Here is a 57671-nt window from a genome sequence, read left to right on the forward strand (position 1 = left end):
AGATACCTAGAAAAAATTTGTATTCTTCTCTAGGTTTATTTATGTTGCATTAAAAATCACAACAAACAATTTTAAAATAGTTCAGTTTTTACTTGACCTTTTTATAGCTGGCTTAATTAGACACCTACAACAGTTATCTAAAGATCTTTTAGCGTTTCTTTTATTAATCGCTTGAAATCTACCTTCACACGCTCAGTCGTCTCAACAACTTCGGCATGGTTTAAGTTCGCCTGCATCCCAGCAGCTAAGTTGGTAACACACGTAATTCCCAATACTTTCATACTCATATGGCGAGCCACAATTACTTCTGGCACCGTTGACATGCCGACTGCATCAGCCCCCATAGCACGAGACATTCTTATTTCAGCAGGCGTTTCGTAGGTAGGACCAGAGAAGCCCATATAAACCCCTTGTTGCAATTGAATAGATAATTTATCCGCAACTTGACGCGTAATTTTTCCATACTCTTTATCATACGGCTCTGACATATCAGGGAAACGCGGCCCAAGATTCTCATCATTCTCACCGATTAAAGGATTTGCTCCAGTAAAATTAATTTGATCCGTTATTAACATTAAATTACCTGGAGTAAACGACGTATTGACACCACCAGCAGCGTTTGTCACAATCATCGAATGTGCGCCCAACGCTTTCATCACTCGAACCGGGAATGTTACAACCTGCATAGTATTTCCTTCATAATAATGAAAACGTCCCTGCATCGCTAAAACTTTCTTACCTGAAAGTTCGCCATAAACCAGCTGTCCCGCATGACCAACAACTGTTGAGACAGGAAAATTAGGAATCTCTTCATAAGGTATTACAACCGAATTCTCAATCTCATCTCCTAGTTCACCCAAACCAGACCCTAGAATCAAACCAAACTCAACATCATTAACCCCTTTACTTCGGATATATGCTGCTGTTTCTGTTAATTGCTCGCTTAATGTTTTTGTCATTTAACTTTACTCCTCTTACTTATCTCTATTTTAACTCTTGCAAAAAGCTCTTACCATTTTCAGTTGCTAGTACACCAAAATTTTCCGCAATCGTAGCAGAAATATCTGAGTAAAACCCTTGTGGCAATTGACCATGTCCTACCATTTTCTTACTATAAGCTAGTAGTGGCACATATTCACGTGTATGATCGGTTCCTGGAAATGTTGGATCATTCCCATGATCTGCCGTAATTAATAATAGATCATCTTCTGCCATTGCAGCGTATATTTCTGGTAAACGAGCATCAAAATCTTCAATCGCCTGTCCATAACCAATCACATCTCGACGATGACCAAATAACGCATCAAAATCAACTAAATTAGTAAAACTTAACCCTTCAAAATCAGCCTGAAGCACGCCGAGTAATTTATCCACACCATCCATATTAGATGCCGTCCGAACAAATTCAGTTATGCCCTGTCCATTAAAGATATCATTAATTTTACCGACAGCTATCACATCTTTCCCAGCTTCTTTCAGTGAGTCTAACACTGTATGACCAAATGGATCTAGCGCATAGTCATGACGATTTGATGTCCGCTTGAAATTTCCCGGTTCTCCTAGATATGGTCGAGCAATAATTCGCCCAATCATATAAGGATCATCCTTAGTAATATCACGAACATATTGACAAATCCGGTACAACTCTTCCAACGGAATAATCTCTTCATGAGCCGCAATTTGTAGAACTGGGTCAGCTGACGTATAGACAATTAAATCCCCAGTTTTCATTTGATGTTCACCATAATCATCAATAACCGCAGTTCCACTATAAGGTTTATTACACACAATTCCTCTCCCAGAAAAGTCAGAAATTTTGTCCAACAACTCTTGAGGAAAACCGTCGGGGAAAACTCTAAAAGGGGTTTCAATATTTAAGCCCATAATTTCCCAGTGCCCTGTCATCGTATCTTTCCCAACAGAAATCTCTTCTAATTTAGTTGCATATCCCTTATGATCACTTATCGCTTTAACACCTGTTAAAGGCTCAATCGTCCCTAAACCAAGTTCTTCTAAATTCGGAATAGTTAATCCCGCTTTTTCTGCAATATGTCCCAAAGTATGACTGCCCAAATCACCAAATTTGGCGGCATCCGGTGCCTCACCAATTCCAACTGAATCCAATACAACTAAATGCACTCGTTTAAACATCTAATGCCTTCTTTCTGATTTTTATTAATTACACGTTTTAACACAAACGTGCCATAGATCGAAAGTAAGCTTTCATCTTGGCACGTTGACTTATCCTATTTAGATTTGATATACGTTTGACCATTAGCTTTCGGTCCTTGAGCCCCTCCAATAAAGAGCACTAAAACAATCACCGTTAAGACATAAGGCATAGCTTGCATATACACTTCTGGCAAAGCACTAATACCTGGAATCATGCCACCAATCACGCCTAAACTTTGAGAAAGACCAAAGAAAAGAGCAGCTCCCATAACCGCTATTGGATTCCATTTACCAAAAATCATCGCTGCCATTGCAATAAATCCTTGTCCAGCAATGGTCGTCACAGAGAATTGACCTGAGATAGATTGAACAGCTACCGCACCTCCCATTCCACCAAGAAAACCTGAAATTAGCACAGCCGAATACTTCATACCATACACATTAATACCCAAAGTATCTGCTGCTTGTGGATTTTCACCAACTGAGCGAAGACGTAAACCAAATTTAGTTTTAAAGATAACAAAATATGCCACAAAAGCTGTAATAATCGCAAAATATGCCGCAGCCGACGTTCCTTTAAAGAAAATTTCGCCAATAATCGGAATTTTGCTTAGTACAGGTACTGTAGCCTTACCTAAAGTCGCTTGCAGCATATCTGTTTGGCCATGACCATCGAAAAGCATTTTTGTTAAAAAGACCGTTAGAGCTGGTGCCATTAAATTGACTACCGTCCCACTAACTATATGATCCGCTCTTAAATTAATAGTTGCAACTGCATGAATTAGCGAAAATAGCATTCCGACTAGCCCACCGAAAATCATTGAAACCCAAGGTGTCCATGTGCCAAAAGTACCAACCATAGCCAAATTAATGACAGCACCACTAAAAGCACCGACTGTCATAATTCCTTCCAACCCAACGTTAACAACACCACCGCGCTCAGAAAAAGTCCCTCCAAGAGCTGTTAAAATTAACGGAGCTGAATAGACCAATGTTGATGAAACGACAGTTGCAATAGTTGAAATAAATTGATCCATTCTAAACACCTCCCTTGGTCACGACTTTTTTTGTTGATAGTTTATTGATAATAAAACGAATAGCATAGCTAATTCCAACAAAGAAAATAATCGACGCAATCACAATATCAACAATTTCACTTGGAACATTGGCCCCTCCTGGCATACTTAAACCGCCAATCTTCAGGACACCAAATAATAACGCTGAAAAGAAAATTCCAATTGGATTACCGCCACCTAATAATGAAACAGCTAAGCCGTCAAACCCAATACTTGGAGCGGCACTTAAAATATAGAGGTTTTGGAAGGTCCCCAACCCGTCTACTACACCACCTAAACCAGCTAAAGCACCTGAAATTAACATTGCCAAAATGATATTCTTCTTAGCATTCATACCCGCATAAGTTGAAGCATCAGGATTTAATCCAACAGAGCGTAACTCAAAACCAGTCGTTGTTCGGTTCATCAAAAGCCAAACAAGACCAATCATAATAATCGCTAAGAAAATTCCCAAATTTAAACGAGAACCTTGAGTTAATTTAGTTAACCACTCAACTCGAAGGCTAGCATTAGCACCTAAAATGGGGGTTGCATCCTTGTCTTGAGTAAAAACGTGACGAACTAAATGGTTACTAATGTAAAGCAAAGTGTAATTCAGCATAATTGTCACGATAACTTCACTGGTACCAAATTGGGCTTTTAGGACACCAGCGATTCCAGCCCATAACGCACCAGCCAAAGCTCCAACAACAATCGCTAAAGGAATTAAAATCAATTTAGGTAAATCAGGAAATGACATTCCAATCGCTATAGCTGCAATCCACCCCGCCAAAGCTTGGCCAGCAAGCCCAATATTGAAGAAACCAGCAGCATTGGCAACCGAAAAACCTAACCCAGTTAAAATAATAGGAGTAGCTAAACGTAACACTTCGCCAATGTTATAAGGACGGCCAAAAGCCCCCTTTAACATTGCACCATATCCAGCAATCGGATCATGACCTGATACTAACATAATAATGGCTCCAAGTAACAACCCACAAATAACTGAGATTAGCGGTACGGCTATGTTGACCCAAGCTTTATTCGATTTACTCACTTGTACCAACCCCTTCCTGCTCCTCAGCTAACATTTTGCGAGCCTCTGTTAACGAGACCCCTGCCATCAGTAATCCAAGCTCTTGTTCCGTTGTTTCTACCGGATCAACAATCCCAACAATATCACCTTCAAACATTACAGCAATGCGATCTGATACATTTAATATTTCATCAAGTTCAAAACTCACAAGTAAAACACCTTTTCCATTATCTCGTTGTTCAATTAAACGCTTATGGATATACTCAATTGCTCCAACATCAAGACCGCGTGTTGGTTGGGCTACCATTAACAAATCTGGATCGCGAGCAATCTCCCGAGCAATAATTGCCTTTTGCTGATTACCACCAGATAGAGATCTGACTGGCACTAATTCATTAACCGTCCGTACATCAAACTCCTCTATTAAATCACGAGCAAAGCTATTAATCGTTGGATACTTTAGAATGCCATACTGACTTAATGGAGATTTATAGTAGGTTTGCAAAGCAATATTTTCCGCAACAGACATAGATAAAACAAGGCCATAGCGATGACGGTCTTCTGGAACATGGCCAAAACTATTTTCAGTAATACTTCTAGGACGACTATTCGTCATCTCTTTACCATTAATCGTAATTGTGCCACTTTCTACTTTACGCATTCCAGAAATAGCTTGCAGCAATTCACTTTGACCATTGCCATCAATTCCGGCAATTCCTAGAACCTCTCCAGCTCTTACTTCTAAATTCAACCCTTTGACAGCATCAAGACCACGGTTCTCTTTAACAACTAAATTCTTTATTTCCAAAACTGGACGAGTCGGATGGGACGGTCCTTTTGGTGTTTTAAATGAAACGGAACGACCAACCATCAAATCGGCTAATTCTTGTTGTGAAACATCAGCTACATTCACCGTATCAATACTTTGTCCGCGGCGAATAACCGTGCAACGATCAGCTACAGCTTTAATTTCATCTAACTTATGAGTAATAATGACAATTGATTTTCCTTCATCCACTAAGCCACGCATAATTGAAATCAATTCATCAATTTCTTGAGGAGTCAAAACCGCTGTAGGCTCATCAAAAATCAAAATTTCAGCGCCACGATACAAGGTCTTGATAATTTCCACCCGTTGCTGCATCCCAACACTGACATTACTCACAAGTTGATCTGGTTCAATTTTAAAACCATACCTTTCCGAAACCGCCATAATATCCTGATAAGCTTTTTTGTGATCCACCACACCAGAATTTGTCGGTTCACTACCAAGAATAATATTTTCAGCAATCGTAAAATTGTCAATCAACATAAAATGTTGATGAACCATCCCGATGCCCAACTGATTAGCAACTGTTGGATTATTGATTTGTTTTTCCACGCCATTAATGCGAATTGTGCCTGAGGTAGGCTCCAATAACCCTGATAAGATATTCATCAACGTTGATTTTCCAGCCCCATTTTCTCCAAGTAATGCGTGAATCTCACCCTTTTTTACACGTAAATTAATATTGTCATTGGCTTTGAACGTTCCAAATTCTTTGGTGATATTCTCCATTTCAATCACGTATTGTGATTCATTCACTATTTTCACTTCCTAACTATTACGGTGTCGTAACTGACTAATTGGAACTAATACCTAACAGTTATAAGCCATAATCAGGATAAGAGAAGCCTCTCTTATCCGATATGACTAGTAACATTGAAAATCCTAAGCCATCTCAATTATGAAACTTAGTTTTAACGTTTTATTATGGTTTTTGTGGAACTTCAATTGTCCCAGCTTTGATGTCTTCTTTTGCTTTGTCAATTGCTGGTTGGATATCTTTGTTAACATCGTTTAATTGACCTTCAGTCAAATCAACACCACCGTCTTTCAAACCATAAACCAATGTTTTGCCACCAGGGAATTTTCCATCTTGATCTTGCTTAATGATATCTTCAACAACTGTCCCAACAGCTTTCAGAGTAGAAGTTAACGTAACATTACCTTTACCGTAATCTCCTTCATCATGTTGATCACGGTCGACACCGATGACCCAAACTTTTTTGCTATCGTCAGCTTTCATAATATCTTTTGCCTCTGCAAAGACTCCATTACCAGTATCACCTGAAGCATGGAAAATCACATCGATCCCACTCTTATACATAGCCGCTGCAATTGATTTACCTTTAGCTGCGTCACCAAATGAACCAGCGTATTTAACGTCTACTTCAACATCTTTGTTTACTGATTTAGCCCCAGCAATGAAACCAGCCTCAAAACGACCAATCACTTCACCTTCTTGACCGCCAACAAATCCAATCTTATTAGACTCAGTTGCCATTGCTGCTGCAACACCAGCTAAGTAAGATGCTTCATTATCATAAAAAATAACAGATGCTACATTGTCTTGCCCTTCAATAACATCATCAATTAGTGCAAAGTGTTTATCAGTATTAGCAGCAGCTACCTCTCCAATTGCGTCTTTCAATTTGAACCCAATACCGAAGATGATGTTAAAGCCATCATTGACAGCTGTATTTAAGTTAGGAGTAAAGTCTTGGTCGGAATTAGATTGATAATAAGTGAAACCACCCGTCCCTTTTTCTTTTCCATTTTCTTTACCCCATTTTTGTAAACCTTCCCAAGCAGACTGGTTAAACGAACGGTCATCAACCCCGCCTAAATCAGTTACTAAGGCTGCAGAATATTTATCACTTGATGCACTACCACTTGCTTTACTATCATCAGTTGATTTGCCCTTACCGCCTCCACCACATGCAACTAAAGTTGCTGTCAAACCTAGTGTTAATAAACCCAATCCAATCTTTTTCGATGTTTTCATCTTGTAAAGCCCCCTGTTTATTTTTTTATTTAACAGTCATTATTGACCGATTAAATCACAAAGAAATTATAGTTGTTCATCTGTAAATGAATATGGTAAAAGCTCTCCTACTGTTGTTTCTTTTGTTTCACCGTTTTTATTTACTAAGGTTACTGGCATCGACGGTTCACAAAATTCAATCATCACTTGACGACACGCACCACATGGTGAAATTGGCGCATCTGTATTTCCCGCAACAACTAAATGCTTAAATTCATGATGGCCTTCTGAAATAGCTTTAAAAAAAGCGGTTCGTTCTGCACAATTTGTCAATCCAAAAGAAGCATTCTCAATATTAACACCTGTAAAAATTTGATTATTCTTAGTAACAAGACACGCACCCACTGGAAATTTGGAATAAGGGACGTAAGCGCGTTGAGACACTTCTTGAGCAGTATTAACCCACTGTTCTTTGCTCACTAATGACACTCTCCTTTTTGAAAAGTTAAATTCAACCTTCTACTATAGCAATACTTGCACTTGTTCCAAGACGAGTGGCACCTGCATCGATCATCAACTGCGCCTCTTTAGCATTATGAATCCCTCCAGATGCTTTAACCCCCATCTCAGAGCCAACTGTTGCACGCATTAACGCAACATCAGCTACCTTAGCACCTGCTGTTGAAAAACCTGTTGATGTTTTAACAAATTCAGCTCCTGCCTCTTTAGCTAATCGACTGGCTGTCACAATTTCTTCATTGGTTAATAAACTTGTCTCAATAATCACTTTAACCAAAGCCTTATCCTTCGCCTCATTGACAACAGCTTCAATATCTTGCTTAACAAATGCTTCATTTCCAGCTTTTAGTTGACCAATGTTGATTACCATATCCACTTCATCTGCTCCATTTGCAATTGCATCACGTGTTTCAAATGACTTTACTTTCGTTGTATTCGCTCCTAATGGAAACCCAATAACTGTGCAAACAGCGACAGGTTCTTTCAAAAGTAACTCACTTGCCAACTTCACCCAAATCGGGTTAACACAAACTGAATAAAACTGATATTTTTTAGCTTCATTGATTAATTTTTTTATATCAGCTTCTGTTGCATCAGCTTTCAAAATAGTGTGATCAATTTTACGATTCAAACTCATCTGGCTTCTCTCCTTTTTATCTTGGTCCAGCCAATCGATTTATTCTGTTACAATTTTTCTAACTAAAACAGGCTCCTCTACCACTTCGCCAATTTCAATATTATCGTACAACATCTGCTTTACTTCTTCGACATCTTGACGATTAGCATAGATAGTCACTAGAGGATCGCCTTGATTAACTGTCATTCCAACCTTTTTATGAAGCTTCACACCCACTGTATAATCAATAGTGTCTTCTTTTGTCTTACGTCCTGCCCCAAGTAACATCGCTGCAATACCAATGTTCTCAGCATGTATCGCTCGAACACAACCACTCGTTTTAGCAGGTAAAACAAAACTATAAGCAGCCACGCCCATTTTTTCAGGATGATCTACAACAGTAGGATCGCCGCCTTGATTTTTAATCATTTCCTTAAATTTCTCTAACGCTTTCCCCGACTCTAGAGCGTCAACCAACAACTCACGAGCCTCTTCCAATGTTTTGGCGTGACCAGCTAAAACTACCATCTGACTGCCTAAAACATAAACCATCTCTGTCAAATCTTCTGGTCCGTTGCCTTTCAAGGTCTCAATAGCTTCGATTATTTCAATAGAGTTACCGATTGCCTCACCTAAAGGCTGAGACATATCAGAGATGACAGCCATCGTGTGACGGCCAGCTAATTTACCAATACGAACCATCGTTTTAGCTAATCGCGTCGCATCTTCAAGGTTCTTCATAAAAGCACCGTCTCCAGTCGTCACATCAAGAACAATCGCATCAGCACCTGAAGCAATTTTCTTACTCATGATCGAGCTAGCAATCAACGGAATCGAATCAACTGTCGCAGTCACATCACGTAACGCGTACAACATTTTATCAGCTGGGGCAAGATCACCTGATTGGCCCGTTACGGCCACTTGACTTGTATTCACCAGATGAATAAATTCATCATTTGGAAGTTCAACTTGAAATCCTGGGATAGCTTCTAATTTATCAATAGTCCCGCCTGTATGACCTAAACCACGACCAGACATCTTTGCAACAGGCACACCAACGCTAGCAACTAAGGGAGCTAAAACAATTGTTGTTGTATCACCAACACCACCTGTAGAATGCTTATCTACTTTAACGCCATTAATTGACGACAAATCAATTACATCACCTGAATTAGCCATAGCTAATGTTAAAGCTGTAATTTCATCATCCGTCATATCTTCATAAAAAATCGTCATTAAAAATGCACTAGCTTGATAATCTGGAATTGTTCCGTCAGTTAAACCTTTTACGAAAAAATCAATCTCTGCCTTTGTAAGCTCTTTACCCGCCCGTTTCTTTTCAATAAGGTCTACCATTCTCATTCGCCTTTATCCCCCTATATGTCTTTACTATTATAACGAAATATCGTGAAAAAGGAAAAACATAAAAAGTAAAACGTTTTACCTTAAACAACATTCGTTTATCAACCGCTTTCAACAAGTATAATAACATCCTTGTTTTAACTAGTCAACCGTTTTACACTATTTCTTATTACTAAATTAGTCGGAAATATTTTATTGGGAATTCTCAATTGTGGATTATCAATCGCATCTACCGCAAACTTTGCCGCAGAAAACCCAATTTCAAAAATCGGTTGGTAAACCGTGGTCAATGCTGGTGCTAGGTATTTTCCAAGCTCCAAACCATCAAAGCCAATAACTGAAATATCATCTGGAACCGAAAGTCCAGCCTCATGAATAGCTTGATAAGCTCCCACTGCCATTTGATCATTTGTACAGACAAGAGCTGTCAGTTGCCCCTTGTTCTTAGCTAATAATTTAGTAGTTCCCTCATAGCCACCTTCAATTGTCAGAAAACTCTCTTCAATTAGTAAATCGTTATACTCAATTGATCTATCCTCTAAACAATTTAAATAAGCGGTAATCCGTTCTGATAATTGATAATAATCATCCACTTCACGTAAAAAACCAATTTTTTGATGACCTTGATCAATTAAATAACTAACTGCCTCATAAACACCTTTATACTCTTCAACAATTAATTTCCCTTCATTACGTTGATTCTTTCCCATATCAACTAAAATAAGTGGTAGATGTGGTTGCTTACTTAAAACAACGTCCATAATTTCCTTATCCAATACATTAGGCGTTGCAATAATCATCGCTTCAACAGCTCGATGAAGTAACTCATCAAAGTATTTTTTTTCAAGGGTCACATCATGCTTAGAATTACATAAAATAATCATATAACCTAAAGAATTAAGATACGTTTCAACCCCTTCAATTAACTTCGAGAAGAAAAAATCAGTGACATCTGGTACAATCATCCCAATTGTCTTCGACCGTTTCGTAATCATACTTTGAGCAAAAAAATCAGGCTTATAATTAAACTCTTCTACGATATCTAAAACTTTTTGTCGGGTTTGATCACTAAACCGACTTCCTTTATTATTTAAAATTTGCGACACTGTTGTTGTTGAAACACCAGCCTTATTGGCTATATCTTTAATTGTCAGTTTCATTTTTCTCCAACTTTCATCCCGTAATTCGAAAAGGTTTTCACTTTACATCATATCAAACATTGAAAATAAATCATAGAATATCTTTCAACCATCCCCAAATAGAAAAAAACTCTCTCGCCGTCTAATCTCCCATTCTTTAAAACTCGAATTGTCAGATTATTCAAAAAATAGTTGACAAAGCTCTTAGAGATACCCTATACTGGAAACATCTTGAAATTTGTGGAGGTTTTTTTATGAAACACTTAAATACCGCACAATTGAATAGCACATACTTTAGCTTCTTTAGATAGCGTTTGTAGTCATGTTTACATGGGTACAAACAATGTTTTGTATCTATGTGGGCTAAAGAATTTTGTCGTAAAGATAAAAGCCACGTAGGATTGATAAAAATCTAAGTGGCGTCTAACAATTTTTAAGCTTATATTAACTTGAGCAGCCATTTAGATAGCAGTATCTAAATGGCTTTTTATTTATAAAAAAAAAGAAAAACTTAGGAGGAAATTATAATGACATCAAAAAAAACAAAATTAGGAATGCTTTTAATTACTGGATTAGCTTTGGCAAGTCTTGTGGCTTGTGGCAACTCAAACAAGGAAGGAAGCGGCTCTGACAAAGACAGCTCCCAAAAAAGTATCGGCGTTCTTCAATTAGTCGAACATGAATCATTAGATGCTACTTATGAAGGGTTTAAAGAAGCTTTAGAAGAAGAGGGGTTTAAAGACGGAGATAATTTAACAATTGACTATCAAAACGCCCAAAACAATCAAGATAACCTAAAAAGTATGAGTGAGAAATTAGTCAAAGCTAAACCTAACTTAATTCTCGGAATTGCAACTCCCGCTGCCCAATCCCTTTTAAATGAAACTACCGATATTCCACTATTAGTCACTGCCGTTACTGATTTAGCCGAAGCGAAATTAGTTGAAAGTAACGAAAATCCCGGGGGAAATCTATCTGGAACTAGTGATATGGGACCTATCGAAGAACAAATTGATTTACTATTAAGTATTGTTCCTGAGGCTAAAACGGTTGGAATTATGTACAATGCGAGTGAAGCAAATTCAATCATTCAAGCTGATATAGCAAAAAAAGCCTTAGAAAAAGCTGGCGTTAAGGTTAGCGAAAAAACAGCAAATTCCACTAATGACGTTCAGCAAGTCACAACTAGTCTAGCTAAAAATGTCGATGCTATTTACATTCCAACGGATAATACCTTCGCGAGTGCCGCCTCTGTTGTCGGAGAAGTTGCTAAAGAACATAAAATACCAGTCGTAGCTGCTTCTGTTGGGCAAGTTGAAGATGGGGGTCTTGCTACCTTTGGAATTGATTATAAGTCACTCGGTAAACAAACTGGACATATGGCAGCAAAAATTCTAAGAGGTGAAGCAAAACCAGCTGACATGCCTGTAGAGTATTCAAAAGATTCTACTTTATTTGTTAATGAAGATATGGCAAAAGCCCTAGGAATTGATCCAACCAGTATTAAAGCACCTAAGTAAAAAAGCCTGATAATTTGGGTAGAAAAGAGCTAAATAAATATGGACATTATCAGTACGATTATTAGAAACATCCCCTCCCTTTTTGTTTCATCTATTTCACAGGGGTTACTGTGGGCGCTACTAGCAATTGGTGTCTTCATTACTTACCGAATTCTTGATGTAGCCGATTTAACCACTGAAGGAACCTTTCCTTTAGGCGGAGCCATTGCAGCAACCGCCATCGTCAACGGCTTCTCTCCACTAATCGGAACATTACTTGGATTCTGTGGTGGCATGATAGCTGGCTTAATCTCAGGTTTATTGCATACAAAGTTAAAAATACCGGCTCTCTTAGCCGGTATCATTACAATGACTGGTCTTTATTCAATTAATTCCAGAATTATGGGGAAACCAAATGTCTCCTTACTTGGAGAAAAACGATTATTTTCTGGAATCGAAGCTCTTGGGTTAAAAAAAGAATATGCAGTCATTACAGTTGGATTAATTATAGTGACCCTTGTCATTGTCGCACTGTACATTTTCTTTCGAACTGAAATTGGACTATCCATTGTCGCTACTGGTGATAATCTAGAAATGAGTGAAGCCAATGGAGTCGATACACACACAACTAAAATTTTAGGCTACATGATTTCAAATGGATGTATTGCCCTTAGTGGTGCATTACTCGCACAGAACAACGGCTTTGCTGATCTAAACTCTGGTGTTGGCACGATCGTTATCGGACTGGCTTCTATAATCATCTCGGAAGTCCTCTTCGCTAGTCAGCCTTTATTCTTTAGAATGTGCTCCATCGTTTTAGGTGCAGTTATTTATCGTTTTATTTTAGCAATCATTTTAGAATTTCCAATTGAAGCCAATGACAATAAACTATTTTCGGCTCTAATTTTAATTCTTTGTCTCTCTCTTCCTCTTATTAAGAAAAAACTTCGTCGTAAAAATACCAAGGGAGGGTTTGTAAAATGACCTCTATTTTAAAAATAAAAAACTTACATCAATACTTTGAACGAGGAACTGTTAATGAAAACCACGTATTAAAAGGAATTGATTTAAACATTAATCAAGGCGATTTTATTACGATTATTGGCGGTAATGGCGCAGGCAAATCCACATTATTAAATAGCATCGCTGGCACCTTACCCACAGAAGAAGGTCAAATTTTTTTAGGCACAAAAGAGATTACCAAACAAAATGTGGTGAAGCGCTCTAAACAAATTAGCCGGGTTTTTCAAGACCCTAAAATGGGGACAGCTGTTCGTTTGACAGTAGAAGAAAATTTGGCGATTGCTTTAAAACGTGGACAACGACGAGGCTTTACAAAAGGGGTTAAAGCTATTAATCGCGATTTTTTCCGAGAACAATTAGCCACACTTAACCTTGGGTTAGAGGACCGTCTTCAAGCCGAAATTGGGCTCTTATCTGGTGGTCAACGACAAGCGATCACTTTATTGATGGCCACAATCGTCAAACCTGATCTGATTCTACTTGATGAGCACACTGCTGCTTTAGATCCAAAAACATCGGTGCTTGTAATGGCATTAACCCAAAAATTAATTACAGAACAACAATTAACAGCCTTTATGGTTACCCATAATATGGAAGATGCTATAAAATATGGGAATCGACTCATTATGCTGCATCAAGGGAATATTGCTGTTGATATTTCTGGAAAGACTAAAAAAGACCTAACTGTAGCAGATTTATTAGAGCTTTTCCATAAACAAAGTGGCACTGCTATTAAAGATGATTCACTATTATTAGCATAGTCTAACACACTAGATAATTGTCACTAATCAAAAAAAGACAAGTGGGAAGAAACTTAATCCCACTTGTCTTTACTATTTTTAGCCTCCCATTAGGAAGTCTAAAATATCCCATCCTTCAGTTCCGCCACCTTTGTATAGTTCTGTGAAGCCACAACGAGAACAGCTCACTGTTATAAACTTTTTATTTTGTACATCAAAGATCTTGGCAAAATTCCCACCAGTTGCTTGAAATTGATCTGAAACAAAATGTTGATTGCCACACTTGTCACAAATATATTGAACTTTATCCATTTTTAATCCTCCTCTTCATTTTAGTGTAACATGTCCCTCATTACTCTAGCATTACTGAGAACATGATCGCTATTTCAATAAAATAAGTATACCTCTTCTTTCCACCAGTTGGAATCAGTCTTTAGTCTATATTGCTATCCTATCTGCGACCGATATTTACCAAAATCAATGGTTGACAATCTCTTAGTCTCGTTTACAATAAAAGAAAAGGAGGCGCCTATGTCGACTAAAAGTGACGTACTGACTATCTTATTAGAAAATCAAGGACGACCAATCTCTGGAGAGGCTATCGCTCAAAAGCTTTCTCTTTCTCGAACAGCTATCTGGAAAGCCATTAATGAATTAAAAAAAGCTGGTCATCAAATTGAAAGTGTCACCAATCAGGGCTATACCTATCTAGCCTCTGATGTCTTAACTTCAGAAGGTATCAAGATTCATTTGACCTCCTCAACTCCTAAAATGACTATTCATGTTATTGATGAACTAGAATCTACCAATCAAACATTAAAAAAAATGGCCATTGATGATGCGCCAGATAATACTCTTTTAATAGTTAACAAACAAACCAAAACACGAGGGCGTTTTGGCCGAGAATATTTTGCAGCTGATAGTGGTAAAGGTCTCTACTTTAGCTTACTTCTTCATGCCGATAAGCAACTGTCAGAAGTAGCACAATATACGCTAATTACTGCTGTTGCTGTAGCACGTACCATAGAGGCTTTCCAACAACGAAACGTCTCTATAAAATGGGTGAACGATATTTTCATTGACCAAAAAAAGGTTTGCGGCATTCTTTCAGAAGCCATCACAGATGTAGAGACTCAGACAATCGGATCTGTTATTATTGGCGTAGGAATCAATTTTACGATTGCCAATAATGAGTTTCCTGAAGAACTGCGCCAGAAAGCAACATCCATTTTCCCAGACGGACATGGAACAATCTCTCGTAATCAATTTATCGCTACGTTTATAAATGAATTCTATTACTTACTTAATCATCAAACTGAACAGCCCGTTATCCATGAATACCGTGAACGATCGCTAGTTCTCGGCAGAGAGGTTACCTTTACTTATAATCGACACCCTTATAAAGGAATTGCAACAACGATCAACAAACAAGGCGAATTAATCGTCACACTAGATAATGGCGAACAATTAACTCTCTCTTCAGGAGAAATCAGTCTCACATCTTATTAAAAAAGCCTGCCAAAACTTGAAAAAAGTTTGGCAGGTTTTTATTTACTTTGTGAATAATAATCCCAGCAATAATCCAACAATTTGAGCACTATTAAAGACGATTAAATTCTTCAAAGATATCACAAAGGTTTTGCTTTTCACTTGTTCTTCATTGAATTTTTTCAAATTCTTTATAACCAATGGTAGCGTTACTAAGACAATTAACATACTACAATGATACACACCAAATACGATGCCCAAGCCAATTGTCACATAACAACTATACATGAGTAGATTAAATAGTTTAACCCCATTTTGTTTGCCAATATAAAAAGGCAAGGTATAACGATGATTAGCAATATCTTCCTCTAAATCGCAAAGGTTGTTGGCTAACATAATATTGGCGATTGTAAATATCATGGGCAATGACGCCCACACGATTGCTAAAAGCGGCTTAATATCACCGTGAACAATAAACTGCCAATTATCAATTGCAAGATAGAAAAACTGCATTTCATATGTATTGACATAAATAGTCATCATGAAAATCCCCAAGCCCATAACAACCCCACTAAATACTTCCCCTAACGGCATTCTGGATAATGGAACTGGCCCGTACGTATAAAAAACCCCAATGAAACAACAAGCGCCTCCCATAATTAGCATGAGCCAGCCTGTTTTATAAGTCAAATAAGCCCCAACTAACGCTGAAAATATCAGCATCAGTATAATCAAGCGACTCACTTGCGCTTCTTTCAGCCCTGCTTGCCCCACAATATTAGTTTGATACTTATAGTCATCATTCTTCGCTTTTTTAAAATCCATAAAATTATTTATGGCCGTTGTTGTCATATCAAATACCAACATTCCAATAAAAAATATCAGTGTTGTCTCCCATTGAAATGAATGAAAATAGACCATTGAAAAAAGGACGCCAATCAAAAAAGGAAAGAGGCTAGCCAGCTTTGTTTGAATTTCAACTAATTTCAAAAAAACACTAATCGACATTTTGTCACCTTCTTCTATTTTAATTGATTGATATCGCCAATTTCATACCCGGACTCTTCATTTAACTCAAAGGTTTCTTTAACACCACTACTTAGATAAATTTTGTCATCTAATGTCACGAAAATTGCATCCACATTTTTCAACCCATTAATGTGGTCCATCCCTTCCTTAACACCCATTGAAAAAATCGCCGTTGAGAGGCCGTCACCATCAATTGATTCTTTTGATATGATTGTTACTCCCGCAATTTCATTATCAAAAGGATACCCTGTTTTAGGGTTAAACAAATGATGGAACGTCTCACCATTAACAGTTAAATTACGCTCATAAATACCTGACGTAACCAGAGACTTATTGGACGCTGGGACAGAACCAACAATTGTATTGCGCGCCTGATTAGGATCTTGTATCCCAACCTTCCAGTCCCCTCCTGCTTTCCGTGGACTATTACCTAAAACATAGACATTTCCACCTAAATCAACGATAGCAGTGGTCACACCGTTTGCTTTAAACACTTTAACCACTTCATCCGTGATGTAACCTTTAGCAATCGCACCTAAATCAAGTTCCATTCCTTTTTTCTCTAAAAATACTGTCTGTTCCTTATCATCTAGGATCACTTGCTCATGCTTTACAAGTTTTAACGCATCATCAATCTCACTTTGTTCTGGCTTACGAGCATCATCAAAGCCAATATGCCATAATTGAGTAATCGGTCCTATAGACAAATCAAACCCATCATCTGATTCTTCGCTATATTGATACGCTTTTTTTATTAGTGGATACACATCGTCTGATACCTTAACCGGTTTAATTCCTGCCTGTTCATTAATTTTATCCACTTCTGAACCAGGCTCATTCACTGTAATTTTATCAGCTAGTTCTTTAACTCTCGCAAAACCTTTATCTAAAACAGCTTCTTTTCCATCATCATAGATCTGCATTTTAACATAAGTACCCATTAAAAATTGTTGATCACTATATGCTTCCTTATTGATGACCACTTCTTCTTTTTTATTACCACAAGCTGCTAGCCCTAAAACTAACAACAAACTAATTCCCATAACTATTTTGCGTTTATTACCCATTTAATCCTCCCCTATTCTAAAAGATTTATCTTCTTTTTTATCACTTAGTCTCTTAATTGACGAATGAGTGCCATTGCTAGTTTACCTCTTTTCACCAGATAATTCAAAAGTCGTGACCGCTTTTAATTATTTAGAACGATTTATCAGTTTAAATAGAAAAACAACAAGCTCTAAGTGCCAGAGCTTGTTGCTTAATCATAACAAATGTTAAAATTATTTCGTTACAATGTTGTCTACTTCAATTTTAGTAGTGTCGCCTTTTTCAGCTGCATTCACTAATTGTTCAGCATACATTTGGAACGCATGAGTAGAATGAGTCGCACCTGTTACAACTTCAACATCAGCAGGAGTTTCAGCCGCTAATAACGCCTTGTTAAGTTCAGGAATAAATTCAGAAGGACTAACACCCGCTTTGTCTTTCATCATCTTATTGTAATCTTCATCATCTACTTTAGATTTGCCTTCTGCATTAACGTTATCATACTTAGATTCAGCAATTTTCTTGTCTTTGACAACAATAGTGAAGACTGTGTGGTAACCATTAGAGTCGTTCTTCTCTTCTAATGTGTACTCTCCATCTTTCAAATCAGCACCATTATCAATTTCAATCTTATCTGTCTTACCAGCTTGAGATGCTTGAATTAATTGTTGAGCGTAGTTTTTAAATGACGCAGTTGAATGAGTTGCACCTGTTACGACATCAACACCACTAGCTGATTGTGCGGCAACTAAAGATTCGTTTAATTTTGGAATGAATTCAGCTGGTCCAACGCCGGCTTTATCCTTCATATTTTTTTCATAATCAGCATCATCTACTTTAGATTTGCCTTCTGCATTCACATTATCGTACTTAGATTCAGTAATTTTTCCATCTTTAACAACAATTGAGAAAACAGCATGGTAACCATTGTTATCATTTTTCTCTTCTAACGTAAACGTACCATCTTGCAAAGCCCCACCTGCAATAACAGTTGCTTCAGATGATTCTTCTGTTTTTTCAGTAGACTTAGTTGTCTCTTCTGTCTTTGCTGACGATGCCTTTGTATCATCTGCTTTTTTATCTGGAGAACAAGCTGCAAGTGCCAATGTTGATAGTGCTAATACCGCAAACCCCGTAACAAATTTTGTAGATTTCATGTTTCTTCCACCTTTTCCTTATTTTTTCACTTTGTAAACTTTTAATTGTGAAATATTTTACATAATCAGTTTATCGCATCCCAACTAACATTGCAACATTTATTTAGTTTTTTCTCTTTTTTTCACACAATTATCGTTCTATTAATATACCTTTCTCTGCAAATTTTAATAATTTTGTGTAATCCAGAGAATTGATTAGACATCTGACTCATTTGGATATATAATTAAATAGATTGTGTAATTATTTTCAAAGCAATTATTTTTGTACAAAGAAAGTTTATTTATTTAAAGGAGAGAGGTTAGAACTATGGCAAAGACTAAAATTGTCGTCGTAGGGGCTGGGTATTCAGGTGTATTTGGAACAAAAACATTATCCAAAAAACTGAAAAAAAATCCAGATGTTGAAATTACATTAATTGATCGTCATTCCTACCAAACAATGATGACCGAACTACATGAAGTTGCTGGTGGCCGTGTTGAACCCACTGCGATTCAATATGACCTGCAACGTTTGTTTTGTAAAAGGAAAAATGTCACTCTAGTTACCGATAACGTTACAAATATCGATAAAGAAAACAAAGTGGTTATAACTGAACACGGTGAATACCCATTTGATTACATCATGCTTGGCATGGGTGGCGAACCTAATGATTTTGGTACACCAGGCGTTAAAGAGCATGGTTTCACACTATGGTCTATGGAAGACTCTATCAAACTACGTGAGCACATCCAACGTACTGTGAAAAAAGCGGCCCTAGAACCTGATGCTGAATTACGCAAAGCTATGCTTACTTTTGTTGTTTGTGGCTCTGGTTTTACTGGAATCGAGATGGTCGGCGAATTATTAGATTGGAAAGACCGTTTAGCCAAAGACAATAAATTAACGGCCGACGAAATTTCATTACTAGTCGTTGAAGCAGCACCTACTATTTTAAACATGTTAGACCGTAATGATGCTGGTAAAGCTGAACGCTTTATGGTGAAAAAAGGTATTAAAATTCTTAAAAACTCACCAATAGTTGAAGTGGCTGACAATGCGATTACGCTAAAAAATGGCGAAAAAATCCCTACTCATACATTAATTTGGACCGCTGGAGTTCAGGCCAATAGTGATGCAAAAGCTTTCGAAATGGAATCAGCTCGTGCTAATCGCTTAATAGCTAATGAGTTCTTACAAGCAAAAGGGTATGAAGATAAAGGGGTTTATGTTGTTGGAGATTTAGTGTATTATGAAGAATTTGAAAATACACCAACGCCACAAATTGTCCAAGCTGCCGAAGGTACTGGACATTGCGCCGCGATGAATATCGTTGCAGAAGTTAACAAAACTGAGAAACATGCATATAAAGGAAACTACCAAGGATTCATGGTTTCAATTGGCTCTAAATATGGCGTCGCATGTCTCTTTGAAAAAATTCATTTAAGTGGCTTTATGGCTATCTTAATGAAACACATGATCAACTTAAAATATTTCTTAGACATTCGTACTGGATACTATGCTTTCCAATATGTTATGCACGAATTCTTCCATATTAAAGATGAGCGTAATGTTGCCCGTGGGCATTCATCTCGCTATGGTAACGTCCTATGGTCTGTTCCTTTACGTGTCTTCTATGGATTAATGTGGTTAGTTGAATCAATGAAAAAAGTGGTGGGAACTGGTGACTATCTCAAACCATCTACTTGGTTTGGTGAAGGATCTTGGTTTACTGACAATGTTGTCTTTCCTTTCCCTTGGTTACAAGAAGCAGCGACTAGCGGTGCTTCCGGTGCTGCAGAAGCAACAACAGGTGCCTCTGGTGCCGTTGAAGCTGGAACAGAAACAGTGGCACATTTTGGTTTAAGTTATGCTTATGGAGAAGAACCAATGATGGTGTTTGATCATATGCCTAAGTGGTTTTCATCTGTCATGGAATTCATGATGCCTAACAAAGAAGTTGCTCTATTCTTCCAAAAATTTATGACAATTTTTGAAATTCTAATTGCCTTGGCATTAATTGCTGGACTATTCACGTGGTTAGCAAGTGCCTCTACAATTGCTTTAGTAGCTGCCTTCTGCTTATCTGGTATGTTCTATTGGGTTAACATTTGGTTTATTCCCGTTGCCTTTGCTCTAATGAATGGTTCAGGACGTGCTGTTGGTTTAGACAAATGGGTAGTGCCATGGTTACAACGGACACTAGGTAAATGGTGGTATGGCGACACAAAATCGATATACGGGCGAAGCGAATAAGCGACCCTTACTAATAAAGTTCTAAGGGAATATCCCTTAGAACTTTATTTTGATAAAAAACCATTTGTTAGTCGATTAAATAACAGGACATTTCCCTAATTTATGATATACTTAGCTAATCAATCTGGAGGAAAGACATGACTAAAAATAAACGACTCATCTATATTTCACTCCTAGTTGCTCAAGGTGTCATTATTGGCTTATTAGAAAATATGATCCCATTTCCTTTCGCTATTGCCCCTGGAGCCAAATTAGGATTAGCTAATTTAATTACTATTATTGCTATTTTTACAATGCCTAAACGAGAAAGCTTTTTTCTTGTTTGTCTACGCCTAATTTTGACTACACTACTAGGAGGAACTATTTCAACACTACTGTACAGTGCCGCTGGCGCACTCCTAAGTTACATTGGAATGCTCCTAACCAAACAATTAGGACCTAACCGTGTCAGTGTTATTGGAATCAGTTCTGTTGGAGGCTTTTTGCATAATGTAGGCCAGCTAGCAATGGCAAGCTTTATCGCACGATCATGGACTGTCATGCTTTATCTCCCTATACTCTCAATCATTGGTATTTTGGCTGGAATTGCTGTTGGAATAGCCGCTAACTACTTGCTTCAACATGTTAAGACACTCAATACCTTCCAAAAGGAATATGAGGCATCTCACTAACAACATCATCATAAAAAAATGATATTTTTCGATTAGCTATTATTTTTTATAAGGAGTATACCCATGAAAATACACAAATTATGGAACGATTACCCTGATTTGTCAAACGATCTCAAAACAACCTTAACTTTGATGGAAAAATCTATCAAATTATCCAATAAAGACGTTGAAAAAGCCATTCTAACTATGATTCATTCAGGTGGCAAAATGCTAAGACCAGCCTATCTGCTCTTATTTTCGCAATTTGGAAATGACTATGATAAAGATAAAGCTATTGCGCTAGCTGCTGCCATGGAGACACTTCACACAGCCACATTAATTCATGATGATATTGTTGATGAAGCCGATACGAGACGAAACAAGTTAACTATCCAAAGTCAATTTGGGAAAGATGTAGCTGTCTATGCAGGTGATTACTTATTTGTTAGCTGTTTTAAATTATTGGCAGACTACGCCTCCTCACTTAAAAGTATTCAATTGAATGCGAAAAGCATGGAAAAAATCCTATCAGGTGAGCTTGGTCAAATGGACAACAGATACGATACCTCTATGACCATTGAAAGCTACTTAACTAATATTTCTGGAAAAACTGCCGAATTATTTGCCTTAAGTTGTTTTGTCGGAGCTTATGAGAGTGGATGCTCCGATTTATTTGCCACTAAATGTAAACAAATTGGTGCCTCTATTGGGATTACTTTTCAGATCATTGATGATATCTTAGACTATTCTCAAGAAGCCTCAATTATTGGTAAACCAGTTCTTGAAGATGTCAAACAAGGCGTTTACAGCCTACCACTTTTATATGCGCTAAAAGCTAATCCTGAAGCACTTTTACCATACCTCAATAAGAAAGACCAAATGACAAATGAAGATGCTGAAAAAGTGTTTGAGCTTGTCCAAAAGTATGAGGGCGTTCAAGCTGCACAGTCATTAGCTAAGAAATATACAACAAAGGCTCTCAAAGACATCAATCGCCTTTCTACATCTAATCAGTTAATCAAGGAAACTGTCTATTCTCTGACAACACAATTATTGACACGAACACAATAAAAAATGATCTGAAGCCTGTGATAGACTTCAGATCATTTTTTAGTTAATCCGTAATAATTCATAATTGGTATAGGTGATATTACATACGATTTTTAAAGAAGATAAGTAAAAAAATGGACGAGCTATTTCTTAAAAAGTCGAGAAAAAAATCCTTTTGATTCAGCTTCGTTTTCCAGAATTTTCTCTGTTGGTTGAGGAGGTGTCTTTTCAGTAGTCTCTGTTTTTTCCTCTTCTAACTCTGCTAGTTCACTTTTACTTTCTTCAATCGGCTGAACAACAGGTTGATTCTCAACTTGCTTCATTCCCATATTATGCCCTAATAAAGCTTGCTGATTTTCCGTTATTTTTATCAATTTGCGCGTTAATTCTCGAGAATTTTCACGTTCTATCTTCAATTCATCGTTTAGCTTACTAATTTCAGCTTGTAACCATGTTACCAACTCTTGATCTGATTGACTTTTTACTGCTTCTGTTGAATCAGTATGCTCCTCTTTGACAAGCGCTTCTTCTTTACGATCACCGCCAATAAATTGCAACCCTTCTGACGTCAGCATACGAACACCGTTATCATCAGTTGTTAAGAAAGTTGCCAACTGGTTGTCATCCATATTTTTGATGCGCTTATAAATAGCCTGAGTTGATATTCCCAACAATTCTGCTGATTCTTTAATTGTTTTTGTCACTACTAATCCCCCTAATTAAATGCATGTCTTATAATAACCTGTGCAACTCCATCCTGGTCATTCGTTAATGTCTCTACATCAGCCACTGCTTTTAAAACAGGTACCGCATTAGCCATTGCCACACCAATTCCAGCATACTCTACCATTGTCAAATCATTTTCATTATCACCAATTGCCATTGTTTCTGTTTGTTTTATCCCTAAATGTTGCGCTAACTCATGTAACGCTTGACCTTTATTCGCTTTTTTATTCAGCACTTCGTAGTAGAAGTCTGCACTTTTAGCTGTTGTATACTTTTCTTTGAACCAATCAGGAACTTTTTTAATGGCTTCATCTAATATGGCTGGTTCATCAATCATCATCATTTTGACAATCTTCATATCAGCTGTCATTTGATCCACCGAACGGTAATAAAGTGGCATGCCCGTCAAACCAACTTCATGAATGGTATAGGGGCTAATATGATGATTAGCCGTATAAATATTTTGAGTATCGATTGTATGTAAATGGGAACCCACTTGACGAGCCATCGCTTCGATTTCGATAAAATTATCATACGTCAATCCATAAGAAACAATCGTCGCTTGAGTATCACTAGCTTGTACCAGTGACCCATTATAGGTAATAACATAGTCACCAGCTTCTTCCAAATTCAACTCCTTCAACGATGATAAAACACCTGGATAAGGTCTACCCGTCGCTAAGACAATTTTTATTCCTCGAACTTTTGCTTCTGCAATTACCTCCTTTGTCTTTGTTGTGATTTCCTTATTTGAATTCAGTAATGTTCCATCAATATCGATAGCTACTAATTTGATTGACATATTCATAAAACTCCTTTGATTAATTTCTTATCTTGTTATTTTTCTAGTTTACCTCAAACTAATAATTACTGCCACCTTTCATTTTTAAATGGAACAAAAGATACATAGAATTTATTCACTCTATTTTCTCGCTCACAGATAGACTGGTTACATTTGTAAACAAAAAAACGATTACAGACAATCAAAACAAATTCTGGATATTACAAGCCATTTAATACACCAGGTCTATTCTGACTAATCTTTTTAACTTTTGCCTATTTTTTTCATATAATACTTTAAATCACTTATTTCAGTAAAACAACCGACGTTAAAGGTTGTAATTAGCGTCATTCCTCGATATAATGCAAGGAGGTCTATCTAGAAAATAGAGATAAAATTATCAGAATTGAGGAAATATATGATTACTGTATCAAATGTTAGTTTACAATTACCCGATCGCAAGCTATTTGAAGATGTTAATATCAAATTTACACCTGGCAACTGTTATGGCCTTATTGGGGCTAATGGCGCAGGGAAATCAACCTTTTTAAAGGTTTTAGAAGGCTCCATCGATGCCTCAACTGGTTCCATTACTTTAGGTCCAGACGAGCGCATGGCGACCTTAAAACAGAACCATTTTGACTATGAAGATCAAACAGTTTTAGCAACCGTTATGATGGGTCATAAACGACTATATGAAGTCATGCAAGAAAAAGATGCCATTTACATGAAAGAAGACTTTACAGACGAAGATGGTATCAAAGCCGCTGATTTAGAAGGCGAATTTGCTGAATTAAATGGTTGGGAAGCAGAACCTGAAGCAGCTACCTTACTACAAGGTTTAAACATCCCTGATGATCTACACAATGTTACCATGTCTGAATTAACGGCTGGACAAAAAGTAAAAGTCTTACTTGCACAAGCCCTTTTTGGCAAACCAGATGTCTTACTATTAGATGAGCCAACGAATGGTCTTGATACACAGTCCATCGCTTGGTTAGAAGAATTTTTAATTAATTTTGAAAATACTGTTATTGTCGTTTCACATGACCGTCACTTCTTAAACAAAGTATGTACTCATATGGCCGACTTAGACTTTGGAAAAATTCAACTTTACGTTGGTAACTATGATTTTTGGTTAGAGTCTAGCCAATTAGCTGCTAAGTTACAAGCTGATCAAAACTCTAAAAAAGAAGAAAAAGTAAAAGAATTACAAGACTTTATTGCACGATTTAGCGCTAACGCATCTAAATCAAAACAAGCAACATCACGTAAGAAAATGTTGGAAAAAATCACTCTTGATGACATTCAACCATCATCACGTCGCTATCCTTTCGTTGGCTTTAGCCCTGAACGTGAAATTGGGAATGACCTATTAACTGTTGAAAACATTTCAAAAACAATTGATGGTAAAAAAATCTTAGATAATATCTCATTTACCTTAACAAAGGACGATAAAGTAGCCTTTGTGGCAACAAATGATTTAGTTCCAACTGTTCTTTTCAAAATTTTAATGGGAGAAATGGAACCAGATTCAGGTACAATAAAATGGGGTGTCACTACGTCTCAAGCTTACCTACCAAAAGATAACTCTGAAGAATTTGAAGGCAATGAACAAGCTATTGTTGACTGGTTACGCCAATATGCTGGCAAAGATGAAGATGACAACACTTTTTTACGAAGCTTCTTAGGAAGAATGCTTTTCTCTGGTGAAGATGTTATGAAACCTGTTAATGTTTTATCAGGTGGAGAAAAAGTACGTTGTATGTTATCTAAATTAATGCTCTCAAAAGCCAATGTGTTAGTTCTAGACGATCCTACTAACCATTTGGACCTAGAGTCTATCACTGCACTTAACGATGGTCTAATCGCATTTAAAGGCTCTATTTTATTTGCATCCCATGACCATCAATTTATCCAAACATTGGCTAACCGAATTATTGCGATTTCTGATAAAGGCGTTGTCGATCGTGCAGAAACAACTTATGACGAATTCTTAGAAAATAAAGATGTGCAAGCACGTGTTAAACAAATTTTTAGTAACTAATTTAACCAATCAAAAAACGAGTCACCTAATTAAACTTGGTGTGACTCGTTTTTCTTATCGTTCTTGTCCAAATGAAAAAATAGCAATCGCACCATACCCCGTATGACTCGCAATTGTTGGTCCCATTCTTAACAACTGTATCGTTTTATCTGTCAATTGCTCAGCAAGAGCATTCTTAACCCACTGTCCTGCCTCTAAATCACCCGCATAGGCAACATAAATAGTTTGTTGATCGCTAGTCACAGCTCCTCTACAGGTTTCATCCACTAATTTTTTTAATGAATGGCGACGACCTCTAACCTTCCCCACATTGATTAACCGTCCTTGATTATCTACGATGATGATTGGCTTAATTTTAATCATACTACCAACTGTCGCAGCAGTTTTTGAAATACGGCCACCTCTCTCCAGATGTTTCAAATCATTAACCGTCACCCAAGAATGTAAGTTCAATAAATTATTCGCTAACCACTCTTTTGCAGCTCTTATATCATGGCCAGCATTTCTCATTTCAATGACTTCATGCACCAATACCCCTTCTCCTAAACAAGCCGCTTTTGTATCAATAATCGTAATCGGTAACTCACCATGCTCTTCATTTAAAGACTCTAATGCCATAACAGCATTACTGTACGAGCCACTTAAAGCAGATGAAAAACACAAATACAATAATGGAACGTCACTACCTATATATTGTGAAAAAATTTCAGTGTAAACACCCATATTTATTTGTGACGTTGATGGCATCTTACCATTTTCCAACTCGTTCATAAACCAGTCGTAATTGAAAGTTTTTCCTAAATCATCAATGTACTCTTTATCATCTAAATTAATAATCATACTAACAAATTTAACATCATTTTCTACAAGATAATCATATGGTAAATCACAGCAAGAATCTGTCATTAAATCAAATTGTCTCTCCATTATATCCCCCTTTTCGTTTTATTATAGCATAGATTAATTAGCTACATTCTTCCAAAATAAAAAAGGGACCTCAGATCCCTTTTTTACTTACCTCACTTAAATCTGTGCCCAGACACTCTCTAATACATTCGTTTGATTGCGATCTGGTCCAACTGAAAAAGTTGAAACTCTCACGCCAACTAATTCAGATACTCGATGAACGTAATTTCTAGCATTTTCAGGCAAATCTGCTAAAGTTTTACATTCTGTTATATCCTCTTCCCATCCAGGAAGCTCTTCAAAAATTGGCTTACAACGAGCAAGTTCTTTCAAACTCGCAGGATAATGATAGATTTCTTTACCATCCAATTCATAAGCCGTGCATATTTTAACTGTTGGCAAGCCACTTAATACATCAATAGAATTCAATGATAAATTAGTAATCCCTGATACTCGTTTAGAGTGACGCATGACCACTGTATCAAACCATCCCACACGGCGAGGTCGTCCTGTCACAGTTCCAAATTCACGGCCGATTTCTCTAATTCTGTCTCCAGTTTCATCAAACAGCTCCGTAGGAAAAGGTCCATCCCCCACACGAGACGTATAAGCTTTACACACACCAACGACTTTATCAATTTTAGATGGTCCCACACCACTTCCGATTGTCACACCACCGGCAACTGGATTAGATGAGGTAACATAAGGATATGTCCCTTGATCAATATCTAGCATTACCCCCTGTGCACCTTCAAAAAGCACGCGTTTACCATTATCCAAAGCATCATTTAAAATAACAGATGTATCCGTAATATAATGTTTTATTTGTTGACCATACTCATAATATTCCTCAAAAATATCATCAAAATTTAAAGGTTCAGCATCATACATTTTGGTAAACACTCTGTTTTTTTCCTCTAAATTAATTCGCAGACGCTCTTCAAACAATTCCTTGTCCAATAAATCAGCCATGCGAATCCCAATTCGAGCCGCTTTATCCATATAAGCTGGTCCAATGCCTTTATTAGTTGTCCCAATTTTGCTATCACCTTTTGATTCTTCTTGCAATGTATCTAGTAGAATGTGGTAAGGTAAAATAACGTGTGCGCGGTCGGAAATACGTAAATTATTTGTATCAACACCTTTATCAGCTAAATATCCCAATTCTCTTACAATAGATTTTGGATTAACTACCACACCATTCCCAATTACACTAATTTTATCTTTATAAAAAATACCTGATGGAATTAATTGCAGCTTATAAGTAACACCATCAAATTTTATCGTGTGTCCCGCATTATCACCGCCTTGATAACGAGCAATAACTTCTGCATTCTCACTTAAAAAGTCTGTAATCTTGCCTTTCCCTTCATCGCCCCACTGTGTACCAACAACTACTACTGATGACATCTGAACACCTCATTCATATTTTTTTGTCCTTGTTTATTCTAACAAGGTAACTCCATTAAATCAAGCAATAGACGAACTTTTTTAACAAAAAACGAATCCCGACAAAGAAAAGACGTATATCCACTTTTTTTTCGATGAAAAATAAATAAAACACGAACATTAAAAATCTGTTCGTGTTGAAAGTGATGAAAACTTATTATATTCTTTAATAAAAAGTAACTCAACTGTTCCTCGTGCACCACTCCGGTTTTTTTCAATAATAACTTCAATTATATTATTATCTTCTTTTTCCTCACCAGAATCTTCCCCTTCTTCATCACGATAATAATCATCACGATAAAGAAACGCTACAATATCTGCATCTTGTTCAATCGAACCAGACTCACGAATATCTGACAATACAGGGCGCTTATCTTGTCGTTGCTCAACACCACGAGATAGCTGAGACAAGGCAATAACAGGAACTTTTAGTTCTTTTGCTAATTTCTTTAATTGACGAGAAATTTCTGATACTTCTTGCTGACGATTTTCTCGACCAGTACCTTCTATTAACTGCAAATAATCAATTAGAATTAATCCGAGATCGCCTCTCTCCTGTGCCAGTTTCCGACATTTTGCTCGAATTTCAGATATTTTTATTCCCGGAGTATCGTCTATATAGATATTAGCTTTAGACAAACTTCCCATCGCCATAATTAAGTTTTGCCACTCTTCTTCATTTAATTGACCTGTCCTTAAATGCGCTGCCTCAATTGTACCCTCAGCACACAGCATCCGATTAACGAGAGAGCTTGCCCCCATTTCCAAACTAAATATAGCCACAGAACGATCCGTCTTAGTTCCTATATTTTGAGCAATATTTAACGCAAATGCTGTTTTCCCTACTGCTGGCCGGGCCGCTAAAATAATCAATTCTTCTGGTTGTAGCCCCGCGGTCATTTTGTCTAACGCGTGGTAGCCGGTTGGGATTCCTGTAATTTCCTCTTCTTGTTGAGACAAGCGATCAATTTCAGCAAATGTTGTATTTAGCACTTCAGAAATCGATAAAAAGCCACTTCTATTTCGCTTTTCTGATACTTCTAAGATCCGACGCTCAGCTTCATCTAAAATGGATTCTACTTCTTCGCCTTGTTCAAATCCTTGGCTAACAATATCAGTCGCTGTTTGAATTAAATTACGAAGCAATGATTTTTGCTCAACAATTTTAGCATAGTGGACAATATTAGCTGCAGTTGGAACTGCTAAAGCCAATTCTGATAAATAAGATAAACCACCTACATCTTCAATTAAATTCTGAGTTTCTAATTGATCCTTAACCGTAATAATATCAATTGCTTCACTACGATTATTCAAATTCAACATTGTTTCAAAAATCAATTGATGACTTCGTCGATAAAAATCTTTCGTCTCAATGTATTCCATCGCCTCAATAATAGACTCTGCATCTAAAAATATCGACCCTAATACAGCTTGTTCCGCTTCAATATTTTGTGGTGGAATTCTATCTTGCATTACTTCATTCATTCACTTGTCTCTCCTATTTCACGCTTAAGCGTAATTCTTACTAACATAATAAAAAAAGGAAAAAGCGAATAAATCTATTCGCTTTACTCTGTTACAACATGTACTCTTAAAACAGCTGTCACTTCATGATGTAGCTTAACAGGAACATTGCTGTAGCCTAATGTTCTAATCGGCTGTGGTAACTCCATTTTTCTTTTATCCAGTTTAATATCATGCTGCTTCTTTAAGGCATCTGCAATTTGTTTTGAAGGAATAGAACCAAACAACCGCCCATCTTCGCCAGCCTTTGCTTTTAATAAAACTTCAAACCCTTCCTTTTCAAGTTTATTTTTCAACTCTTCTGCTTCTGCTTTGATTTCAGCATCTTGCTTTTGCTTAGCTTTCTTTTGAGCATTCAATTCACTAACATTTCCTGTGGTTGCCTCTTTAGCATAACCATTCTTGATCAAAAAGTTTTGCGCATAGCCTGACGCAACTTCTTTAACTTCTCCTTTTTTGCCTTGTCCTTTAACATCTTTAGTAAAAATAACTTTCATAGTTACAACACTCCTCTATATGTTTATTGCCATTACATGTTACGTATTCTGCCACATTACTCTTCTATTCTACCACAATTCAGGCAGAGCTCAAATAAGAATTAGTTCTAGCTATTTCCTAACGAATACAGTTATAATGTTTCACGTGAAACATTATAACTGTATTCGTTAGGAAATAAAAATTTCATACTAAGTACTTTCTAGGACAAAAACTTTATAACTTCATGTATTATCTCTGCCTTAACGATAGCAATAGGTTACTTTTCATTTCTTCTATGTTCACCAACAATAATATCTTATATTAAGTATGTACATTCACCTATTACTATTCAATCACCCTATATAAAAAGACAATGCTAAAACTAGCATTGTCTTTATAATTAATTTTCTTCGCCTACGAATGGAAGTAATCCCATAATACGCGCGCGTTTGATTGCTACTGTCAACGTACGTTGATGCTTAGCACAAGTGCCAGTTACACGACGTGGTAAAATTTTACCTCTTTCAGAAATAAATCTGCTTTTAAGCAATTCTACATCTTTATAGTCAACGTGGTCTACATGATTAGCACAGAAATAACAAACCTTACGTCTTCTTTTTCCGCCTCTTCTTTGTTGAGCCATCATTTTCCCTCCTGTTCAATTTTAGAATGGTAAATCATCATCTGATATGTCGATTTGTGAAGCTGAACCAAATGGATCGGCTGCTGTATCACGACCAAAATCTGGCATATCTTTTTGTTGGGATGATGAAGATTGGTCAAATGATTGATTACTTTGTTGTTGATAACCACCGCCACCTTGGCTTTGCTGGTTGCCACCATAACTTGGCTCTTGTTTTCTCTGCTCATTGGCATTTTTAGATTCTAGCATTTGGAAATTGTCACAAACAACTTCTGTTACATAAACTCTTTGACCTTGTTGGTTTTCGTAGTTACGAGTTTGAATTCTTCCTACAACACCAATTAGAGAACCTTTACGAGTATAATTAGCTAAGGTTTCTGCAGGTTTTCTCCAGATCACACAATTAATGAAATCAGCTTCTCTATCACCACTTTGGTTTGTAAAACTTCTATTTACTGCTAAAGTGAATGTAGCAACTGCTGAGCCACTTGATGTATAACGTAAATCTGGATCCTTTGTCAATCGGCCGACAAGCACAACATTGTTAATCAAATCTTCATCCCCTTTCTCATCTCAATGTTTCACGTGAAACATTTTAGTTCTCTTCTTTGATGATCATATGACGGATAATATCGTCATTGATTTTTGCTAAACGATCAAATTCATTGATACCATCAGCATTTGTTGAAGAAACTTTAATGATATGGTAGATGCCTTCGCGGAAATCTTTGATTTCGTACGCTAAACGACGTTTTTCCCAATCTTTAGATTCTAAAATTTCAGCACCGTTGTCTTTAAGAATTGCATCAAAACGATCAACTAATACTGTTTTAGCTTCTTCATCAATGTTCGGACGAATGATATACATAACTTCATAATTCGTTGTTTGACTCATTGATTGTTCACCTCCTTATGGACTTTGGCTCTATCTCTATATAGAGCAAGGAGAGTTATCTAAAATAGATTACTCACATCTTTATACTATACTATTTTTTGGGAATAAAATCAAGAAAAACTTCATAAGGAATAACTACTATCAATCACAGCGACCGTCTAAACAAGATGTATCTAATTACTAATTTTATAAAAAAACAGACCGAAAAGAATTTTTCATCTTTTCGATCTGTTTTAGCGAGTTCTTGAAATAACTCCTGCAACATTATTCTTCTGTAGAATTCTCAGTCGACTCTGCGTTTGTCACTTCTTCAACTTCTTCTGGTTCTACTTTTGCCATGGTAGAGACACTTGCATCTTCTTCTAAACGAATCAAACGAACACCTTGAGTTGCTCGACCAGTTTGCGATACTGATTCAACACCAAAACGAATAATAACCCCTTTATTCGTAATTAATAAAATATCTTCTTCACCAGTCACAGTAGTTAAACCAGCTAGGGGACCATTTTTAGTCGTAATATTGGCTGTTTTGATTCCTTTACCACCACGCCCTTTGACTGGGTACTCTTCCCAGCTAGTTCGTTTCCCATAACCATTTTCTGTAATAACTAGGACTTCTTTTCCTTCTTCGAGAATATCCATGCCGACAACATAATCATCGTCTCTCAGACGGACGCCACGGACGCCTGTAGCCGTTCTACCCATATCACGAACATCTTTCTCATCGAAGGTTACAGAATAGCCTGAGTGAGTTCCTATGATAATATTCTTCGTACCATCCGTAACAGTCACATTAATTAGTTCATCGTCTTCACGAAGGCCAATAGCAATCAGTCCATTACTACGAATATTGGCAAAAGCTGTTACAGATGTCCGTTTCACAATCCCTTTACGAGTTGTGAAAAACAGATAATGTCCTTCTTCTGCTTGACCGCTCACACTAATAATCGCTTCAATCTTTTCGGAAGAGTCAATTCCTAGTAAATTAATAATCGGAATCCCTTTTGCTGTACGGCCGTATTCAGGAATTTCATACCCCTTGGCTTGATATACCTTACCATTATTAGTAAAGAATAATAAGTTATCGTGGGTTGAACATGAGACTAGATTTTCCACAAAATCATCATCGTGCATTCCCATGCCTTGAACACCACGTCCACCACGTTTTTGGCTTCTGAATTCAGAATTAGGTAGACGTTTGATGTAACCATTATGCGTTAATGTAATAACAATATCTTCCTCTTCAATCAAATCCTCATCTTCTAGACTAAGAACCTCGCCTACTAATAATTCCGTTCGACGAGCATCATTATACCGATCTTTCACTTCTTGCAATTCGGTTTGAATGATGTCAACTATGCGTTGATGATTAGCTAAAATATCGGTTAAATCAGCAATCAATTCTAATAATTCTTGATATTCCTTTTCAATCTTATCTCGTTCCAACCCTGTTAAACGTCGTAACCGCATATCTAAAATAGCTTGGGCTTGACGATCAGATAAACTAAATTGCTCAATTAACGCAGCTTTTGCCACATCATCTGACTGAGAAGCACGAATCACTTTAATAATTTCATCAATATGGTCTAACGCAATACGTAAGCCCTCTAGTATATGAGCTCTTGCCTCGGCTTTTTTCTTATCAAATTCTGTTCGGCGACGAATTACCTCTTCTTGGTGCTTAATGTAATGAGATAAAATAGCTTTCAACCCTAAAATTTTCGGTTCGCCATTAACTATTGCCAACATATTAAAACCAAATGAATTTTGTAACGCAGTCATTTTATATAAATTATTCAAAATAACTGAGGCACTGACATCTCGACGGACTTCAATCACAATTCTCATTCCTTCACGTGACGATTCATCACGTAAATCAGTCATACCTTCAACTCGTTTTTCACGACTCAAATCAGCAATTCTCTCAATTAATTTAGCTTTATTAACCATATAAGGAATTTCTGTTACAATAATACGTTCTTTACCGTTTTTCATTTCTTCAATTTCTACTTTAGAGCGAACGGTAATTGATCCTTTACCCGTTTCATACGCACGACGAATACCTGATTTCCCCATAACTAATCCACCCGTTGGAAAATCGGGTCCTGGTAATACTTCCATTAACTCAGCAGTCGTCACATCAGGATTATCCATCACTAATTTGGTTGCATCAATTACTTCACCTAAATTATGAGGTGGAATATTGGTCGCCATCCCTACCGCAATCCCAGTCGTTCCGTTAACTAATAAGTTTGGAAAACGAGCTGGCAGGACTAATGGCTCTCGCTCAGTCTCATCGTAGTTGTTACCAAAATCAACCGTATCTTTATTGATATCACGCAGCATCTCTAAGGCGATTTTACTCATTCTTGCCTCAGTATAACGCATGGCCGCCGCGCCATCTCCATCTACAGAACCAAAGTTACCATGGCCATCAACTAACATTTGACGGAAGCTAAATGGCTGTGCCATCCGCACCATTGATTCATAAATCGCACTATCTCCATGGGGGTGATACTTACCCATAACATCCCCAACTATTCTAGCGGATTTTTTATGAGGTTTATCTGGTGTTACGCCTAAATCATTCATGCCATACAAGATTCGGCGATGAACAGGTTTCAATCCATCTCTAACATCTGGAAGGGCCCGAGACACGATAACACTCATAGCGTAATCAATAAATGAATCTTCCATTTCACTTGTTAGATTGACATCTTTTACATTTACTTTTACTTCATCTGTCATGAAAGCTTCTCCTTTTTTACAACTCTTTCCACTCGTCTCAGTTGATTGTAACGTGAACCATTAATAAAACATTTCCAGAGACGAGTGACAAACACACAACTGATTGTTTACTATCTCATCAAACAATCCTCTTTTTATATCATTGATTTCAATTAAATATCTAAATTCTTCACATAGCGCGCATTTTCTTCAATGAAATTACGACGTGGTTCAACCTTATCACCCATCAACATTTCAAAAATTTGATCGGCTCTAATCGCATCGTCAACCGTCACACGTAGCATTAAACGGTTGTCAGGGTCCATTGTTGTTTCCCATAGCTGATGATCATCCATCTCCCCAAGCCCTTTGTATCGTTGAACACTTGGTTTCGGCGTTGCAGGTAAACTAGCAATTGTTTTAGCCAACTCTTCTTCTGCATTTTTACCCGGTTGAATATACGTAATATTCTTCCCTTGCTTAATTCCGTAAAGAGGCGGTTGAGCAATATAAACATAGCCAGCCTCCACGACTGGACGCATGAACCGGTAAAATAAGGTTAATAACAAGGTTCTAATATGTGCACCATCAACATCGGCATCGGTCATAATAACTAATTTATGATAACGAGCCTTTGACACATCAAACTCATCTCCAAAACCTGTCCCCATCGCGGTAAATAACGACCGAATTTCTTCATTCGCCAAGATTTTGTCCATTGAAGCTTTCTCAACATTCAAGATTTTTCCTCGAATTGGCAAAATAGCTTGATGTTCACGACTACGACCTTGCTTAGCAGAACCACCAGCTGAGTCTCCTTCGACGATAAATAACTCTGTTTTTTCAGGATCACGACTTGAACAATCTGCTAACTTACCAGGTAAGTTACTGATTTCAAGTGCCCCCTTACGACGAGTAACTTCTCGCGCACGCTTAGCTGCTAAACGCGCCTTAGCTGCTAAAACACCTTTTTCAACTACTTTTTTAGCAACTGTTGGATTCTCCATCAGGAATTTACTGAACGCTTCTGAAAATAGTCGATCCGTAACCGTTCGTACTTCTGAATTTCCAAGTTTGGTTTTTGTCTGACCTTCAAACTGTGGATCTGGGTGTTTGATTGAAATAACTGCCGTGATTCCTTCACGAACATCCTCACCGCTTAAATTTTCTTCATTTTCTTTAATAATTTTTTGTTTACGACCATAATCATTAATAACACGAGTTAGAGCCGTTCTAAAACCAAATTCATGAGTTCCACCCTCATAAGTATGAATGTTGTTAGCAAAACTCAATAAATTAGTATGATACCCATCTGTATACTGAATGGCAACTTCCACTGTAATTTCTTGTTGCTCTCCTTCTGTATAGATAGGATCATCAAACAAGACCGTTTTAGTCGCATTTAAATGCTCAACATAGCTTTTAATTCCGCCATCATAATGATAATCACGTATTTGTGGTTTCTCTGCGCGTTTATCTTCAATAGTTAACTTCAAACCACGATTTAAAAAGGCTAATTCACGGACACGTGTCGCTAGTTTTTCATAATCAAATTCTACCGTCTCTGTAAAAATTTCAGGATCAGGAACAAAATGAATCGTGGTTCCATGACGATCAGTCTCTCCAATAACTTTTAAATCATCAACAATTTTCCCTTGATGAAACTCTTGATAATGGATTTTTCCATCCGTGTAAACTTTAACTTCCAATTTAGTTGACAAAGCATTTACAACAGATGATCCAACACCATGCAAACCACCAGACACTTTATAACCACCGCCGCCAAATTTACCACCGGCATGCAAGACTGTTAAAACTGTTTCAACAGCTGGGCGACCTGTTTTTTCCTGAATCCCAACAGGAATTCCCCGACCATTGTCGATGACTGTAATGCTTCCATCAGCTTCAATAATGACATTAATTTCCGTACAATAACCAGCTAACGCCTCATCAATGGAATTATCAACAATTTCCCAAACTAAATGATGTAAGCCTTGTCCACTTGTTGATCCGATATACATTCCTGGACGTTTTCTAACGGCCTCTAAGCCCTCTAATACTTGAATTTGACTGGCATCATACTCTTTAGCTTTATCATCCAGTTCATTAATTTTTTCTTCTGCCACGTTTATTCACTCTTCCTCTCTACCCTGCCATTCTCCACCATAAAAATATCTGGCTGACTCATTAGACGATCACTTAAATGCTTCAGTGTTGTCGTTGTAACGAAGGTTTGAACTTTCCCTTCGATAGTCTTTAATAAATGTATCTGACGTTCATCATCTAATTCACTCATAACGTCATCCAAGAGTAACAGGGGGTATTCCCCAATTTCATCATGAATCAATTCAATTTCAGCCAACTTTAAACTTAATGCTGTCGTTCTTTGTTGACCTTGTGAGCCATAAGTTTGAACATTTTTATCATCAATATAAAACACTAGATCATCTCGATGAGGACCTATTGCAGTATTTTGCTTAAAAATATCACGTTTTTGATTCTTTTTTAATTCTGCAAAAAAGATATCGCGAATAACCTCTCGATTTTGGTCAGCTGTCACAGACAAACTAGCTTGATAATCAATTTTTAACAATTCACGACCATCAGTAATTCCTCTATGGATCTCTTGAGACCAGCCTTCAAGTTTTTGGATAAACTGATATCGCAATAGCAGCACATGGCTACCTGATTCAGCTAATTGCTCAGAAAGCACATCCAGATAGGTTTCATCGGCATTTTTTTGTTCATTCATTTGCTTTAAATATTTATTTCGTTGTTTTAATACCTTTTGGTAAGTCGTTAAATGATACAAATAAACAGAATCGATCTGGCCTAACTCCATATCAATAAATCGCCGTCTCACTTGAGGAGCCCCTTTGATTAAATATAAATCCTCTGGAGCGAATAAGACGACGTTTAATTCACCGATATAATCACTTAATCTTTTTTGTTCGATATGATTAAGCTTCGTTTTTTTTCCCTTAGTTGAAATAGCCATTTCTAACTGTAAGTGCTGGTTTCTTTTTTCTATATTGCCAACAATCCGCGCAACATCAGCTCCCCAATGAATAAATTCTTTTTCATTATTAGTTCGATGACTGCGAGTCATAGCTAATACATAGATACTTTCCAACAAATTAGTTTTCCCTTGAGCATTTTCTCCTAGAAAAACATTCAGGGATTTAGGAAATTCTAATGCCAAATCTTCATAATTACGATAATTCTTTAACAAGAGTTTATTCAGTTTCATGAGGAGCTTCTCCAATAGTTTCGGTCATTTTTTCCATAAAAAAAGTACCTGTATCAGGTATCTCAATCATCATGCCTGAATATAATTTTCGACCTCGGCGATTTTCAACTTCACCATCAACAAATACCACATGCTCGCTTAAATACCATTTTGCCATTCCACCGCTATCTATTACAGCAATCTCTTTAAGGAATTGCCCCAATCTAATAAACTCAGCATTCAATTTAAATGTTTCTTTCAACTTTTCACCTTCTTATGACACAATATCTATCTATATTATACTCTTTTTTACCTTAAAAAACAAATTTTCCTATGTATTTTCTGTTTTTAGCGTTTTTTATATTAAATAGATAGTTTTATCCTAAAAACGTCATATAAGCTTAAATCACCTATTTTTTAAGTTTTAAAAATTTCATACAATTTTCAACATAAATAACCAAAATAAAAATGACTTCCTAATGATAAACATTTGCGAAGTCATTTTCATTAAATTTAATTTGTTCTAACAGGCGTAATTAATTGAATAAAAGAGATATCAGAATCAACAGGCTCCAAAGTAAATGGACGAATAGGCGAAATAAATTTAACCACAACATCAATCGCACCAAATGCCTTTAATGCATCTTTCATATAATCAGGATTGAAAGAAATCTCAAGTGGATCACCTGTTACTTTTGAATAAGTTAATTCTTCTTGAACATTACCTATTTCTGGAGAGTTACCGTAAATAGTTACTTCATCCGAACTAATGGCTAGTCTAACAATATTATTTCGTCCCTCATGTGACAGCAATGAGGCTCTCTCAATAGCAGATAGTAAAGCAGGTACACTGAATTCAATTTCTGTATTAAAACTATTTGGAATTAAGCGATTAGTATCAGGATACTTCCCTTCTAATAAACGAGAATAGAAATACATTGTTTTAGTTTTAAACAGTACTTGGTTCTCCATAATACTAATTTCAACTAATTCTTCTTCATCTTTAAACGAGCGAGATAATTCTAATAAACTTTTCCCGGGGATAACTATATCAAAATCTTCTACTGCGTTTTCCACAGGGATAACTCGTTGACTTAATCGATGGCTATCAGTTGCAACAGCTAATAATTCAGAATGGCTTAAAATAAAGTGAACACCTGTTAAAATTGGTCGACTTTCATGCATTGAGACAGCAAAGCCTGTTTCACTAATAATTTTATTTAACACTCGAACAGGGATTTTTAGTTGATTATTTTCATCAATTACAGGAAGGTGTGGATAATTTTCAGCATCTAATCCATTAACAACGAATTCAGCTGCTCCAGATGTAATAGCAACTTGATTATTTTCAAGAACTTCTAATGTAAATGAATCTTCTGGTAATTTTCTAATAATTTCTCCAAAAAAACGAGATTGTAAGACTATAGAGCCAGTTTTTTCTATTGTTAAGTTAGCTTTTTCATCTTGTGCAGATAAAAAAGTTTCAATAGAAATATCAGCATTACTTCCTGTTAAAGAAAGACCCTCAGAGGTTAAGTCTATTTTTACACCCGTTAAGATAGGGATAGTTGTTTTTGATGAAATCGCACGTTGAGCAGTTGATAACTCATTAATAAAAGTGTTTCGATTCATGGTTAGTTTCATTTTTTATGTGAGTCCTTTCTTTATATATATTATTATTATATTAAATAATAGTAGTAGTAGGGCCTGTTATTACTGTGGAAAAGAGCAATAGCGTTAGATATCTCTAGAGTTATCCACTTGTGTATAACTTGTTAATAACTTTTTCGTTTTTTATCGTTTATCCACATGTTAAGAAATTAATTGATTTTTGATTTCTCCAACTTCTTTTTGAATGGTTGGATCATTTTCAAGTAATTGTTGTATTTTTTCATGAGAATGGATAACAGTTGTATGATCCTTACCGCCAAATTCAGCACCAATTTTAGGAAGTGAGTTATCTGTTAGCTCTCGTGAAAGATACATCGCAATTTGTCGAGGTAAAACAATTGTTTTGACTCTTTTTTTCCCTTTGAGGTCTTTTAATTGAATATGATAATAGTCACATACTTCTTCTTGGATAGTTAGGATAGACAATTGGTTTTTTTGGCCAATAGGTCTTAATGTTTTTAATGAATCAGCAGCGAGACTAGTAGTAATGTCTTGGCTGTTCATAGTAGCATAGGCTTGAACGCGCACTAACGCGCCTTCCAACTCTCTAATATTGGAATCAATTTGTCCAGCTATATAGCTTAAGGTATCGTCAGGGATTTCTAGACGTTCAGCATCTGCTTTTTTACGTAAAATAGCTATACGAGTTTCTAAATCAGGTGGTGTAATATCAACAGACAGCCCCCATGCAAAGCGGGAGACTAAACGTTCTTGTAATTTTGGTATTTCGTTAGGTAAACGATCGCTCGTTAAAACAATTTGTCGGCCGTCATTATAGAGAGAGTTAAACGTATGGAAAAACTCTTCTTGTGTTCCTTCTTTATCAGCAAAAAATTGAATATCATCAACTAGTAGTAAATCAACGTTGCGATATTCTTGCCGAAAGCTTTCTGATGTTCGGTTTTGAATGGAGTTAATAAAATCATTAGCAAATGTTTCACTACTGACATATTTGACTTTGGCATTAGGGCTATTTAATAACATTTGATGGCCAATGGCATGCATCAAATGAGTTTTACCTAATCCAACTCCTCCATAAAAGAATAGCGGATTATAGGTTGAGCCAGGATCTTCAGCTACAACAAGAGCAGCAGCATGAGCCATCTGATTTCCTTTACCAATAACAAAGGTGTCAAAGGTGTATTTGGGATTGAGTAACGCTTTCCGACTATTTTCTCGAGTTAGTTCAGATACGACTAACTCTGGTTTCGGTTCGACAATTTGTTGATTAGGCTGCTCATTTTGGATGATAAAAATAGGCGTAATTTCTTCGCCAGTAAGTTTAAAGCCTGTTTCAACAATTTTTGTGGATAAGTTTTTTTCCCAATATTCCTTGTGAAGCGTTGAAGGAACTTCGATGGTCAATCGCCCGTCAATCAAACTGATTGGACTAGCTTGTTCTATCCAGGCGTTAAAACTAGGTACAGTTAAAATTTTTCGATAACTTTCTTCTAGTTCTTTCCAAATATACTCAATATTTGGCATGAAAGTAATTCCCTCCTCTATCATTTCATAGTCTTATCTATTTTAGCATTAAAAAAAAAAGTTTTCCACTGATTTTATATAACTGTGGAAAAAATATCCACAAAGGGGATGATACTTATCCACACCTAGTTCAATTTTTGTGAAAAAGTATCACTGAATATGACATTATCTTCAATCGATGTGGATAACTTTTATTGATATAGCCATCTTTTAGGCAGTTTTTAACAGGTCCTTTTCTAAATGTGGATAACTTTATAACAGACAGCTAACATGTGGATAATTACTAAGGCAACTATGATATAACTTTTCCACATGTTCGAATGTCCACATTTTTTCCCGTAAAAAATAAGAGATGTGGATAACTTTTACTAAGAAATAAGCTGAATTTTTAATGAAGGGGAGTTGACAGATAGTCAGGGGTTTCGTATAATATTATAGTCTGTCTAACTATAAAGAGGATATATTTTATTTAGGAGGTGTCACACATGAAAAGAACATACCAACCAAGCAAACGTAAACATAATAAAGTTCATGGTTTCCGTAAACGCATGAGTACTAAAAATGGTCGTCGCGTATTAATGACAAGACGTCGTAAAGGAAGAAAAGTTTTATGTTCATAAGCCACTGACCTTCAGTGGTTTTTTTTGTAAAAGTGAATAAAGAAACGATAATCTTTAATTGAGTAAGTTTGTGGTAGAGTTAGACTTTTTGTTACGTTATTAATGGTTTTGGTTCATTTAGCCTCACAACATCAGCCTGTTATTTTACGAGTCTGTGTTTTACGTTCTTGTGAGTTTAAATGAACCTTTTACTTTTTTGTAAAAAAAGAGTTATTAAAAGCTAGAGGAAAAAGTGAGTTTTTATGCTATCATATAAGGTGTACGAATAAGTTAGTAGGGCTTTAAGCGAAAGGAGATAAGCGTGAAAAAATCCTATCGTATTAAGAAAGAAAATGAATTTCAAACGATAATGCAGAAGAAACACTCATTTGCCAATAAAAATTTTGTTGTTTATGTCGATTTTCAAACACAACCACATTTTAGAGTAGGGTTATCGGTGGGCAAAAAGATTGGCAACGCCGTCACGCGTAATTATGTGAAGCGCCAAATTCGTGAAAATCTTCGCTTATTAGCGACTGAAATTAGACAAGAGAGCAATATTATTATTATCGCGCGGCCAAATATTGTGAACTTGACGTCAACAGAGGTAAAAAAAAACCTCGAACATGTCTTTAAATTAGCACATATTTTATTGGTGAGAGAGGTAAACGAACGTGAAGAATAAGAAAAAAATACTATTAGCCCTTGGGCTAGTAGCATTAGTGTTGGTTTTGACAGGCTGTGGTACCGGTGAAGTAACAGCTAACAGCACAGGCATCTGGGAAAGATACATTATCTATAATTTTGGACGAGCAATTGACTTCCTATCATTTGGAGGCAGCGCTGGGATTGGGATTATTTTATTTACAATCATCATTCGGATTATTTTATTACCGTTGATGCATTATCAAAATAAAAGTATGCGTAAAACGCAAGAATTACAGCCAAAATTAAAAGAGTTGCAAGCAAAATATTCATCTAAGGATCCAGAAACAACACGAAAATTGCAAGAAGAACAACAAAAGCTTTATGATGCACATGGCGTTAATCCTTTTGCCGGATGCTTACCATTGTTAATTCAAATGCCAATTATGATGGCTTTATGGCAATCGATTTCTCGGACAGGCTTAAGCAAAGGGGAATTTTTATGGCTAGAATTAGGGTTAAAAGATCCTTATTATATTTTACCAGTTTTAGCGGCAATCTTTACGTTCGCCAGTACTAAATTATCTAGTATGAGCCAAGTTGATGCTAATCCTAGTATGAAAATCATGAATTATATGATGCCTGTAATGATTTTAGTTATGGGAGCGAATTTAGCAAGTGGTTTATCACTTTATTGGGTGATTTCAAATGCCTTCCAAGTAGGTCAAACATTATTAATTAACAATCCATTCAAAATTAAACGTGAACGCGAAGAAGAAGAACAGCGTAAACGTGATTTAGAGCGAGCTTTGCAGAAGGCTCAGAGTCCTAAGAAGAAAAAAGTAAAACGCTAGTTAACAAAACAGTCTATTTTATTATCTAAGGAGGTAAGTTTTGTGCCAAATTATGAAGGTTTAACAGTTGAAGATGCCATTCAAAAGGGATTGGACTCTTTAAAATTGACAAAAGCAGAAGTTGACGTAAAGGTTCTAGATGAGGGCAAGAAGGGTTTTTTAGGAATTGGAAAAAAAGAAGCGGTCGTGAGTTTAACGCCTCTCTCTGTGTCCAAGGAAGAAGAACCTGTCGAAGCAATCGTTGTTGAGACAGAGACGGTTGTGACTGAAACAATCGTAAGCGAAGAGATGCCTAAAGTTTTAGAAAAATTAAGTGATAATGATGCAATTACTGAGCTGGCTTTATATTTAACTAACATAACTAAGGAACTAAATGCCCCTGCAATGGTGAAGGTAGAACGTAAAGACGAGCACATTACGTTCCATTTGGAAAGTGATAAAGCCGGTATGTTGATTGGCAAACATGGTCGAGTTTTAAATGCTTTACAGTATTTGGCTCAAGTCTTTATTCACCGGACGGCTGATAATAAGTTATCTGTGATTGTCAATGTAGGTGATTACCGGGAGCGTCGTGAAGCGACATTGATTCGTTTAGCGAATCAGACAGCTGATAAGGTTAAGCGAACAGGTCAGCCAGTATTTTTAGAACCGATGCCCGCCTTTGAACGCAAACAAATTCATGCTATTTTAACGGCTCACGAACATGTTCAGACGCATTCTGAAGGGGATGAACCCTTTAGATATTTGGTGGTTGAACCTCGTAAAAACCGTGTTTAATTGAAAAAGATTTGACAAGCGTATTAAAAATAGCGTATATTTTATACGAAATCATTCTTATCAACGTTGAAATACGGTGATACTTAAAAACCCCCTACTTTCCTTACATTGTAGGGGGTTTTTAAGATAAAAGTGAGTTATTATGATTGAATAACCTTAGTGAGTATGCTATTATCTATATGAATATCATAAGAACTGTTGCAGTCAAGTGCTACGTTCATCCTTAAATTGAGGGGTGAAGTGAGCACTTTTTTCTATGTAAAAATCTAAGAAAGGTTGGCAAAAAATGAATATAACCATGGAGTTTGATACAATTGCAGCAATTTCCACACCTTCTGGGGAAGGGGCTATTAGTATAGTTCGCTTGAGTGGTGATCAGGCAGTAGCAATTGCTGATAAAGTATCTGTACAGCAATTAAAAGAGGTGGCCAGTCATACCATTCATTATAGTCATATTGTCGATCCTCAATCAGGAAGCAAGTTGGATGAGGTGATGATTTCTGTCATGCGAGAACCGCGCACGTTTACCCGTGAAGATGTAGTGGAAATCAATTGTCACGGCGGGATTGTGGTGACGAATCAAGTCTTACAGCTGGTGCTGCGTCAAGGGGCACGTTTAGCTGAACCTGGAGAATTTACAAAGCGTGCTTTTTTAAATGGTCGGGTGGATTTATCTCAGGCTGAGGCTGTGATGGATGTGATTCGTGCTAAAACAGATAAAGCGATGAAAATGGCAATTACACAACTAGATGGCAATCTATCTCAGTTAATTAAGCGACTGCGTCAGGAAATTTTAGAAACGCTAGCTCAAGTAGAAGTCAACATTGATTATCCAGAATATGACGACGTAGAGGAGTTGACCACTCAGTTGTTGTTAGAGAAGGCTGAGTTAGTTAAGGGGCAAATTCATCAATTGTTGCGGACGGCTAAACAAGGAAAAATTTTACGTGAAGGGTTATCAACAGCAATTATTGGACGACCTAATGTTGGAAAATCAAGTTTGTTGAATCATCTTTTACAAGAAGATAAAGCAATTGTCACGGAGATTGCAGGAACAACACGTGATGTTATAGAAGAGTATGTGAATGTTCGTGGCGTACCACTAAAATTAATTGATACGGCTGGAATTCGTGAGACTGACGATGTGGTAGAGAAAATTGGCGTCGAACGTAGTCGTAAGGCGTTGTCTGAGGCTGATTTGATTTTACTTGTTCTTAATCAAAGTGAAGCATTAACAGATGAGGATCGTCAATTATTAGTTGCGACGGCAGATTTAAACCGATTAATCTTACTGAATAAAGTAGATTTAGCTGCTAAATTAACATTAGCTGACTTGGCTGACTATGTTAAATCTGATGAATTACTACCGATTTCTGTTTTAGAAAATGCGGGAATAGATCAATTAGAAGAACAAATAGCGGCGCTTTTTTTTGACGGTGGCGTCGCTGAAAAAGACGCCACCTATGTGTCTAATAATCGCCATATTGCATTGCTGGAACAAGCTGAGTTGGCCTTAGGTGAAGTAATTTCTGGTATTGAGGCCGGGATGCCAGTCGATTTGGTACAAATTGATATGACTCGTTGTTGGGATTTACTTGGTGAGGTCATTGGCGATAGTGTGCAGGATGAGTTAATTACGCAATTGTTCAGTCAGTTCTGCTTAGGGAAGTAATCGGTGTTGAGGATAAATAGAGAGGAAGATATGATGGAAAGATATGAAGCAGAGTCATTTGATGTCATTGTAGTTGGAGCGGGACATGCTGGTTCAGAGGCAGCTTTAGCGGCGTCACGGATGGGATGTCGTACCCTACTTTTGACAATTAATCTGGATATGGTGGCCTTTATGCCATGTAATCCTTCTCTAGGTGGTCCGGCTAAAGGGGTAGTAGTTCGGGAAATCGATGCGCTCGGCGGACAGATGGGGAAAAATATTGATAAAACATACATTCAAATGCGAATGTTGAATACAGGTAAGGGTCCCGCAGTGCGAGCGTTGCGAGCACAAGCGGATAAAAATAAATATGCTGAATCTATGAAGCAAACAATTGAAGAGCAGGAAAACCTTGTGTTACGTCAAGGGATGGCCGAGGAAATTTTAGTTGAAGAAGGTATCTGTAAAGGGATTGTAACCGCGACAGGTGCTATTTATCGTAGTCAAGCAGTTATTATTACAGCAGGAACAGCTTTGCGTGGTGAAATTATTATTGGCGAACTAAAGTATTCTTCGGGCCCAAATAATTCACAGCCATCTTTAAAATTAAGTGATAGTTTAAAAGCTCATGGATTTCAAATTGATCGCTTTAAAACAGGAACTCCTCCGCGAATTAAAGCTAGTACAATTGATTATTCAGTAACCGAAGAGCAACCTGGAGATGAAACCCCCAATCATTTTAGCTTTTCTACACCTGATAGTGCGTACAATCAAGAACAATTATCATGTTGGTTGACCTATTCAAATGAGGGGACCCATGAAGTTATTCGTGATAACTTACATCGTGCGCCGATGTTTACGGGAATAGTTGAAGGGGTTGGCGCTCGTTATTGTCCGTCGATTGAAGATAAGGTCGTTCGTTTTAGCGATAAACCTCGTCATCAAATCTTTTTAGAGCCAGAAGGTGCTAATACAGAAGAGGTTTATGTTCAAGGACTATCAACGTCGTTACCAGAAGATGTTCAGCATAAGATGCTACAAACAGTAGTTGGTTTAGAAAAAGCTGAGATGATGAGAAGTGGGTACGCCATTGAATATGACGTAGTAGTGCCTCATCAATTACGACCAACCTTGGAAACAAAACTCGTTGAAAATTTGTACACAGCTGGCCAAACAAATGGGACAAGTGGTTATGAGGAAGCGGGTGGCCAAGGGTTAATGGCAGGAATCAATGCTGCCCTTAAGATTCAAGACAAGGAACCTTTAATTTTACAGAGAAGTGATGGCTACATAGGGGTAATGATTGATGATTTGGTGACTAAAGGAACCAATGAACCGTACCGCTTGCTAACATCACGTGCAGAGTATCGTTTAATTTTACGCCATGATAACGCCGATTTGCGATTGACGGAACAAGGCCGTAAAATTGGGTTAGTAAATGATCAGCAATATGACAGCTATTTGCAGAAAAAGAGTTTAATAGAGGAAGAGCTCAAGCGGCTTAATAAAGTTCGGTTAAAACCGACACCAGACGTTCAAGCGTTTTTGGCTAGCAAAGGAGCTTCTCCACTAAAAGACGGGATTTTAGCGGCTGACTTTTTACGTCGCCCTGAAATTTCTTACGCAGAATTGAGTCGTTTTATGCCTGAATCTGAGAAAGAGTTGCCACGAAAAGTCGTTGAGCAAGTGGAAATTCAAATTAAGTATGAAGGCTATATCAAAAAAGCGTTAGAAAAAGTTGATAAGTTAAAACGGATGGAAGCAAAAAAAATTCCAGAAAATATTGATTATAGTACAATTAATGGGTTAGCTACTGAGGCTCGTCAAAAGTTGATGAAGATTGAACCTGAAACGATTGCTCAAGCAAGTCGGATTAGTGGGGTCAATCCTGCAGATATTAGTATCTTAATGGTTTATTTGGAGCAAGGAAGAATAACTAAGAAAGCTTAAAAAATAGTGATAGTAAGTCAGGAATTTCCCAGCTTATTATCACTATTCTTTGCGATTACTCTTCTATAATCTTTTGAACACGTCCTACTTGATCGCCCCCTACTAGCATGACTTTAATGCCATGAGGGTGATTAGCGCTATTAGTTAAGAGTCGTTTGATGTGACCACGAGTTAGTTTGCCTGTCCGTTGGTCTTTTTTTTAAACGATATCTACTTTTTGGCCAATTTTTAATTGACTGCGATTTTTTCCATCCAAATGTTTCACCTACTTTATTTTTGATGGTATGTCCATATTATGGCAGAATTTAGAAGGAAAAGCACGTGAATTAGCAAGGGGAATGACGTAAAGAGGAGGAAAACTAGAGAGAAGTGGTAAAACCATTGCACTTCATTCGAATTTACGTTAAAGTAGACAAAGAAAAGTGTGAAACATTATTTTGTTTCACGAAATTAGAAAGGAAATCAAGATGACACCAGAACAATTTAGATTAGCACTTAAAGAAAAAGGGATTGAGCTGTCAGATCAGCAGATGAGTCAGTTTGCTCGTTACTTTACGCTTTTAGTGGAATGGAATCAAAAGATGAATTTAACAGCAATTACGGAAGAATCAGAGGTGTATTTAAAACATTTTTATGATTCTTTAACATTGGCTTTTACCAATGACTTTGCTGAGAAGTCTTTTAGTTTATGCGATGTAGGATCAGGTGCTGGTTTTCCCAGTATTCCGTTAAAAATAGCTTTTCCTAATAGTCAGGTGACCATTGTTGATTCTTTAAATAAACGGATTACTTTTTTAACGACATTGAGCCAAGACTTAGGATTAGAGGGCGTTCACCTCTATCACGATCGAGCTGAAACCTTTGGCCAAAATAAGTTATTTCGTGAACAATTTGATTTTGTGACAGCTCGAGCGGTTGCTAGATTGACTGTTTTAGCAGAATTGTGTTTACCTCTAGTCAAAAAAGACGGTTATTTTTTAGCAATGAAAGCTGCTAAAAGTGATGAGGAATTAGCCGAAGCGAAAAAAGCGATTGCGTTATTAGGTGGGAAACTACTCAAAGAAGAGGATGTGACGCTACCGATTACGCAAGATACTCGACACATTATTTCCATTGCTAAGAAAAAAGAAACGCCTAATAAGTATCCTCGCAAGCCGGGAACGCCTAATAAACAACCATTAAAATAAGTTGAAAATAGTGGCGTATATCAGCTGAAAGTGACGGAGAAAAATTAGCATATTTATGATACAATAAGAACATTGAGAAATCCTTGAACTTTTTATTAAAGAGAGCTATAAAAGGCTGTCTAGCTAAGGTCTGAGATGGATAAATTGTGAGAAAGAATCGGAGGAAAAAGCATGGCACGGATTATTTCGGTGGCGAATCAAAAGGGCGGTGTTGGTAAAACCACCACAACAGTAAACTTGGGTGCTTCGCTTGCGTTTTATGGTAAGAAAGTATTATTGATAGATATTGATGCTCAGGGAAATGCTACAAGTGGAATCGGGGTCAGAAAATCAGATGTTGATAAAGATATCTACGATGTCTTAGTTAACGAACATCCGATGGCTGAGGTGATTCATCATACGACTCGAGATCAATTAGATATTGTGCCTGCTACGATTCAGTTGGCAGGGGCAGAGATTGAACTAACGCCTATGATGGCGCGTGAATCTCGATTGAAAAGTGCCATTCAAGATGTGGCGGATTTGTATGATTACATTTTAATTGATTGTCCGCCATCACTTGGTCACTTAACGATTAATGCTTTTACGGCGAGCGATTCAATATTGATTCCTGTACAGTGTGAATATTACGCATTAGAGGGGCTTAGTCAATTACTTAATACAGTGCGTCTTGTCCAAAAACATTTTAATCCTGATTTGCGAATTGAAGGTGTCTTGTTGACGATGTATGATGCCCGAACAAATTTAGGGTCAGAGGTAGTAGAAGAAGTTCGCAAATACTTTAGAGAACGTGTCTATGATACGATTATTCCGAGAAATGTTAGATTGTCAGAGGCGCCAAGTCACGGGTTGTCGATTATTGATTATGATCCTCGTTCAAGAGGAGCTGAAGTGTATCAAGCATTAGCAAAGGAAGTGTTAGCACATGAGCAAAAATAGTAAAGGGTTAGGTCGGGGAATTGACGCATTATTTCAAGACTTTGCGAGTCTGGAAGAAGTGGATGTTCAAAAGGAAGAAATTGTTGACCTTGATTTAGCTGAATTACGCCCAAATCCTTATCAACCTCGAAAAACGTTTGACGAGGCAGCTCTTCAGGAGTTGGCCCAGTCGATTAAACAATCAGGTGTTTTTCAACCAATTATTGTGCGTAAGTCTGATGTTAAAGGGTATGAAATTATTGCTGGTGAACGACGGTTCAGAGCATCTAAATTAGCTGGGAAAGAAAAAATCCCTGCAATTATTCGTGAATTTGATGAAGCAGCGATGATGCAAATTGCGGTTTTAGAAAATTTACAACGAGAAGATTTAAGTCCGCTTGAAGAAGCTGAAGCTTATGATATGTTGATGAAAAATCTTAAATTGACCCAAGTCGAGTTGTCAGAACGTTTAGGTAAAAGTCGGCCTTATATTGCCAATCATTTACGTTTGCTAACCTTGCCTGAAGGGGTTAAAGAACTGCTTCAAGGGGAGCAATTGTCAATGGGACAAGCGCGTACTCTATTAGGGCTTAAAAATCGTGAGTTAATGGCTGAGGTAGCTGCTAAGGCGATTAAGGAAAGTCTAACGGTTCGTCAGTTGGAGCAACTGGTCTCTGAATTAAATGATCAAAAATCGACTCCTAAGAAAAAAATAAAAAAAGAAGCCCTTGCTAAACCGTATTATATTCGAGAAAGCGAAGAGCGTTTAATGGATAAGTTCGGAACGTCTGTTTTAATTCAAGAAAAAGAGGGAAAAGGCAAGATTGAAATTGAATATCTATCTTCAGGTGATTTGACCCGAATTTTAGATATATTAGATATAAAGTTTGATGAACAATAAGAAGAAGTGAGGGAGAGCCATGTATGATTTAGGTGATCTTGTTGAGATGAAAAAACCGCATGCGTGTAAAGCCAATCGTTGGGAGATTATTCGTATGGGAATGGACATCAAAATTAAGTGCACGAACTGTGGTCATATTGTGATGTTGCCTCGTCGTGACTTTGATAAAAAAATGAAAAAAGTATTGGTGAAGAAAGAGGGGTAATTCTCTCTCTATTTGCCTGTAAATTAACTATTTTAAAATGAAAGAGTGAAGATAAACTATGGCATTAACAGCTGGTATCGTGGGGCTTCCAAACGTAGGGAAGTCAACCTTATTCAATGCAATTACAAAAGCCGGTGTCGAAGCGGCAAATTACCCCTTCGCAACCATTGACCCAAATGTAGGAATGGTCGAAGTTCCAGATGATCGTTTGATTGAATTGACTAAGTTAGTTCAACCTAAAAAAACAGTTCCGACTACTTTTGAATTTACAGATATTGCTGGGATTGTCAAAGGGGCAAGTCAGGGGGAAGGATTAGGGAATAAATTCTTAAGCCATATTCGTCAAGTGGATGCCATTTGTCATGTAGTACGTTGTTTTGATGATGAAAACATTACTCACGTTGAAGGTCGAATTGATCCTATAGCTGATATTGAAACGATTAATTTAGAACTTGTTTTGGCTGATTTAGAATCAGTAGATAAGCGCCACACTCGTATCAGTAAAATTGCTCGGACAAAAGATAAAGACGCATTAGTGGAGTTGGCTATTTTAGATAAAATTAAGCCTGTTCTAGAGGCAGGTAAGTCTGCTCGTACGATTGAGTTTACTGAAGAGGAGCAAGACTATGTAAAAAGCTTGTTCTTGTTGACGACTAAGCCAATTCTTTATGTGGCAAATGTTGCGGAAGATGAAGTGGGCGATGTTGATAATAATGAGTATGTTAAAAGCGTTCGTGAGTTTGCTTCAACTGAAAATTCTCAAGTAATCGTGGTAAGTGCTCGTGCAGAAGAGGAAATAGCCGAGTTAGATGATGAAGATAAAAATGAATTTTTAGAGGCTTTAGGGATCGAAGAGTCTGGTTTGGATCAACTGATTAAGGCTGCTTACGATTTGTTAGGTTTTGCTACTTACTTTACAGCAGGTGTCCAAGAAGTACGTGCCTGGACATTTAAAAAGGGCATGAAAGCTCCCCAGTGTGCTGGCGTGATTCATACGGATTTTGAGCGTGGCTTTATTCGTGCCGAAACGGTTTCGTATGATGATTTGAAGCATTACGGTAGTATGGCTGCGGCTAAAGAGGCAGGACGTGTTAGACTTGAAGGGAAAGAGTATGTCGTTCAAGATGGCGATGTTATGTTATTCCGCTTTAATGTATAATAACGATAATGACAGAAGTCTTGTCTGTTGCTAAACGAGTTCGGCAGGCAAAAGGGGAGGGATTTTTTTGGAAGAATTAGAATTACGAGAAACCGTGGCTAAAAATCGTGAACTTGAAGCACAATTAACAAAACGTAATGAGCAGTATGTTTTTGATTTGAAAAAATCATTAATGGCAGCTAATTTATCAGAAGAGTTACAGGCAGTAGCCTTGAGTACCATTTTGCCTGAATTGGTTGAAGGCCAAAAAACAGGTAAAACAGCTCGTCAATTATTTGGTACCGTTAGTGAGCGGACAGAGTTGATTTTAACAGCACCTGCACCTGAAAAGGAAGGAACCATGTATGAAATGTGGTTGGATAACTCTTTGTTAATTTTTGTTTTCTTGTCGTTATTCATGGCGGGAGTTATGCCGTTATTAACTAAAAATGCGGCAGCAAATCAACAACAAGGGATTATTAGTATTACGGTAGGGGCTATTTCAGGTGGTTATGCCTTCTACTTGATTCATAAGTATATTTATAAATATGATCGCCCAGGTGTGGATCAAACAGGTCGCCCTGGCGGGTTTAAATCTATATTAATAATGATTGGTATTATGTTAGTTTGGATGCTTATCTTTATGTTATCAGCGTTTATTCCAGCTGTAGTTAATCCAGTCTTAGATCCGATGATTAATATTGTGTTAGGTGCGGTGGTGTTCGGTGTTCGCTATTTCTTGAAGAAAAAATACAATATCAAAGGCAGCATTTTGCAACGTTAATAAGTGTAAGGGGCCGTGGCGTAAGCCATAGCCTCTTTTTTTGTTTTTCGTAGTTTCGTTATCCTAAATGTTAAGTAGATAAATTTGCAAGAGGGAAGAGGCAAGTGAGAAATTGATGAAAAAGTTCAGAAAATGTGCGGCTATCATTGACAGAAGTGAATTTCTTTGATAAGTTTGTAATTAAAAAATAAAACAGAGGAGTGGTTTGTTACAATGTCTAATTGGGAAACTAAATTCGCAAAAAAAGGGTTAACATTCGATGATGTGTTGCTGATTCCAGCAGAAAGTCATGTGTTGCCAAATGAAGTAGACATGTCTATTAAATTAGCTAAAAATATCACCTTAAATATTCCGTTTATGAGTGCTAGTATGGATACTGTTACGGATAGTAAAATGGCAATTGCAATGGCCCGCCAAGGCGGATTGGGTGTTATTCACAAGAATATGAGTGTTGAGCAACAAGCTGATGAGGTGCGAAAGGTTAAACGATCTGAAAGTGGTGTTATCATTGATCCTTTTTTCCTCACTCCTACTCATTTAGTTGCTGAGGCTGAAGCGTTAATGTCTAAGTATCGAATTAGTGGTGTTCCCATAGTAGAAACGTTAGAAAATCGCAAATTAGTTGGAATTTTAACTAACCGTGATTTACGTTTTGTAACAGATTATCAACAACCAATTGAAGCGGTTATGACTAAAGAAGACTTAGTTATAGCTCCTCTTGGAACGTCTTTGAAAGATGCTGAAAAGATTTTACAACAGCATAAAATTGAAAAATTACCGATTGTTGATGGAGATAACCGTTTAAGTGGGTTAATTACCATTAAAGATATTGAAAAAGTAATTGAGTTTCCGAATGCGGCGAAAGATGAGCATGGTCGTTTATTGGCAGCGGCAGCAGTTGGTGTTACAAGCGATACATTTGAGCGTGCCCAAGCTCTGTTAGATGCAGGGGCGGATGCGATTATTATTGATACAGCACATGGTCATAGTGCTGGTGTTATTCGTAAAATTAAAGAAATTCGTGATACTTTCCCAGAAGCAACATTGATTGCGGGAAATGTGGCAACGGCAGAGGGAACTAGAGCTCTTTATGATGTTGGAGTTGATGTAGTTAAGGTTGGTATTGGACCGGGTTCTATCTGTACAACTCGTGTTGTTGCAGGGGTAGGTGTTCCACAATTAACGGCGATTTATGATGCTGCTGAGGTTGCTCGGGAGTATGGTCGTTCAATCATTGCTGATGGTGGAATTAAGTACTCTGGGGATATTGTTAAGGCCTTAGCAGCTGGTGGTCATGCTGTTATGTTAGGTAGCATGTTAGCAGGGACGGATGAATCGCCTGGAGAATTTGAAATTTATCAAGGTCGCCGCTTTAAGACATACCGTGGTATGGGATCATTAGGAGCGATGGAAAAGGGATCAAGTGATCGTTACTTCCAAGGAGGAACGAATGAAGCAAATAAATTGGTTCCAGAAGGAATTGAAGGTCGTGTGGCATACAAAGGCAGTGTTTCAGACATCATTTTCCAATTGACAGGTGGATTGAAAGCGGGGATGGGCTATGTAGGTGCAGCTAACTTGCAGTATTTAAGAGATGAAGCCCAATTTGTACAAATGAGTGGTGCAGGTCTTCGTGAGTCACATCCTCACGATGTCCATATTACAAAAGAAGCGCCTAATTATTCTGTAGAACAGTAACAGATAAAAATAGTAGAAAGAATTATTCGAGAGTGTCTTGATTAAGCTTTTTACCCTACTATCATAATAAGACGCATCAACTCATTATTCTTAGGAATGAGGTTGATGCGTTTTATTCTATTTTTGGACTGGGCCACTTCTCGTTTTTTTATCTGCTAACTTACTTTATTTGAGTTAAATTACCTTAAAAAAACTGCTATATTTGATTAAATCTCGTTACAATAAGGTAGAAATTTAAAAAAGCGGGTAGAAGCCCTTTTTTTAGAGTAACTTAGCACTTAAAAGGGCCTTTAAGCAAATGGACAACGTTCAAAGAAGTATGGTATAACTAATAAAATAGGTCAGGTGTGTTTGATTTAGTTCTGGTCCGCTTTTTACGGATGTAAATCAATCGAGAATTTCTGTTTAATTGGGCAGTTGGTCTTAATAAAAAAAATAACAATGTATTGATTGGCTAAAATTATCATGTCCGTAAAAGACGGACATGGTTTAATCCGCAAAAATTTCAGTTCGTTCCCCTCAAAGAAACAGACAGAATAAGGTTTTATCACTCAATAGACAGTCAATCTAGGAACACTATTATGTCCGCTTTTTACGGATGTGAATCAATCGAAAATTTTCTGTTTAACAACATGAGAGCTATTCTTAATAAAAAAGTCAAATAACAATGTATCGAGTGGCTAAATTCAGTATGTCCGTAAAAGGCGGACACGGTTTAATCCGCAAAATTTTTAGTCCGTTTCCCTCAAAGAAACAGATAGAATAAGGCTTTATCACCCAATGGACAGTCAATCTAGGAATACTATTATGTCCGCCTTTTACGGATGTGAATCAATCGAGAATTTTTCGTTTAATAACATCTCCTCACTTTTTATCAATTCTCATGTAACCCACTGTGTCACTCATCATAATAGGACTGTGATATAAAGGATTGATCCCATAGGTTGAGACAAATATAAAAATACCCCATTGGATTCATGTGAAATGAAGAAAACGGAGGTATATTTTTTTATGATGAAGCGAATTTCATACCCACTTGATTTAGTTAATGGGTATCCTCTAATTTGTGATAGCCCGCTGGTCATTGGCGGCATAATAAACCACGAGTGGTTTAGCTGTTGCTTGGAGTAATTCGGAGACTGTCACAAATTGATAGCCTTCTTTTTGCAGATCGGTAATCAGCTTTTCTAAGGCATCAGCTGTTTCTTGATGGATGTCGTGCATTAAAATAATACTGTCAGAACCGATTGTTCGAGTCACGTCTTCTATAATTTTTTTATTGTTTTTTGTTTTCCAATCGAGTGAATCAACGGACCAATTAATCAGAGGCAGACCGATTGCAACGGCAGTATCATAATTGAAGCTGCCATAAGGCGGTCGTACATATTTTGGTAAGAGACCTGTCGCTTTATAAATAGCGGCTTGAGTTTGATTAATTTGTTTTTGAGCCTCTTCAGCAGATAATTCGACTAAATTTGGATGGCTATAAGAATGATTGGCGAGCTCGTGACCATTATCAGAAATAGTTTTGGTGAGCTCTGGAAATTTATCTACTTGCTGTCCTAGCATGAAAAAAGTTGCCGATATTTTTTTCTTTTTTAAGGTAGCTAAAATAGCGGGGGTTGTCTTATCACTTGGACCATCATCAAAAGTTAAGGCAACAACTTTTTGTTTTGGCATGACGTCTTCAACAGCCGCCTCTTTAATATACTGATTATCCACGAAATCAGGATTTAGAAAGTGGCCAACTTGTTCATAATTGATGGTATAGTCATTAATATAACTGTCTTTTTGATGAAAAGGAATGGTAACCATCGTTTTATCAAAGCTAAAATCAGTTTGAGACGCTGATAAGAGAGGTAAAGCTAAAATTTTTTCAACGTCTTTTTTACTATCCTTTGCAGATGCTAGGAGTTCTTCTTGAATACTGCAAGTGAGCGTTAAAAGATTTTGTTGATTGGTGAAAATATCTCCTAAGGTTAATTTATTACCTGATAAGTTATTAATTAGCGTCATTTCAGCCGATTTCTTTGTAGATTTAGTCCATTTTTTTTCGGATTTATCCCATTGATATTTTTTTAGTATGTACGTGTACTGCGTCACATTTTGCTGAATGTTTTCACTAGTCGCAGTGACGACTAATTTAGTAGGAGTTCCTTTTTTTAGTTGATTTTTTGATTCTTCGGCAAATTGGGACATGTCTTTTTGAACATCACTAATGACTGATTTTTGATTAGTGGTTGGAAGTAATAAGATAATGCTGTCATCTTTCTTCTCTGATAGATAGACTAATTGATGATCTTCTTCAACAGAATCCTGTTCGATTTGTTTTAGTAAGTTTTTTTCACTTACTTTAAATTGTTTAATAGCAAGTTTTTTTTGATTTTTAATAAAGTATGAGCCGTATATAATTAATCCGCCACATAAAATTAAGATCCATAAGAGTTTCTGTTTATTTTTCATAGGCTTCTTTTCCTTTTTTGATAACTATATCTTATATTGTAATATCTTTGTCATTAATCCGCAACATTTTACACCTATTCGTAATCAAAAAAAGAAAGAAAAATAAAAACCTTCCCTTTTTAATAACAAGAGAAGGTTATTTGGCTTAATTTTTGGTAATTTTAGTAATACCGCCCATATAAGGAACAAGAACTTCAGGGATAGTCACGCTGCCATCCGCGTTTTGATAGTTTTCTAAAATAGCTGCAACCGTACGTCCGACTGCTAAGCCTGAGCCGTTTAAGGTATGAGCAAATTGAAGTTTTCCTTCGTTATTGCGGTAGCGAATTTTTGCTCGACGGGCTTGAAAGTCTTCACAGTTTGAGCAAGAACTAATTTCTCGGTACATATCTTGCGCAGGAATCCATACTTCTAGGTCATAAGTTTTGGCAGCGGCGAAGCCCATATCGCCAGTAGAAAGAGTCATGACTCTGTAAGGTAAGTTGAGCTTTTGTAAAATAGCTTCTGCATTGGCGGTCATTTTTTCTAGTTCCTCGTAAGAGGTATCGTTTTCAGTGAACTTAACCATTTCCACTTTATTAAATTGATGAAGTCTAATCAATCCTCGAGTGTCGCGACCAGCACTACCAGCTTCAGATCTGAATGAAGGGCTAAGAGCAGTAAAGTAAACAGGTAGCTCTTCTTGAGGAATAATTTCATCGCGATAAAAGTTAGTTAAA

At 37.1% G+C, this 57671-nt stretch carries 52 protein-coding genes and 1 pseudogene (1 of these 53 running past the window's edge); 21 read left to right on the plus strand and 32 right to left on the minus strand.

Annotated features, from left to right (window positions below; genetic code table 11):
- Positions 1-137: 137 nt before the first annotated feature.
- The 10 genes from AC5KOD_RS12320 to AC5KOD_RS12365 all read right to left on the minus strand — a co-directional run bounded on the left by AC5KOD_RS12320 (position 138) and on the right by AC5KOD_RS12365 (position 10727).
- Entirely contained in the window at positions 138-959 is an 822-nt protein-coding gene (locus tag AC5KOD_RS12320; RefSeq protein ID WP_496914870.1) for a purine-nucleoside phosphorylase, read from the minus strand.
- Positions 960-984: 25 nt separating this feature from the next.
- A complete protein-coding gene (gene deoB / locus AC5KOD_RS12325) occupies positions 985-2151 on the minus strand; it encodes a phosphopentomutase (RefSeq protein WP_496914871.1) in 1167 nt (388 codons plus the stop codon).
- A 95-nt stretch (positions 2152-2246) separates the two neighbouring features.
- Positions 2247-3209, minus strand: coding sequence for an ABC transporter permease (locus tag AC5KOD_RS12330; RefSeq protein ID WP_496914872.1), 963 nt, complete (start codon positions 3207-3209; stop codon positions 2247-2249).
- A 1-nt stretch (position 3210) separates the two neighbouring features.
- Positions 3211-4284: an ABC transporter permease gene (locus AC5KOD_RS12335; protein ID WP_496914873.1), complete on the minus strand. Its 1074-nt coding sequence runs from the start codon at positions 4282-4284 to the stop codon at positions 3211-3213.
- Entirely contained in the window at positions 4277-5848 is a 1572-nt protein-coding gene (locus AC5KOD_RS12340; RefSeq protein WP_496914874.1) for an ABC transporter ATP-binding protein, read from the minus strand. Before AC5KOD_RS12340 ends, AC5KOD_RS12335 begins: the two co-directional genes overlap by 8 nt.
- 166 nt (positions 5849-6014) lie before the next feature.
- Complete coding sequence (locus AC5KOD_RS12345) at positions 6015-7091, minus strand: BMP family lipoprotein (protein WP_496914875.1); 1077 nt, start codon at positions 7089-7091, stop codon at positions 6015-6017.
- A gap of 66 nt (positions 7092-7157) precedes the next feature.
- Positions 7158-7550: a cytidine deaminase gene (locus AC5KOD_RS12350; protein ID WP_496914876.1), complete on the minus strand. Its 393-nt coding sequence runs from the start codon at positions 7548-7550 to the stop codon at positions 7158-7160.
- Positions 7551-7581: 31 nt separating this feature from the next.
- Positions 7582-8226, minus strand: coding sequence for a deoxyribose-phosphate aldolase (deoC, locus tag AC5KOD_RS12355; protein ID WP_496914877.1), 645 nt, complete (start codon positions 8224-8226; stop codon positions 7582-7584).
- Positions 8227-8265: 39 nt separating this feature from the next.
- Positions 8266-9567: a pyrimidine-nucleoside phosphorylase gene (locus tag AC5KOD_RS12360; RefSeq protein WP_496914878.1), complete on the minus strand. Its 1302-nt coding sequence runs from the start codon at positions 9565-9567 to the stop codon at positions 8266-8268.
- 137 nt (positions 9568-9704) lie between these two features.
- Complete coding sequence (locus tag AC5KOD_RS12365; protein ID WP_496914879.1) at positions 9705-10727, minus strand: LacI family DNA-binding transcriptional regulator; 1023 nt, start codon at positions 10725-10727, stop codon at positions 9705-9707.
- A 506-nt stretch (positions 10728-11233) separates the two neighbouring features.
- Here AC5KOD_RS12365 and AC5KOD_RS12370 point away from each other — a divergent pair.
- Genes AC5KOD_RS12370 through AC5KOD_RS12380 form a run of 3 tightly spaced genes read left to right on the plus strand, consistent with a single transcriptional unit; the run spans position 11234 to position 13989 of the window.
- Positions 11234-12226: an ABC transporter substrate-binding protein gene (locus AC5KOD_RS12370; protein ID WP_496914880.1), complete on the plus strand. Its 993-nt coding sequence runs from the start codon at positions 11234-11236 to the stop codon at positions 12224-12226.
- Between the two features lie 39 nt (positions 12227-12265).
- Positions 12266-13189, plus strand: a complete 924-nt coding sequence (locus AC5KOD_RS12375) for an ABC transporter permease (protein ID WP_496914881.1) — start codon at positions 12266-12268, stop codon at positions 13187-13189.
- Positions 13186-13989, plus strand: coding sequence for an ABC transporter ATP-binding protein (locus AC5KOD_RS12380; protein WP_496914882.1), 804 nt, complete (start codon positions 13186-13188; stop codon positions 13987-13989). The genes AC5KOD_RS12375 and AC5KOD_RS12380 overlap by 4 nt, the downstream gene beginning before the upstream one ends.
- 78 nt (positions 13990-14067) lie before the next feature.
- On the opposite strand, the gene AC5KOD_RS12385 is transcribed toward AC5KOD_RS12380, so the two are convergent.
- Complete coding sequence (locus tag AC5KOD_RS12385; protein WP_496914883.1) at positions 14068-14280, minus strand: zinc ribbon domain-containing protein; 213 nt, start codon at positions 14278-14280, stop codon at positions 14068-14070.
- Positions 14281-14499: 219 nt separating this feature from the next.
- Between AC5KOD_RS12385 and AC5KOD_RS12390 the strand changes: the two genes are divergently transcribed.
- Positions 14500-15477, plus strand: coding sequence for a biotin--[acetyl-CoA-carboxylase] ligase (locus AC5KOD_RS12390; protein WP_496914884.1), 978 nt, complete (start codon positions 14500-14502; stop codon positions 15475-15477).
- A 42-nt stretch (positions 15478-15519) separates the two neighbouring features.
- Here AC5KOD_RS12390 and menA read toward each other — a convergent pair whose 3' ends face one another.
- From menA to pplA, 3 genes are all read right to left on the minus strand, one after another.
- The gene (menA, locus tag AC5KOD_RS12395) at positions 15520-16464 is read right to left on the minus strand and encodes a 1,4-dihydroxy-2-naphthoate polyprenyltransferase (protein ID WP_496914885.1); all 945 of its coding nucleotides are present in this window, start codon (positions 16462-16464) and stop codon (positions 15520-15522) included.
- A 14-nt stretch (positions 16465-16478) separates the two neighbouring features.
- Positions 16479-17552 (minus strand): FAD:protein FMN transferase, encoded by a 1074-nt coding sequence (locus tag AC5KOD_RS12400; protein ID WP_496914886.1) that lies wholly within the window; start codon positions 17550-17552, stop codon positions 16479-16481.
- A gap of 213 nt (positions 17553-17765) precedes the next feature.
- Entirely contained in the window at positions 17766-18689 is a 924-nt protein-coding gene (gene pplA / locus AC5KOD_RS12405) for an extracellular electron transfer flavoprotein PplA (RefSeq protein ID WP_496914887.1), read from the minus strand.
- 307 nt (positions 18690-18996) lie between these two features.
- Here pplA and AC5KOD_RS12410 point away from each other — a divergent pair, with 307 nt between their 5' ends.
- From AC5KOD_RS12410 to AC5KOD_RS12420, 3 genes are all read left to right on the plus strand, one after another.
- Entirely contained in the window at positions 18997-20922 is a 1926-nt protein-coding gene (locus AC5KOD_RS12410) for an FAD-dependent oxidoreductase (RefSeq protein WP_496914888.1), read from the plus strand.
- A gap of 137 nt (positions 20923-21059) precedes the next feature.
- Entirely contained in the window at positions 21060-21593 is a 534-nt protein-coding gene (locus tag AC5KOD_RS12415; RefSeq protein WP_496914889.1) for a Gx transporter family protein, read from the plus strand.
- Between the two features lie 63 nt (positions 21594-21656).
- Entirely contained in the window at positions 21657-22643 is a 987-nt protein-coding gene (locus AC5KOD_RS12420; protein ID WP_496914890.1) for a polyprenyl synthetase family protein, read from the plus strand.
- Positions 22644-22765: 122 nt separating this feature from the next.
- Here the strand turns inward: AC5KOD_RS12420 and AC5KOD_RS12425 are convergent, their stop codons facing one another.
- Together AC5KOD_RS12425 and yidA are read right to left on the minus strand one after the other, a co-directional pair.
- Positions 22766-23326: a hypothetical protein gene (locus AC5KOD_RS12425; protein WP_496914891.1), complete on the minus strand. Its 561-nt coding sequence runs from the start codon at positions 23324-23326 to the stop codon at positions 22766-22768.
- Between the two features lie 11 nt (positions 23327-23337).
- Positions 23338-24150: a sugar-phosphatase gene (gene yidA / locus AC5KOD_RS12430; protein WP_496914892.1), complete on the minus strand. Its 813-nt coding sequence runs from the start codon at positions 24148-24150 to the stop codon at positions 23338-23340.
- 397 nt (positions 24151-24547) lie between these two features.
- Between yidA and AC5KOD_RS12435 the strand changes: the two genes are divergently transcribed.
- Positions 24548-26176 carry an ABC-F family ATP-binding cassette domain-containing protein gene (locus AC5KOD_RS12435; RefSeq protein WP_496914893.1) on the plus strand — a complete coding sequence of 543 codons (1629 nt, stop codon included), beginning with the start codon at positions 24548-24550 and terminating at the stop codon, positions 26174-26176.
- Between the two features lie 54 nt (positions 26177-26230).
- Here AC5KOD_RS12435 and AC5KOD_RS12440 read toward each other — a convergent pair whose 3' ends face one another.
- The 13 genes from AC5KOD_RS12440 to dnaA all read right to left on the minus strand — a co-directional run bounded on the left by AC5KOD_RS12440 (position 26231) and on the right by dnaA (position 41182).
- Positions 26231-27103: a DegV family protein gene (locus tag AC5KOD_RS12440; RefSeq protein WP_496914894.1), complete on the minus strand. Its 873-nt coding sequence runs from the start codon at positions 27101-27103 to the stop codon at positions 26231-26233.
- Positions 27104-27199: 96 nt separating this feature from the next.
- Positions 27200-28492 (minus strand): adenylosuccinate synthase, encoded by a 1293-nt coding sequence (locus tag AC5KOD_RS12445; RefSeq protein ID WP_496914895.1) that lies wholly within the window; start codon positions 28490-28492, stop codon positions 27200-27202.
- Between the two features lie 159 nt (positions 28493-28651).
- Positions 28652-30016, minus strand: a complete 1365-nt coding sequence (dnaB, locus tag AC5KOD_RS12450) for a replicative DNA helicase (protein WP_496914896.1) — start codon at positions 30014-30016, stop codon at positions 28652-28654.
- A gap of 83 nt (positions 30017-30099) precedes the next feature.
- Positions 30100-30552: a 50S ribosomal protein L9 gene (gene rplI, locus AC5KOD_RS12455; protein ID WP_496914897.1), complete on the minus strand. Its 453-nt coding sequence runs from the start codon at positions 30550-30552 to the stop codon at positions 30100-30102.
- Positions 30553-30932: 380 nt separating this feature from the next.
- Positions 30933-31175, minus strand: a complete 243-nt coding sequence (gene rpsR, locus AC5KOD_RS12460; RefSeq protein ID WP_496914898.1) for a 30S ribosomal protein S18 — start codon at positions 31173-31175, stop codon at positions 30933-30935.
- A gap of 21 nt (positions 31176-31196) precedes the next feature.
- Positions 31197-31727, minus strand: a complete 531-nt coding sequence (gene ssb, locus AC5KOD_RS12465) for a single-stranded DNA-binding protein (protein ID WP_496914899.1) — start codon at positions 31725-31727, stop codon at positions 31197-31199.
- A gap of 43 nt (positions 31728-31770) precedes the next feature.
- Positions 31771-32070, minus strand: coding sequence for a 30S ribosomal protein S6 (gene rpsF, locus AC5KOD_RS12470; RefSeq protein ID WP_496914900.1), 300 nt, complete (start codon positions 32068-32070; stop codon positions 31771-31773).
- A gap of 264 nt (positions 32071-32334) precedes the next feature.
- The gene (gyrA, locus tag AC5KOD_RS12475) at positions 32335-34818 is read right to left on the minus strand and encodes a DNA gyrase subunit A (protein ID WP_496914901.1); all 2484 of its coding nucleotides are present in this window, start codon (positions 34816-34818) and stop codon (positions 32335-32337) included.
- A 152-nt stretch (positions 34819-34970) separates the two neighbouring features.
- Positions 34971-36923, minus strand: coding sequence for a DNA topoisomerase (ATP-hydrolyzing) subunit B (gene gyrB / locus AC5KOD_RS12480; protein WP_496914902.1), 1953 nt, complete (start codon positions 36921-36923; stop codon positions 34971-34973).
- Positions 36924-36925: 2 nt separating this feature from the next.
- A complete protein-coding gene (recF, locus tag AC5KOD_RS12485; protein ID WP_496914903.1) occupies positions 36926-38047 on the minus strand; it encodes a DNA replication/repair protein RecF in 1122 nt (373 codons plus the stop codon).
- Positions 38034-38288 carry a S4 domain-containing protein YaaA gene (gene yaaA / locus AC5KOD_RS12490; RefSeq protein WP_496914904.1) on the minus strand — a complete coding sequence of 85 codons (255 nt, stop codon included), beginning with the start codon at positions 38286-38288 and terminating at the stop codon, positions 38034-38036. Before yaaA ends, recF begins: the two co-directional genes overlap by 14 nt.
- A gap of 251 nt (positions 38289-38539) precedes the next feature.
- Complete coding sequence (dnaN, locus tag AC5KOD_RS12495; protein ID WP_496914905.1) at positions 38540-39670, minus strand: DNA polymerase III subunit beta; 1131 nt, start codon at positions 39668-39670, stop codon at positions 38540-38542.
- Positions 39671-39838: 168 nt separating this feature from the next.
- On the minus strand, positions 39839-41182 hold the full coding sequence (dnaA, locus tag AC5KOD_RS12500) for a chromosomal replication initiator protein DnaA (RefSeq protein ID WP_496914906.1): 1344 nt from the start codon (positions 41180-41182) through the stop codon (positions 39839-39841).
- Positions 41183-41667: 485 nt separating this feature from the next.
- On the opposite strand from dnaA, the gene rpmH reads away from it, so the two are divergent.
- The 6 genes from rpmH to mnmG all read left to right on the plus strand — a co-directional run bounded on the left by rpmH (position 41668) and on the right by mnmG (position 47658).
- Complete coding sequence (gene rpmH / locus AC5KOD_RS12505) at positions 41668-41802, plus strand: 50S ribosomal protein L34 (RefSeq protein ID WP_126781423.1); 135 nt, start codon at positions 41668-41670, stop codon at positions 41800-41802.
- Between the two features lie 301 nt (positions 41803-42103).
- A complete protein-coding gene (rnpA, locus tag AC5KOD_RS12510; protein WP_496914907.1) occupies positions 42104-42466 on the plus strand; it encodes a ribonuclease P protein component in 363 nt (120 codons plus the stop codon).
- A complete protein-coding gene (locus tag AC5KOD_RS12515) occupies positions 42456-43280 on the plus strand; it encodes a YidC/Oxa1 family membrane protein insertase (protein ID WP_496914908.1) in 825 nt (274 codons plus the stop codon). The genes rnpA and AC5KOD_RS12515 overlap by 11 nt, the downstream gene beginning before the upstream one ends.
- Positions 43281-43322: 42 nt before the next feature.
- Positions 43323-44057 (plus strand): RNA-binding cell elongation regulator Jag/EloR, encoded by a 735-nt coding sequence (gene jag / locus AC5KOD_RS12520; protein WP_496914909.1) that lies wholly within the window; start codon positions 43323-43325, stop codon positions 44055-44057.
- A gap of 286 nt (positions 44058-44343) precedes the next feature.
- A complete protein-coding gene (gene mnmE / locus AC5KOD_RS12525) occupies positions 44344-45729 on the plus strand; it encodes a tRNA uridine-5-carboxymethylaminomethyl(34) synthesis GTPase MnmE (RefSeq protein WP_496914910.1) in 1386 nt (461 codons plus the stop codon).
- Positions 45730-45762: 33 nt separating this feature from the next.
- The gene (gene mnmG / locus AC5KOD_RS12530; protein ID WP_496914911.1) at positions 45763-47658 is read left to right on the plus strand and encodes a tRNA uridine-5-carboxymethylaminomethyl(34) synthesis enzyme MnmG; all 1896 of its coding nucleotides are present in this window, start codon (positions 45763-45765) and stop codon (positions 47656-47658) included.
- Positions 47659-47713: 55 nt separating this feature from the next.
- On the opposite strand, the pseudogene AC5KOD_RS12535 reads toward mnmG, so the two are convergent.
- Positions 47714-47845, minus strand: a pseudogene (locus AC5KOD_RS12535) (DUF2196 domain-containing protein); the annotation flags it as partial.
- 280 nt (positions 47846-48125) lie between these two features.
- Between AC5KOD_RS12535 and rsmG the strand changes: the two are divergent.
- The 7 genes from rsmG to guaB all read left to right on the plus strand — a co-directional run bounded on the left by rsmG (position 48126) and on the right by guaB (position 54489).
- A complete protein-coding gene (rsmG, locus tag AC5KOD_RS12540) occupies positions 48126-48845 on the plus strand; it encodes a 16S rRNA (guanine(527)-N(7))-methyltransferase RsmG (RefSeq protein WP_496914912.1) in 720 nt (239 codons plus the stop codon).
- A gap of 171 nt (positions 48846-49016) precedes the next feature.
- Positions 49017-49784 (plus strand): ParA family protein, encoded by a 768-nt coding sequence (locus AC5KOD_RS12545; protein WP_496914913.1) that lies wholly within the window; start codon positions 49017-49019, stop codon positions 49782-49784.
- Positions 49771-50664, plus strand: coding sequence for a ParB/RepB/Spo0J family partition protein (locus tag AC5KOD_RS12550; protein WP_496914914.1), 894 nt, complete (start codon positions 49771-49773; stop codon positions 50662-50664). Before AC5KOD_RS12545 ends, AC5KOD_RS12550 begins: the two co-directional genes overlap by 14 nt.
- 19 nt (positions 50665-50683) lie before the next feature.
- Positions 50684-50869 carry a DUF951 domain-containing protein gene (locus AC5KOD_RS12555; protein ID WP_496914915.1) on the plus strand — a complete coding sequence of 62 codons (186 nt, stop codon included), beginning with the start codon at positions 50684-50686 and terminating at the stop codon, positions 50867-50869.
- A gap of 58 nt (positions 50870-50927) precedes the next feature.
- Positions 50928-52028 (plus strand): redox-regulated ATPase YchF, encoded by a 1101-nt coding sequence (gene ychF, locus AC5KOD_RS12560; RefSeq protein WP_496914916.1) that lies wholly within the window; start codon positions 50928-50930, stop codon positions 52026-52028.
- A gap of 67 nt (positions 52029-52095) precedes the next feature.
- Entirely contained in the window at positions 52096-52791 is a 696-nt protein-coding gene (locus AC5KOD_RS12565; RefSeq protein WP_496914917.1) for a DUF1129 domain-containing protein, read from the plus strand.
- A gap of 213 nt (positions 52792-53004) precedes the next feature.
- Complete coding sequence (guaB, locus tag AC5KOD_RS12570; protein WP_496914918.1) at positions 53005-54489, plus strand: IMP dehydrogenase; 1485 nt, start codon at positions 53005-53007, stop codon at positions 54487-54489.
- Between the two features lie 1059 nt (positions 54490-55548).
- Here the strand turns inward: guaB and AC5KOD_RS12575 are convergent.
- Both AC5KOD_RS12575 and serS read right to left on the minus strand, forming a co-directional pair.
- Positions 55549-56952 carry a polysaccharide deacetylase family protein gene (locus AC5KOD_RS12575; RefSeq protein WP_496914919.1) on the minus strand — a complete coding sequence of 468 codons (1404 nt, stop codon included), beginning with the start codon at positions 56950-56952 and terminating at the stop codon, positions 55549-55551.
- Between the two features lie 145 nt (positions 56953-57097).
- Positions 57098-57671, minus strand: the final stretch of a protein-coding gene (gene serS / locus AC5KOD_RS12580; RefSeq protein WP_496914920.1) for a serine--tRNA ligase. It continues 704 nt past the right edge of the window; the window shows 574 of its 1278 coding nt (coding positions 705-1278); its start codon lies off the right edge, out of view — the gene reads right to left on this strand; its stop codon occupies positions 57098-57100.

The organism is Vagococcus sp. WN80Y (genome assembly GCF_059621045.1).

Coding starts and splice junctions, on each gene's coding strand:
- AC5KOD_RS12440 (WP_496914894.1), bottom strand. CDS start 27,103: ATGGAGAGACAATTTGATTTAATGACAGATTCTTGCTGTGATTTACCA.
- rpsR (WP_496914898.1), bottom strand. CDS start 31,175: ATGGCTCAACAAAGAAGAGGCGGAAAAAGAAGACGTAAGGTTTGTTAT.
- guaB (WP_496914918.1), top strand. CDS start 53,005: ATGTCTAATTGGGAAACTAAATTCGCAAAAAAAGGGTTAACATTCGAT.
- AC5KOD_RS12420 (WP_496914890.1), top strand. CDS start 21,657: ATGAAAATACACAAATTATGGAACGATTACCCTGATTTGTCAAACGAT.
- AC5KOD_RS12415 (WP_496914889.1), top strand. CDS start 21,060: ATGACTAAAAATAAACGACTCATCTATATTTCACTCCTAGTTGCTCAA.
- recF (WP_496914903.1), bottom strand. CDS start 38,047: ATGAAACTGAATAAACTCTTGTTAAAGAATTATCGTAATTATGAAGAT.
- ychF (WP_496914916.1), top strand. CDS start 50,928: ATGGCATTAACAGCTGGTATCGTGGGGCTTCCAAACGTAGGGAAGTCA.
- AC5KOD_RS12320 (WP_496914870.1), bottom strand. CDS start 959: ATGACAAAAACATTAAGCGAGCAATTAACAGAAACAGCAGCATATATC.
- AC5KOD_RS12360 (WP_496914878.1), bottom strand. CDS start 9,567: ATGAGAATGGTAGACCTTATTGAAAAGAAACGGGCGGGTAAAGAGCTT.
- AC5KOD_RS12555 (WP_496914915.1), top strand. CDS start 50,684: ATGTATGATTTAGGTGATCTTGTTGAGATGAAAAAACCGCATGCGTGT.
- pplA (WP_496914887.1), bottom strand. CDS start 18,689: ATGAAATCTACAAAATTTGTTACGGGGTTTGCGGTATTAGCACTATCA.
- dnaB (WP_496914896.1), bottom strand. CDS start 30,016: ATGAATGAAGTAATGCAAGATAGAATTCCACCACAAAATATTGAAGCG.
- AC5KOD_RS12435 (WP_496914893.1), top strand. CDS start 24,548: ATGATTACTGTATCAAATGTTAGTTTACAATTACCCGATCGCAAGCTA.
- AC5KOD_RS12330 (WP_496914872.1), bottom strand. CDS start 3,209: ATGGATCAATTTATTTCAACTATTGCAACTGTCGTTTCATCAACATTG.
- AC5KOD_RS12370 (WP_496914880.1), top strand. CDS start 11,234: ATGACATCAAAAAAAACAAAATTAGGAATGCTTTTAATTACTGGATTA.
- mnmG (WP_496914911.1), top strand. CDS start 45,763: ATGGAAAGATATGAAGCAGAGTCATTTGATGTCATTGTAGTTGGAGCG.
- rpmH (WP_126781423.1), top strand. CDS start 41,668: ATGAAAAGAACATACCAACCAAGCAAACGTAAACATAATAAAGTTCAT.
- AC5KOD_RS12365 (WP_496914879.1), bottom strand. CDS start 10,727: ATGAAACTGACAATTAAAGATATAGCCAATAAGGCTGGTGTTTCAACA.
- AC5KOD_RS12400 (WP_496914886.1), bottom strand. CDS start 17,552: ATGGGTAATAAACGCAAAATAGTTATGGGAATTAGTTTGTTGTTAGTT.
- yidA (WP_496914892.1), bottom strand. CDS start 24,150: ATGTCAATCAAATTAGTAGCTATCGATATTGATGGAACATTACTGAAT.
- mnmE (WP_496914910.1), top strand. CDS start 44,344: ATGAATATAACCATGGAGTTTGATACAATTGCAGCAATTTCCACACCT.
- dnaN (WP_496914905.1), bottom strand. CDS start 39,670: ATGAAACTAACCATGAATCGAAACACTTTTATTAATGAGTTATCAACT.
- dnaA (WP_496914906.1), bottom strand. CDS start 41,182: ATGCCAAATATTGAGTATATTTGGAAAGAACTAGAAGAAAGTTATCGA.
- gyrA (WP_496914901.1), bottom strand. CDS start 34,818: ATGACAGATGAAGTAAAAGTAAATGTAAAAGATGTCAATCTAACAAGT.
- rsmG (WP_496914912.1), top strand. CDS start 48,126: ATGACACCAGAACAATTTAGATTAGCACTTAAAGAAAAAGGGATTGAG.
- AC5KOD_RS12385 (WP_496914883.1), bottom strand. CDS start 14,280: ATGGATAAAGTTCAATATATTTGTGACAAGTGTGGCAATCAACATTTT.
- AC5KOD_RS12375 (WP_496914881.1), top strand. CDS start 12,266: ATGGACATTATCAGTACGATTATTAGAAACATCCCCTCCCTTTTTGTT.
- AC5KOD_RS12390 (WP_496914884.1), top strand. CDS start 14,500: ATGTCGACTAAAAGTGACGTACTGACTATCTTATTAGAAAATCAAGGA.
- deoC (WP_496914877.1), bottom strand. CDS start 8,226: ATGAGTTTGAATCGTAAAATTGATCACACTATTTTGAAAGCTGATGCA.
- menA (WP_496914885.1), bottom strand. CDS start 16,464: ATGTCGATTAGTGTTTTTTTGAAATTAGTTGAAATTCAAACAAAGCTG.
- AC5KOD_RS12410 (WP_496914888.1), top strand. CDS start 18,997: ATGGCAAAGACTAAAATTGTCGTCGTAGGGGCTGGGTATTCAGGTGTA.
- AC5KOD_RS12545 (WP_496914913.1), top strand. CDS start 49,017: ATGGCACGGATTATTTCGGTGGCGAATCAAAAGGGCGGTGTTGGTAAA.
- deoB (WP_496914871.1), bottom strand. CDS start 2,151: ATGTTTAAACGAGTGCATTTAGTTGTATTGGATTCAGTTGGAATTGGT.
- AC5KOD_RS12345 (WP_496914875.1), bottom strand. CDS start 7,091: ATGAAAACATCGAAAAAGATTGGATTGGGTTTATTAACACTAGGTTTG.
- AC5KOD_RS12380 (WP_496914882.1), top strand. CDS start 13,186: ATGACCTCTATTTTAAAAATAAAAAACTTACATCAATACTTTGAACGA.
- AC5KOD_RS12550 (WP_496914914.1), top strand. CDS start 49,771: ATGAGCAAAAATAGTAAAGGGTTAGGTCGGGGAATTGACGCATTATTT.
- rplI (WP_496914897.1), bottom strand. CDS start 30,552: ATGAAAGTTATTTTTACTAAAGATGTTAAAGGACAAGGCAAAAAAGGA.
- rpsF (WP_496914900.1), bottom strand. CDS start 32,070: ATGAGTCAAACAACGAATTATGAAGTTATGTATATCATTCGTCCGAAC.
- AC5KOD_RS12575 (WP_496914919.1), bottom strand. CDS start 56,952: ATGAAAAATAAACAGAAACTCTTATGGATCTTAATTTTATGTGGCGGA.
- AC5KOD_RS12445 (WP_496914895.1), bottom strand. CDS start 28,492: ATGTCATCAGTAGTAGTTGTTGGTACACAGTGGGGCGATGAAGGGAAA.